General features: G+C 67.9%; 39 protein-coding genes (1 of these 39 cut by a window edge). 17 read left to right on the top strand and 22 right to left on the bottom strand.

All coding sequences use genetic code 11. The features are described 5' to 3' along the window. Positions 1-91: 91 nt before the first annotated feature. Both ACIQCS_RS15920 and ACIQCS_RS15915 read right to left on the bottom strand, forming a co-directional pair. A complete protein-coding gene (locus tag ACIQCS_RS15920) occupies positions 92-523 on the bottom strand; it encodes a nucleoside deaminase (protein WP_345852017.1) in 432 nt (143 codons plus the stop codon). 221 nt (positions 524-744) lie between these two features. Next, on the bottom strand, positions 745-1,041 hold the full coding sequence (locus ACIQCS_RS15915) for a hypothetical protein (RefSeq protein WP_137861594.1): 297 nt from the start codon (positions 1,039-1,041) through the stop codon (positions 745-747). Between the two features lie 173 nt (positions 1,042-1,214). On the opposite strand from ACIQCS_RS15915, the gene rpmB reads away from it, so the two are divergent. Beyond that, complete coding sequence (gene rpmB, locus ACIQCS_RS15910) at positions 1,215-1,511, top strand: 50S ribosomal protein L28 (RefSeq protein WP_086127409.1); 297 nt, start codon at positions 1,215-1,217, stop codon at positions 1,509-1,511. 114 nt (positions 1,512-1,625) lie between these two features. On the opposite strand, the gene ACIQCS_RS15905 is transcribed toward rpmB, so the two are convergent. From ACIQCS_RS15905 to ACIQCS_RS15885, 5 genes are all read right to left on the bottom strand, one after another. Continuing rightward, entirely contained in the window at positions 1,626-1,844 is a 219-nt protein-coding gene (locus ACIQCS_RS15905) for a hypothetical protein (protein ID WP_345849002.1), read from the bottom strand. A 185-nt stretch (positions 1,845-2,029) separates the two neighbouring features. Then, entirely contained in the window at positions 2,030-3,028 is a 999-nt protein-coding gene (locus tag ACIQCS_RS15900; protein WP_345849003.1) for an esterase-like activity of phytase family protein, read from the bottom strand. Positions 3,029-3,216: 188 nt separating this feature from the next. Further along, complete coding sequence (phbB, locus tag ACIQCS_RS15895; RefSeq protein WP_345849004.1) at positions 3,217-3,939, bottom strand: acetoacetyl-CoA reductase; 723 nt, start codon at positions 3,937-3,939, stop codon at positions 3,217-3,219. A gap of 32 nt (positions 3,940-3,971) precedes the next feature. Beyond that, a complete protein-coding gene (hemH, locus tag ACIQCS_RS15890) occupies positions 3,972-4,997 on the bottom strand; it encodes a ferrochelatase (RefSeq protein WP_345849006.1) in 1,026 nt (341 codons plus the stop codon). Beyond that, positions 4,994-7,234 (bottom strand): molybdopterin cofactor-binding domain-containing protein, encoded by a 2,241-nt coding sequence (locus ACIQCS_RS15885; protein WP_345849007.1) that lies wholly within the window; start codon positions 7,232-7,234, stop codon positions 4,994-4,996. The genes hemH and ACIQCS_RS15885 overlap by 4 nt, the downstream gene beginning before the upstream one ends. Before the next feature lie 142 nt (positions 7,235-7,376). Here ACIQCS_RS15885 and lgt point away from each other — a divergent pair, with 142 nt between their 5' ends. The 4 genes from lgt to pgeF all read left to right on the top strand — a co-directional run bounded on the left by lgt (position 7,377) and on the right by pgeF (position 10,613). Then, on the top strand, positions 7,377-8,246 hold the full coding sequence (gene lgt, locus ACIQCS_RS15880; protein WP_345849008.1) for a prolipoprotein diacylglyceryl transferase: 870 nt from the start codon (positions 7,377-7,379) through the stop codon (positions 8,244-8,246). A 122-nt stretch (positions 8,247-8,368) separates the two neighbouring features. After that, entirely contained in the window at positions 8,369-9,340 is a 972-nt protein-coding gene (locus ACIQCS_RS15875; RefSeq protein ID WP_345852018.1) for an SAM-dependent methyltransferase, read from the top strand. After that, positions 9,337-9,840, top strand: a complete 504-nt coding sequence (locus tag ACIQCS_RS15870) for a GNAT family N-acetyltransferase (RefSeq protein WP_345849010.1) — start codon at positions 9,337-9,339, stop codon at positions 9,838-9,840. Before ACIQCS_RS15875 ends, ACIQCS_RS15870 begins: the two co-directional genes overlap by 4 nt. A gap of 8 nt (positions 9,841-9,848) precedes the next feature. Further along, a complete protein-coding gene (pgeF, locus tag ACIQCS_RS15865) occupies positions 9,849-10,613 on the top strand; it encodes a peptidoglycan editing factor PgeF (protein WP_345849013.1) in 765 nt (254 codons plus the stop codon). Positions 10,614-10,751: 138 nt separating this feature from the next. Here the strand turns inward: pgeF and ACIQCS_RS15860 are convergent, their stop codons facing one another. Both ACIQCS_RS15860 and murA read right to left on the bottom strand, forming a co-directional pair. Further along, positions 10,752-11,606 (bottom strand): alpha/beta fold hydrolase, encoded by an 855-nt coding sequence (locus ACIQCS_RS15860; protein ID WP_345849015.1) that lies wholly within the window; start codon positions 11,604-11,606, stop codon positions 10,752-10,754. A gap of 29 nt (positions 11,607-11,635) precedes the next feature. Then, complete coding sequence (gene murA, locus ACIQCS_RS15855) at positions 11,636-12,919, bottom strand: UDP-N-acetylglucosamine 1-carboxyvinyltransferase (RefSeq protein ID WP_345849016.1); 1,284 nt, start codon at positions 12,917-12,919, stop codon at positions 11,636-11,638. Between the two features lie 122 nt (positions 12,920-13,041). Between murA and ACIQCS_RS15850 the strand changes: the two genes are divergently transcribed. Next, positions 13,042-13,776, top strand: coding sequence for a Crp/Fnr family transcriptional regulator (locus ACIQCS_RS15850; RefSeq protein WP_345849019.1), 735 nt, complete (start codon positions 13,042-13,044; stop codon positions 13,774-13,776). A gap of 425 nt (positions 13,777-14,201) precedes the next feature. Here ACIQCS_RS15850 and clpS read toward each other — a convergent pair whose 3' ends face one another. The 3 genes from clpS to ACIQCS_RS15835 all read right to left on the bottom strand — a co-directional run bounded on the left by clpS (position 14,202) and on the right by ACIQCS_RS15835 (position 17,383). After that, on the bottom strand, positions 14,202-14,534 hold the full coding sequence (clpS, locus tag ACIQCS_RS15845; RefSeq protein WP_086128377.1) for an ATP-dependent Clp protease adapter ClpS: 333 nt from the start codon (positions 14,532-14,534) through the stop codon (positions 14,202-14,204). A 212-nt stretch (positions 14,535-14,746) separates the two neighbouring features. After that, positions 14,747-15,514, bottom strand: a complete 768-nt coding sequence (phaP, locus tag ACIQCS_RS15840) for a TIGR01841 family phasin (protein ID WP_345849021.1) — start codon at positions 15,512-15,514, stop codon at positions 14,747-14,749. 120 nt (positions 15,515-15,634) lie between these two features. After that, entirely contained in the window at positions 15,635-17,383 is a 1,749-nt protein-coding gene (locus ACIQCS_RS15835; RefSeq protein ID WP_401531292.1) for a PHA/PHB synthase family protein, read from the bottom strand. A gap of 122 nt (positions 17,384-17,505) precedes the next feature. Between ACIQCS_RS15835 and ACIQCS_RS15830 the strand changes: the two genes are divergently transcribed. The 4 genes from ACIQCS_RS15830 (at position 17,506) to ACIQCS_RS15815 (ending at position 20,706) form a co-directional block, all read left to right on the top strand. Then, entirely contained in the window at positions 17,506-18,711 is a 1,206-nt protein-coding gene (locus ACIQCS_RS15830) for an LL-diaminopimelate aminotransferase (protein WP_280280505.1), read from the top strand. A 13-nt stretch (positions 18,712-18,724) separates the two neighbouring features. After that, positions 18,725-19,501, top strand: a complete 777-nt coding sequence (locus tag ACIQCS_RS15825) for a sulfite exporter TauE/SafE family protein (protein WP_280280561.1) — start codon at positions 18,725-18,727, stop codon at positions 19,499-19,501. 212 nt (positions 19,502-19,713) lie between these two features. Then, positions 19,714-20,133 carry a thioesterase family protein gene (locus ACIQCS_RS15820; protein ID WP_280280560.1) on the top strand — a complete coding sequence of 140 codons (420 nt, stop codon included), beginning with the start codon at positions 19,714-19,716 and terminating at the stop codon, positions 20,131-20,133. Positions 20,134-20,268: 135 nt separating this feature from the next. Continuing rightward, the gene (locus tag ACIQCS_RS15815; RefSeq protein ID WP_401531289.1) at positions 20,269-20,706 is read left to right on the top strand and encodes a hypothetical protein; all 438 of its coding nucleotides are present in this window, start codon (positions 20,269-20,271) and stop codon (positions 20,704-20,706) included. Positions 20,707-20,712: 6 nt separating this feature from the next. Here the strand turns inward: ACIQCS_RS15815 and ACIQCS_RS15810 are convergent, their stop codons facing one another. Beyond that, positions 20,713-21,213, bottom strand: coding sequence for a helix-turn-helix domain-containing protein (locus tag ACIQCS_RS15810; protein WP_280280503.1), 501 nt, complete (start codon positions 21,211-21,213; stop codon positions 20,713-20,715). Between the two features lie 149 nt (positions 21,214-21,362). Between ACIQCS_RS15810 and ACIQCS_RS15805 the strand changes: the two genes are divergently transcribed. Continuing rightward, on the top strand, positions 21,363-21,674 hold the full coding sequence (locus ACIQCS_RS15805; RefSeq protein ID WP_280280502.1) for a CC_3452 family protein: 312 nt from the start codon (positions 21,363-21,365) through the stop codon (positions 21,672-21,674). A gap of 111 nt (positions 21,675-21,785) precedes the next feature. Continuing rightward, positions 21,786-23,876 carry a bifunctional (p)ppGpp synthetase/guanosine-3',5'-bis(diphosphate) 3'-pyrophosphohydrolase gene (locus ACIQCS_RS15800; protein ID WP_280280501.1) on the top strand — a complete coding sequence of 697 codons (2,091 nt, stop codon included), beginning with the start codon at positions 21,786-21,788 and terminating at the stop codon, positions 23,874-23,876. A 445-nt stretch (positions 23,877-24,321) separates the two neighbouring features. Here ACIQCS_RS15800 and ACIQCS_RS15795 read toward each other — a convergent pair whose 3' ends face one another. After that, positions 24,322-26,661, bottom strand: coding sequence for a GH92 family glycosyl hydrolase (locus ACIQCS_RS15795; protein ID WP_345849029.1), 2,340 nt, complete (start codon positions 26,659-26,661; stop codon positions 24,322-24,324). Between the two features lie 89 nt (positions 26,662-26,750). Here ACIQCS_RS15795 and ACIQCS_RS15790 point away from each other — a divergent pair, with 89 nt between their 5' ends. Continuing rightward, positions 26,751-27,770 (top strand): GDSL-type esterase/lipase family protein, encoded by a 1,020-nt coding sequence (locus ACIQCS_RS15790; RefSeq protein ID WP_345849031.1) that lies wholly within the window; start codon positions 26,751-26,753, stop codon positions 27,768-27,770. Here the strand turns inward: ACIQCS_RS15790 and ACIQCS_RS15785 are convergent. Both ACIQCS_RS15785 and ACIQCS_RS15780 read right to left on the bottom strand, forming a co-directional pair. Beyond that, positions 27,750-29,468 carry a hypothetical protein gene (locus ACIQCS_RS15785; protein WP_345849033.1) on the bottom strand — a complete coding sequence of 573 codons (1,719 nt, stop codon included), beginning with the start codon at positions 29,466-29,468 and terminating at the stop codon, positions 27,750-27,752. The genes ACIQCS_RS15790 and ACIQCS_RS15785 overlap by 21 nt on opposite strands. 186 nt (positions 29,469-29,654) lie before the next feature. After that, a complete protein-coding gene (locus ACIQCS_RS15780; RefSeq protein ID WP_345849036.1) occupies positions 29,655-30,965 on the bottom strand; it encodes a cystathionine gamma-synthase family protein in 1,311 nt (436 codons plus the stop codon). Positions 30,966-30,986: 21 nt separating this feature from the next. Between ACIQCS_RS15780 and ACIQCS_RS15775 the strand changes: the two genes are divergently transcribed. Further along, positions 30,987-31,376, top strand: coding sequence for a transposase (locus ACIQCS_RS15775; protein ID WP_345849039.1), 390 nt, complete (start codon positions 30,987-30,989; stop codon positions 31,374-31,376). Positions 31,377-31,705: 329 nt separating this feature from the next. Continuing rightward, positions 31,706-33,742 carry a hypothetical protein gene (locus ACIQCS_RS15770; protein ID WP_345849041.1) on the top strand — a complete coding sequence of 679 codons (2,037 nt, stop codon included), beginning with the start codon at positions 31,706-31,708 and terminating at the stop codon, positions 33,740-33,742. Between the two features lie 363 nt (positions 33,743-34,105). On the opposite strand, the gene ACIQCS_RS15765 is transcribed toward ACIQCS_RS15770, so the two are convergent. Together ACIQCS_RS15765 and ACIQCS_RS15760 are read right to left on the bottom strand one after the other, a co-directional pair. Beyond that, complete coding sequence (locus ACIQCS_RS15765) at positions 34,106-35,068, bottom strand: DUF6607 family protein (RefSeq protein WP_345849043.1); 963 nt, start codon at positions 35,066-35,068, stop codon at positions 34,106-34,108. A gap of 11 nt (positions 35,069-35,079) precedes the next feature. Continuing rightward, positions 35,080-37,263: a TonB-dependent hemoglobin/transferrin/lactoferrin family receptor gene (locus tag ACIQCS_RS15760; protein ID WP_345849044.1), complete on the bottom strand. Its 2,184-nt coding sequence runs from the start codon at positions 37,261-37,263 to the stop codon at positions 35,080-35,082. 191 nt (positions 37,264-37,454) lie between these two features. Here ACIQCS_RS15760 and ACIQCS_RS15755 point away from each other — a divergent pair, with 191 nt between their 5' ends. After that, positions 37,455-38,474 (top strand): glycosyltransferase family 2 protein, encoded by a 1,020-nt coding sequence (locus ACIQCS_RS15755; RefSeq protein WP_345849045.1) that lies wholly within the window; start codon positions 37,455-37,457, stop codon positions 38,472-38,474. A gap of 109 nt (positions 38,475-38,583) precedes the next feature. Here ACIQCS_RS15755 and ACIQCS_RS15750 read toward each other — a convergent pair whose 3' ends face one another. Beyond that, entirely contained in the window at positions 38,584-39,315 is a 732-nt protein-coding gene (locus tag ACIQCS_RS15750; protein ID WP_345849047.1) for a class I SAM-dependent methyltransferase, read from the bottom strand. Between the two features lies 1 nt (position 39,316). After that, positions 39,317-39,688, bottom strand: a complete 372-nt coding sequence (locus ACIQCS_RS15745; protein WP_280280492.1) for a GtrA family protein — start codon at positions 39,686-39,688, stop codon at positions 39,317-39,319. A gap of 172 nt (positions 39,689-39,860) precedes the next feature. Here ACIQCS_RS15745 and ACIQCS_RS15740 point away from each other — a divergent pair, with 172 nt between their 5' ends. Next, positions 39,861-41,699, top strand: a complete 1,839-nt coding sequence (locus ACIQCS_RS15740) for an AcrB/AcrD/AcrF family protein (protein ID WP_345852020.1) — start codon at positions 39,861-39,863, stop codon at positions 41,697-41,699. A gap of 15 nt (positions 41,700-41,714) precedes the next feature. Here ACIQCS_RS15740 and ACIQCS_RS15735 read toward each other — a convergent pair whose 3' ends face one another. After that, the gene (locus ACIQCS_RS15735; protein ID WP_294051967.1) at positions 41,715-42,356 is read right to left on the bottom strand and encodes a MarC family protein; all 642 of its coding nucleotides are present in this window, start codon (positions 42,354-42,356) and stop codon (positions 41,715-41,717) included. Then, positions 42,353-42,777 carry the 3' portion of a hypothetical protein gene (locus ACIQCS_RS15730; RefSeq protein ID WP_345849051.1) on the bottom strand. It continues 190 nt past the right edge of the window, so 425 of the gene's 615 nt are visible here — the last part of the coding sequence; the start codon falls outside the window, past its right edge; its stop codon occupies positions 42,353-42,355. The genes ACIQCS_RS15735 and ACIQCS_RS15730 overlap by 4 nt, the downstream gene beginning before the upstream one ends.

Below are 42,777 nucleotides of genomic sequence, written 5' to 3'. Positions count from 1 at the left end.
CGCTACCAGATACGACCGGCATGCCACAAACTACCTCGCTGCCATCGCTCTCGTAGCCCTTATCACCGCGTGGCTTAAATGAGTCCCCAACCTAGCCGCGCCGCTCGCGGAAGAAATCGCGCAGGATCTCGCCTGCCTCGGCCTCGCCGATGCCGGGATAGATTTCGGGGCGGTGATGGCAGGTCGGCTGGGCGAAGAAGCGCGGGCCATGCTCCACCGCGCCGCCCTTGGGATCGCCCGCGCCGTAATAGACGCGCGCGATCCGGGCATGCGCGATCGCACCCGCGCACATCGCGCAGGGCTCGAGCGTGACCCACAGGTCGCAATCCTCCAGCCGCTCGCGCCCCAGTTGCTCGGCCGCCGCGCGAATCACCCGCATCTCGGCATGGGCGGTGGGATCGTGGAGCGTGCGCGGGGCATTGGCCGCGGCGGCGATCACCTTGCCATCATGCACCAGCGCCGCGCCGACCGGCACCTCGCCCGCCTCGGCCGCCGCGCGGGCGGCGTCGAGCGCGATGCGCATCGGTTCGGGAAGCGGGAACATCGCGCGTGATTACCGTAGCCCCGCCAACGCGTCACCCCTGTGAAAGCGGGGGCCCCTCTCCGGGACGCGTCACGCGCATCACATCGGTATCTGCTCGTTCCATCTGCACGAGAAGGGCCCCCGCCTTCGCGGGGATGACAGTTCAGGAGTGGCGGCGGCGAGGATATCCCGGCCGCCACCAGCCCGGCACGGGCCGCCGCTTATTTCGCGGCGGGCGTGGGCGTGGGCGTGGCGCCCGCCTGCTTCACTTCGATGGTGGGCAGGGTGACGGTGGTGTTCTTCATCTCGACCGTCGGCACCGCGACGGTCGTGTTGGTCGATCCGATTCCGACCGATCCCGTCTCCGCCTTGAACTTGGGCAGCTGGCCGCCCTTGGCGTCGAACGTGATCGTCGGCATCGTCGCGCCCTGCTGCTGCTCGATACGCAGCATGCCGACCGACATGAGCACCACCACGGCCAGCGCGATCAGGCCTATGAGCACGAGAATTCCACGCATCGCTTCATCTCCCCAATTGAATCGGTTGCGTAATCAACGCCGCATCAACCATGGTGGTTGCGTCGGCACAAGGCGTTTCTTGGGGCGAATCGGTTGACGCACCGTCCCATTACGGCTATCGGCGCCACCTTTCCGGCCGCAGTTCGCTGGGGCTCAAACCAGGATATCAAGCGATGTCGCGCATTTGCGAGCTGACCGGCAAGGGCCGGCAGGTGGGTAACAACGTTTCCCACGCCAACAACAAGACCAAGCGTACGTTCCTGCCGAACCTGCAGAACGTCACGCTGATCAGCGACGCGCTGGGCCGCAGCGTGCGCCTGCGCGTCTCGACCCACGGCCTGCGCTCGGTCGAGCATAATGGCGGCCTGGACAACTGGCTGCTCAAGACCAGCGACGACGATCTGTCGCTGCGCGCCCGCCGCCTGAAGCGCGAAGTGCGCAAGGCGTCGGCCGAGAAGACTGCGGCCTAACAGCCCGTTTCTTCGACGGCTCAATGCGAGCCCGTTCTCCCTGCGGAGAGCGGGTTTTTCGCATGTGTGCTGTTGCCTGGCAGGTAAAGACCCCGCCACGCCGCGCAGGATCGGCTAGCTGTCGTCGGAGGGATAGAAGACAAAGGCCTTGCCTCTCGAGGCAGGATCCCACCCGGCGACCAGCGCCTGTGCTATCGATGCCTCGACAAGCTTCGGGGTGATCGTCGGGCGCTGCGGGACAGGCAACGGGCGGCCATCGCGACCTTTTGGATAGGGGTATTCAACGATCAATTCACGGCGCGACTCGCCATCGACGCGCACCGAAATGCACATGCCCTTTTAGCCATCGCCGCTGTTGCTCCACTGCGGCTCGCTGACCAGTTCCCAAATCAGCTGCACACCATCGATCAGGGCCGCCCCCTCGATCGTACGCTTTCTCCGCTTCTTAAGTCCGCCGGCCATGGCGCATCGGATCAATCCGGCCTTCGCCAGTCAATGCCCGGCTTTGCTCGAATGACTCAGCGCTTCCCGAACTCGATCCGGAACTTGAGCAGCAGCGACCATTCCCAGAATTGCTGGTTGTCGTCCGACGCCATCCACAGGATCGTGTCGTCGCCCTCGCGCGTGATCGCCAGCGCCTCGTAATTGTCGTGGATCAGCGGCGCGGCCAGCGCCGCGATCTCCTTGCCGCGCACCACTGCGCCGGGGCGGAATTCCCGCGGATCCACCAGGGTGAGCTTCACCGTGAACAGGCTCGGCACCGCGAAGCGCCGGTTGAGCACGATCAGCCGCCCGTCGGGCAGCTGCACGGCGTCGCTCGGATCATAGAGCTCGCCGGGCGGCATATAGACGAAGCGAATCGGCTCGATCCCCGGCGCGGTGGGATCGCCCGGGAAGAGCAGCGCCTCGCGGCCGATCCGGCTGCCCTTGGGCCGCGAGGTCTCGCCGATCACCACGAAGCGGCCATCGGCAAGGCGCACCATCGATTCGGGCCCGCCATTGACGGACCAGTCGCGCATCGCCGCCGGCTCCGCGCTCCGCTCGGCGCGGGTCAGGCCGGCATCATAGCGCCAGATCGCGTTATGGCCCTCGAAGCCCACCCAGATCCGCCCGGTGGCCGGATCGCGCGTCATCGATTCCGAATCGCGATCCCCCTTCAGCCAGCCGGTGCCCGGGCCGGCGGGCAGGTCGCCGAACACCAGCTCGCGCGGCGCCCAGTCGGCACCCATGCGGAAGCGGATAAAGGCGCCGCCGTCGCTGAGCAGGGTGAAGCGGTCCCCCTCGACCAGCATCGAGGAGAAGCCGCCAAAGGCGCGATCCGGGCTCTTCAGCCGGATGCCGCCCAGATAGGTGAGCGCGCCCACCCGGGTCCGCCCGGGATCGCGCGCGTCGAGCGGCACGCGCTCCACGGTCATGCGGGACACCTTGCCCAGCAGGTCGCGCCCGTCGCGCCCCGATGCGGAGAGCAGCAGGATGGAACCGAGGGAGAACAGGGCGATCACGGGGCGGAGCAGCATCGCCTCCGCTCATAGCGACTGGCGGCGGAAGGACCAGCGCCCGAAAGATGAACGCCAGGTGACCAGCCCGTTCAGAAGAAACTAAAGGGAACCCGCCTATGAGGACGTTGGTTGTTCGAACAAGAGTTTCCCTCGCGTAGCGTATCGAGGGGTTGGGGGCCGCCCTGAAAGGGGCGGCCCTCATCGTATCAGTACATGTGCTGGCCGCCATTGATCGACAGCGTCGATCCGGTGACGAAGCCCGCCTCGTCCGAGCAGAGGAACGCCACGCCGCGCGCGATCTCGTGCGCCTGGCCGAGCCGGCCCACCGGAATCTTCGCCACGATCTTCTCGAGCACCTCGGGCGGCACCGCGGCGACCATGTCGGTATCGATATAGCCGGGCGCGATCGCATTCACCGTCACGCCGAAGCGCGCGCCTTCCTGCGACAGCGCCTTGGTGAAGCCGTGGATGCCGGACTTGGCGGCGGCATAGTTGACCTGGCCATATTGGCCGGCCTGGCCGTTGATCGAGCCGATATTGACGATGCGGCCCCATTTGCGGTCGCGCATGCCCGGGAACACCGCATGCGCCATGTTGAAGCAGCCGCCCAGGTTGATGCGGATCACATCCTCCCACATGTCGCGGCTCATCTTCAGGATCGTGCCGTCGCGGGTGATGCCGGCATTGTTGATCACCACATCGACCGGGCCGAGCTCGGCCGCGACCTTCGTCACGCCTTCGTGGCAGGCGTCATAATCGCCCACGTCCCATTTGTACGCCGCGATGCCGGTGCGGTCGGTGAAGGCCCGGGCCTTCTCCTCGTTGCCCGCATAGTTGGCGGCGACGATCATTCCCGCATCCTGGAGCGCGAGGCTGATCGCCTCGCCGATGCCGCGGGTGCCGCCCGTCACGATCGCTACGCGTGCCATGCTCTTCCTCTCCTTCGTGGTGGACCGAAACGCTAGGCAGGCTCGATCCAGCCCGCAAGCTCCTCACGCAAAATTGTGCGCAGCATCGCGATGCCGCCGGCGCTGTCGTTGAGACAGGGCAGATAGGCGAACCGGTCCCCGCCCGCGGCGAGGAACGTCTCGCGCCCGCGGATCGCCAGTTCCTCCAGCGTCTCGAGGCAGTCGGCCGAGAAGCCCGGCGCGACGATCGCGACCTTCTTCACGCCCTTGCCGGGCAGCGCGGCGAGCATGGCGTCGGTGGCGGGCTCCAGCCATTTCGCCCGGCCGAAACGCGACTGGAAGGTGACGATGAGCTCCCGCCCCCCCAGGGTTTCCGCCAATGCCTCGCCCAGCAGGCGCGCGGTCTTGCGGCAATGGCAATGATAGGGATCGCCGAGGTCGAGTGTCCGCTGCGGCATGCCGTGGAAGCTCGCCAGGATCGCATCGGGCACGAAATCGAGCCGGGCCAGGCTCGCCTCCACCGACGCCTTGAGCGCGGCGATATAGGCGGGGTGATCGTGATAGGGCGGCAGGGTGCGGACCGCCGGCTGCCAGCGCAGCTTCGCCAGGGCGGCGAAGGCGGCATCATTGGCAGTGGCGGTCGTCGCCGCGCAATATTGCGGATAGAGCGGCGCGATCAGGATGCGCCGGGCGCCCTGGGCCTTGAGCGACTGGAGCCGGCCGGCAATCGCCGGCTCGCCATAGCGCATCGCCCATTCGACGAGCACGTCCTCGCCCCATGCCCCCTGCAATGCGTCGCTCTGCGCCCTGGTGATCGCGGCGAGCGGCGATCCGTCCGGCCGCCACACCTGCCGATAGGCATGCGCAGACTTCTTCGGCCGGGTGCGCAGGATGATCCCGTGCAGGATCGGCTGCCAGACCAAAGGCGGGATCTCGACGACACGGCGATCGGAGAGGAACTCGGCGAGATAGCGCCGCACCGATGCCGGATCGGGCGCGCTCGGCGTGCCGAGATTGACCAGCAGCACGCCGATCCTGTCGGGCGGGAAAAGGGGCGGATGCCCGTCTGGAACGGTCATTCGACGTCCGAAAGCAAAGGCAGCACGCGGAAGCGCACGCCGCTCGCCGATTGCAGCGCGTTGGCGATGGCGGGGGCGACCGGGGGCACGGCGAGCTCGCTCACGCCGCCCGGATCGGCGGCGTTGCGGATCAGCTCCACGGTGATGTCCGGCGCATCGGCCAGGGTCGGCAGGCCGAGCTCGGAGAGATCGCGCACGTCTGCGACATTCTCGGTGAAGCCGGTGGATCCGGCCAGCGCCGCCGCCATGCCGAACAGCAGTCCGCCCTCGATCTGCTGAGTCACCAGGTCCGGGTTCACCACCCGCCCGCAATCGACCGCCGCGACCAGCCGCTCGACCTTCACCTTGCGCCCCTCGAGCCGCGCCTCGGCCATCACCGCGATATAGGAGCCGCGAAAGGCGTGGCAGGCGATGCCCTGGCCGCCGCCCGGCTGGCCGCCCTGCCAGCCGCCCAGCTGGGCCGCCATCTGCACGCAGCGCGCCAGCCGCGTCTCGCCGCCGAGCATCGCCATGCGGAACGACACCGCATCCTGCTCGGCGGCATGTGCCAGCTCGTCCATGAAGCTCTCGACGAAGAAGCAATTGTAGCTGTGCGCGCCCGAGCGCCAATAGCCGGTGGGCACGCCGATCGCGGCGACATGGTGATCGACCGCGTAATTGGGGATGGCATAGAAGGGCCGCGCCCCCGCCACCGCCGAGGGATCGCCCTTGCCGGGCAGCGCGAGCGAAGCCTGCACCACCGGATCGCTGCCCAGCAGCCGCGTCGCCAGCTCGCGGCCGGTCTCTGGCGCGGCGATCTTGGCGAGCAGGCCCGAGACCTGGCCCCGCGGGTTCAGCTTGCCGGTCATCCGGCCGATCGCGGGCGGGCGATAGCGATCGTGCCGCATGTCCTCGCCGCGCGGCCAGGTGAGCTGCACCGGCCGGCCGATCCGCTCGGTGAGCAGGGCCGCCTGCTCCGCCACCGCATGTTCCAGCTTCGCCCCGAACGAGCCGCCCGCCATCGTCGCGTGCACGGTCACCGAGTTCTCGGAAATGCCGATCGCCCGCGCCGCCGCCGCCCGCGCCAGCCCCGGCGCCTGAGTCGGCAGCCAGAGCGAGAGGTGCCCTTCGTGATAACTGGCCGTGCAGGTCATCGGCTCGAGCGCGGCATGGAGCGCCACGTCGACCCGATATTCGGCCGAGACCACTTTCGCCCCGCGGAAATCCGCCGCCAGGTCGCCCGCCTCATGGATCCGCGCGCCATCGGCATTCAGCGCGTCGCTCAGCGCCGAGGCGATCGAATCATTGTTGATCACTTCCTCGGGCGTCCTGAAGCGCGGGCGCATCGCGTCGATCGCCCGCTCCGCCGCCCAGCCATTATTGGCGATCGTCGCCACCCAGTCCTTCGTGGTCACGATCGAGAGCATGCCGGGGATCCTGTCGGCCGCCGCCCGGTCGAGCTTCACCAGCTCGGTATCGCCGATCGGCCCCATCCGGATCGAGGCGAACACCATGTTCGGCAGCCGCACGTCCGCCGCATAGAGCAGGCTGCCGTCCACCTTGGCCGGCGCGTCGAGCCGGGGCAGGTCCTGGCCGTAGAGCCGGTTCGCCTCGCCGGTGCGCAGCGGCACGTCGCCGGGCACCCGCTCGTCCGCCGCCTCCGCCGCCAGCGCGCCGAAGCCGAGCTTCGAATTGCCGTGGATCACCTGGCCGCCGGCAGTGTCGCAGCTCTGCCATTCCGCGCCCCAGCGCCGCGCCGCCGCCTTGCACAGCAACACCCGCGCGGTGGCGCCGGCGTGGCGCAGCTGGTCCTCGAAGCTGCGGATCGAAGTCGAGCAGCCGGTGAGCACCAGCCCGGTGCGCGCGGCATGGCTGCGCCGCAGCTGCTCGGGCAGCCCGCCCAGCGCCAGCTCGAACAGTTCCTCGGCCGCCAGCGGATTGGCGTAGAGCGGGTTGAGCGGCGCCGGCTCGACGCCCACCAGCTTCCAGTCCGCGCCCAGCTCGTCGGCGATGATCTGCGGCATGGCGGTGAACACGCCCTGCCCCTCCTCGCATTGCGGGACGGCAACCGAGACGTGCCCGTCGGTGCCGATCTTGATCCAGGCGCCGAACAGGCTCTCGCCCGGCGCCGCGGTGAGATTGGGGAGATAGGTGCGCGGCCACACCGCCCAGGCGACCACCAGCCCCACGCCCACGCCGCCGCCGATCAGCAGCGTGCGCCGATCCAGCTTCTGGAGCTTGCCGAAATCGACCTTCATCGCCATCGCTCTATCGCGCGGGGGAAAGGCTGTCACCCCGGGCCTCCCGCCGCGCCCCGGCAAAAGCCGCGATGGCGGCGCGGGGCTATTGGGTTTGCGGCGAGCCTGCTCTATCGGAGCCCGATACCCGGAGGGACCACCCGTGCTGCTTTCCACCCTGGCCGCCGCCGCGGCCGACCATATCCAGTTCAAGGATCTCGGCCTCGACAAGGTCGCGCTCAATCTCGGCTTCTTCGAGATCAAATGGTATTCGCTGGCCTATATCGCCGGCATCCTGGTCGGCTGGTGGTACCTCCTCCGCCTGCTCCGCCAGCCCGGCGCGCCGATGAGCAAGCGCCATGCCGACGATCTCGTCTTCTACGCGACGCTCGGCATCATCCTGGGCGGGCGGCTCGGCTATGTGATCTTCTACGCGCCCGAGATGTTCCTCGATCCGATCCGCATCATCCGGCTCTGGGACGGCGGCATGTCGTTCCATGGCGGCGTGATCGGCACCACGCTGGCGATCATCCTGATGTGCCGGCGCCAGGGGCTCAACTGGCTGCGCGTGCACGACTATGTCGCCTGCTGCGCGCCCTTCGGCCTGTTCTTCGGGCGCCTCGCCAATTTCGTGAACGGCGAGCTGTGGGGCAAGCCGGCGGACCTGCCCTGGGCGATCGTCTTCCCGGGTGCCGGCCCGGCGGCCCGCCATCCGAGCCAGCTCTACGAGGCGGGGCTTGAAGGCGTGCTTCTCTTCGCCATCCTCGCCTATGCCTTCTGGCGCACCAAGGCGCGCTACGAGCCGGGCAGGCTCGTCGGCATCTTCCTGCTCGGCTATGGCTGCTTCCGCTTCCTGGTCGAGTATTTCCGCGAGCCGGATTCGCAGTTCGCCGGCACGATCTTCGAGCATGTCATCCATATGGGCCAGGTGCTGTGCCTGCCGATGATCGCGGGCGGCATCTATCTGATCGTCACCGCGAAGAAGCGCCGCCAGCGGGTCGAGCCGATCGCGGGCACGGAGAGCGTGGCCTGAGCAGCGAGAATCCCCTCGACGCGCCGGCCGCGGAGCGCGGCGCCAATGCCGCCGAGCCCCTGCTCGCCGAGCGGCTGGCCCGCGCCATCACCCTGGCCGGGCCGATCCCGCTGTCGCAGTTCATGGGCGCCGCCAACGCGCATTATTATGCGACGCGCGACCCGCTCGGCGCGCGCGGCGACTTCACCACCGCGCCCGAAGTGAGCCAGATGTTCGGCGAGCTGATCGGCCTGTGGGTGGCCGACCTGTGGCAGCGCGCCGGCGGCCCGCCCGTCCGCTATGTCGAGCTCGGCCCGGGCCGCGGCACGCTCGCCGCCGACGCGCTGCGCGCCATGGCCAGGGCGGGGCTCGCGCCGCCGGTCGACCTGGTCGAGACCAGCCCGACGCTGCGCGCCGCCCAGGCGGAGCGCGTGGCGCATGCCGAGTTCCATCTCGACCTGGTCGGCCTGCCCGACGATGCGCCGCTGATCTTCGTCGCCAACGAATTCTTCGACGCGCTGCCGATCCGCCAGCTCATCGCCACCCGGGAAGGCTGGCGCGAGCGGCTGGTCGCCTGCCAGGACATGCTGTTCCTGCCCATTCACGGCGACCGCGGCTTCGACATGATCATCCCGCGCGACTTCAAGGACGCGGCGCCCGGCTCGATCCTCGAGACTTCGCCCGCCAGCGTCGCGGTGCTGCGCCAGCTCGCCCGGCGCCTCACCGAACAGGGCGGCGCCGCGCTGATCATCGACTATGGCTATATGGGGCCCGCGATCGGCGACACGCTCCAGGCAGTGAAGGGCCATGCCTATGCCAATCCCTTCGACACGCCGGGCGAGGCGGACCTTACCGCCCATGTCGATTTCGGCACGCTCGCCGAAGCCGCGCGGGCGGAGGGCCTGGTCGTCCACGGCCCGGTGCCGCAGGGCGCGTTCCTGATGCGGCTCGGCATCGCCGAGCGCACCGCCAATCTCTCGCTCGCCGCGCCCGACCGTGCCGGCCAGCTCGCCATCGATCGCGACCGGCTGACCGATCCCGAGCAGATGGGCGAGCTGTTCAAGGTGATCGCCTTCACCGCGCCGGGCTGGCCGGTGCCGGCGGGGTTCGAATGATCTACCGCGACGCCACCCCCGCCGACCTGCCCGCGATCGACGCGCTGTTCCGCGCCAGCTTCGTCGCGACCTTCGGCCATCTCTATCGGCCCGAGGACCTCGCCGACTTCCTGGCCGCCTTCACGCCCAAGGCCTGGGCCGGAGAGTTCGCCACGCCGGACCTGCGCTTCCGGCTCGCCGAGGACGCGCAGGGCCTGGCCGGCTTCGCCAAGACCAGCAACCTCACCCTCCCCGCCGAGACCAGCGCGCGCACCTATGAGCTCCGCCAGCTCTATCTCGACGAACGCGCCAAGGGCAGCGGCGCGGCGCAGGTGCTGCTCGACTGGGCCCTCGACCAGGGCCGGGCCCGGGGGGCCGGGGAGATGTGGCTCTCGGTCTATGTCGACAATCACCGCGCCCGGCGCTTCTATGCGCGGAATGGCTTCGAGGATCGTGGCCGCTATGCCTTCATGGTCGGCGCGCATGCCGATGAGGACCGGTTGATGAGGCGCATGCTGTGAGCCCTGTTGTGAGCGAAGTCGAAATTTTCCGCGCGCGGGCGCTGGCCGGAGTCGCGCACGGCTTTCTCGGCCGCAAGGGCGGCGTCTCGACGGGGGACATGGCCAGCCTCAATGTCGGGCTGGGCTCGGGCGACGATCCTGCGCTGATCGCCGAGAATCGCCGCCGCGCCGTGGAAGCGGTGCTGCCCGGCGCGCGGCTCGTCTCGGTGCATCAGGTCCATTCCGCCGACTGCGTCACCGTGGCCGCGCCCTGGGAGGATCGGCTGCGCCCGCATGCCGACGCGCTCGTCACCGACCGGCCGGGCCTGGCGCTCGGCGTCCTGACGGCCGATTGCGCGCCGGTGCTGTTCGCCGACGCCGAGGCCGGCGTGGTCGGCGCCGCCCATGCGGGATGGAAGGGCGCGATCGGCGGCGTCACCGATTCGACCGTCGCCGCGATGGAAATGCTGGGCGCCCGCCGCGACCGGATCGTCGCGGCGGTCGGCCCGTGCATCGCCCGCGCCTCCTACGAAGTCGATACCGGCTTCCTCGCCCGGTTCGCCGAGGCCGATCCGGCGAACGAGCGCTTCTTCACCGAAGGCCGCCGCGCGGATCACTGGCAATTCGATCTCGAGGCCTATGTCGCGCACCGGCTGGCCGCGGCGGGCGTCCGCACCGTCGAGATGCTGGGGCAGGACACCTATGCCCAGGCGGGGCATTTCTATTCCTATCGCCGCGCGACGCACCGGCGAGAGCCGGACTATGGCCGGCAGATCTCGATCATCGGGCTCTAGGCTGAGAACCCAGACAAGTATCTGATTTTCTGCCGTCATCGCGGCCTTGCGCCGGGATCCCGCTTCTTCTTCCGTCAGCAAGGCAGCGGGACCCCGGCTCGAGGCCGGGGTGACGAAGGAGGAATATGCGTCCCCAACCTAGGGCGTCCCGATCGTCTCGCGCAGGAACTCGCCGATCCGTCGCGCCCATTCGGCATCGTGCAAGTTGCTCACTTCGCCATGCGACAGTCCCGGCACCAGCCACAGCGCCTTGCGGTTCGGCGCGGCCGCGTAGAGCGCGCGGGTCTCGACCGGCGGCGTGTAGCGGTCTTCCGCGCCGCCGATCACCAGGACCGGCCCGCGATAGCCCCCGATCGCCGCGATCGGCGCGATCCGTCCCGGCCAGACGCCGTAGCGCGGCAGCGATTGGAAGCTGAGCAGCGGCTCGGCAAGCGCCCCGCCCGCCGGCGTCAGCACCGCCGCCATCCGGTTGTAGATCGCATGGCGAATGTCCGGAAACACCGCCACCAGCACCAGCGCATCGGCCGGGACCGTGCCGTCGCGGCCGATCAGCGCGGCGGCGCCGCCCAGCGAGACGCCGATCACCGCCACCTTCCCGCCGTGCTGCCGCGCCTTGAGCCAGTCGAACGCCGCACGCGCGTCCAGCCCTTCGTCGAGACCATAGCTGTGATCGGTGATCGTCGAGGCACCGTGCCCGCGCAAGTCGATCGCCAGCGCCGCATAGCCTTGCGCCACCAGCGCCTCGGCCATCGGCGCGGTCTGGTTGCGCGAGGCGCCGACGCCGTGGAGAAGCAGCACGGCCGGCGCATCGGGGCGCCGGCCAGGCCAGTAGGTACCGGCGAGCGCAACGCCGTCCCGCGCCTTCAGGCGCACCGGTTCGGCGGGCGGCGGCACCGGCGCAACTGCGGAGGCATGCCCCGCGGCGATCTTCGATGCGAGGAACCAGCTTGCCGCGCACACCAGGATCGACAGCGGCGCTGCCGTCCCGATCAACAGTCGCGCGCGGCGCCCCCGCATCGCCGCTAGCCGTCGCCGACACGCTCGATATCGGCGCCCACGGCCTGCAGCTTCTCCTCGAGCCGCTCATAGCCGCGGTCGAGGTGATAGACGCGGTTGACCTGCGTCTCGCCCTCGGCGGCAAGCCCCGCGAGGATCAGGCTCATCGAGGCGCGCAGATCGGTGGCCATCACCTGCGCACCGACCAGCCTGGCCGGCCCGTGCACCACGGCGGTGCGCCCGCGCACATCGATATGCGCGCCCATGCGGGTCAGCTCGGGCACGTGCATGTAGCGGTTCTCGAAGATCGTCTCGGTGAACACGCTGGCGCCCTCCGCAACCAGCTGCATCGCCATGAACTGCGCCTGCATGTCGGTCGCGAAGCCCGGGAAGGGCGCCGTCGACAGGGTCAGCGGCTTGAGCGGGCCGTTGGCGGCCACGCGGATGCCGGCCTTGGTCTCCTCCACGGTCACGCCCGCCTGAACGAGCGCGTCCAGCGTGGCGCGCATGTCGTCCGCCGCCGCGCCGACCAGCTCGATATCGCCACCGGTGATCGCCGCCGCACAGGCATAGCTGCCCGCCTCGATCCGGTCGGGCATCACGGCATAGGTCGCGCCGTGCAGGCGATCCCGGCCTTCGATCTCCAGCCGCTCGGTGCCGATGCCCCGGATGTGCGCGCCCATCGCGACCAGCAGGTTGCACAGGTCGACGATCTCGGGCTCGCGCGCGGCATTGTCGAGTATGGTGGTGCCCTTGGCGGTGACCGCGGCCATCAGCGCGTTCTCGGTCGCGCCGACCGAGACCACCGGGAAGCTGTAGCGACCGCCGGGCAGCCGCCCGCCCGGCGCGGTGGCCTTCACATAGCCCGCGGCCAGCTCGATCTCGGCGCCCATCGCCTCGAGCGCCTTCAGGTGCAGGTCGATCGGCCGATTGCCGATCGCGCAACCGCCGGGCAGCGACACCGTCGCCTCGCCCGCGCGGCCCAGCAGCGGACCCAGCACCAGGATCGAGGCGCGCATCTTGCGGACGATGTCATAGGGCGCGACCGCCGAGGTCAGCTTGCCCGCGCGCACCGTCATCACCCGGCCGAAATCGCTGGGCCGCGTGCCCTCGATCGCCGTCGAGGCGCCGAGCTCGTTGAGCAGGTGGCCAAAGCTGTCGACATCCGCCAGGCGCGGCAGATTCCGCAAGGTCAGCGGCTCGTCGGTCAGCAGCGCGCAGGGCATCAGCGTGAGCGCCGCGTTCTTGGCGCCGGAGACGGGAATCCGGCCGGAAAGGCGATTGCCGCCGCGAATGAGAATACGGTCCATGCCGGGCTTCTAATCTTTGTCCCGCCACACGCAAGGGCAGGCGTTTTTAGCGTGCTTGATCGATTTTAATGCATTGATTCAGTTGCACTGCTTTGCATCGACATGTGGGGGGAAGCCATCGCGTGTCCGGCAGTTGTTTCGCGGAGAGGCTGAGCGAGTTGATCGACCTGACCGAGGTCGAGCAGAGCGCGCTCGAGAAACTGGAGGAACGCCAGCGCCACCTGCGCCGCGGGGCGGTGCTCCAGCGCGAGAACGAGGGCGGCAACGAGCTCTATATCCTGCGCAAGGGCCTGATGATGAGCTATGTGCTGCTGGACGACGGCAGCCGCCAGATCCTGCGCTTCCTCTTTCCCGGCGACATGCTGGGAGTGTCCAGCGCGGTCTATCGCGAAGCCCCCGAGACGCTGGCCGCGCTGTCCGACTGCGTGGTCTGCCCGTTCGATCGCGGCGCGCTGTCGGAGTTGATGCTCGATCACCCGCGCCTCGCCGCGATGGTGCTGGTCCATTCGCAGATCGAGCGCGTCGCGCTCACCGACCGGCTGGCCGCGCTCGGCCGCACCAGCGCCAAGGCGCGGGTCGCGGCGCTGCTGCTCGAGCTGCGCAATCGCCTGCGGGCCGCCGACAAGAGCCTCGCCAACGTCTTTCCGCTGGGGCTGACGCAGGAGGAAGTGGGCGACGCCACCGGCCTCACCGCGGTGCACGTCAACCGCATGCTGCGCCAGCTCGAGGAGGAGGGGATGATCGCCCGGGAGAGCGGCCGCGTCACGCTGCTCGACGAGCGCGCGCTCGTCCGCGCGGCCAATTACGTGAATCGCTACGAGGGGCTCGACCTGGGCTGGCTGCCCAAGGCGCGCTGAGCTTCGCGGAAGCGGAAGGGGGCCGGACGTCTGCGATGACAAGCCGCGCCGTCCGGCCCTTGTTCCCGCCCGACCCCCCGGTTCCCAGGAACGGAAGATCTGATAACCCGGGTCCAGGCCGCTGTATTTCCCGGGAAAACGCCTATGCGGGCAACCCCTTAGGCAAGGACGTAACGATAGCCTCGCCCCTTCCCCCTCCGCCATGCCGAAACAAGTTGGCACGTATCCCGCTGCGACAAATACCCCATCGTCATCCCCGCAAAGGCGGGGATGACGGCGATTGGGCACCCTGTCTCAAGCGGATAGGCGCCAAACAGGTCCAGGGTAGCGAAGACGAGTGGTTCGAAGCGTTCCGGCCCGCCGAACCACTTCCTCAACCCGAATATCGATTGGCCCTGGCCCTTCCAGCGAGCGGAACGAAGCAGCTACGCCTTTTCCAGCGTGCATTGCAGCGGGTGCTGGTTCTGGCGGGCGAAGTCGATCACCTGCGCCACCTTGGTCTCGGCGACTTCGTAGCTGAACACGCCGCACACGCCCACGCCGCGCTGATGGACGTGGAGCATCACCCGCGTCGCCTCTTCCATGTTCATCCGGAAGAAGCGCTGCAGGACGAGCACGACGAACTCCATCGGCGTATAATCGTCGTTGAGCATCAGCACGCGATAGGGCGTAGGCTTCTTGGTGCGCGTGCGGGTGCGCGTGGCAATGCCGACCGAGGGGTCATTGCCCCGATCGTCGTCATTGCCGTCCTCGGCCATGCGCCATGGCATGTTGATGTCGAATTTCACGGGATCTGTCACGCCGCCGAAAATATGGGTTCGCGCCCTCAAGGGCAAGGCCGGCGGCCATGCGTGCGCCCCGATAAGGCACCGGCAAGGGAGAGGGGCAAGGGAGAGGGGCAAAGGAAAGGGCGGCCATCCCGGGGGACGGCCGCCCTGATCTCGTCTTCCGGCGGGCCGGAAGCCTTTGCTTACGCGGCGGTCTTCACCTTTTCGGCGGCGACGGCGACGCGGTTCGACAGCGGCTGCGCGGCATCGCTGGCGAGCTTGATCAGCGCCTCGGTGTTCTTCGACGCCTCGGCGACGTACGAGTCGAACGCGCCGCGGAAATAGTCGCTCTGCAGCTTGAAGAAGTCGGTCGGCGACTTGACGGCGGCGAGGTTCTTCAGCGCGGCGGTCGCGCTCTCGAACGACTTGCGGCCATATTCGGCGGCGTCCTGGCCCAGGCCCTCGAAGCCCTTGGCGGCGATGCGGCCCGATTCGACCAGCGCCTCGACATTGCCCTTGGCGAAGTCATTGGCTTCCTCGACCAGCTTGGTCGACTTCTCGACGGCGGCCTTGGTGCGGTCGTTCCACTCGGCGAACAGAGCCTGGGCCTTGTCGGTGGCGTTCTCGATGGTGGTCATCTTCCAGCTTCCCTTCACTTCCGGCGCGGCGACCGTCTCCTCGACGGCTTCGACGACGGTGATTGCGGTTTCCGCGGCAACCTCGGCGATCTGCTCGACGGGGGTCTCGGCCACGGCTTCGACGGTTTCGGTTTCGGTCACTTCCTGCGGTGCTGCCTCAAGGGTCGGGACCGGCTCGGCGACGATGGGAGCCTCGACGATCGTCTCGGCGGCCTTCACCGGCTCGGGCTTCTCAGCCTTGGGCGCAGCAACTTTCGGCGCGGGCTTGGCGCGCGCCGCAGGCTTCGGAGCGACGGGCTTGGGCGCGCCGGTCTTCGATCCCTTGGTGGCCATGATGTGCCTTCCCCATAAAGCTATTGCTGCGATGCAGCATGTAGCTCTTCTTGCACTGCAATGCAAGTGACTTTTGTGCACTGCACAAAAATAGGTAAAAGCTTGGAATAGCGCGGGAAATCAGCGCATCCGGACATAGCTTCCCGGCGCGTCCTCCAGGGGCTTGAGCTTGCCCTTGCCCGGAATCCGTGCGCCCTTGACCGGAACCCGGGCGGCATCGAGCGCGTCGAGCCAGCCGATCCAGTCGGGCCACCAACTCCCCTTGGTCTCTTTTGCTCCCGCGAAAAACTCGGCGAGCGTCCCGGCCTTCTCCGAATTGGTCCAATATTGATATTTCTGCGCGGAGGGCGGGTTCACCACTCCGGCGATGTGCCCCGATCCGGCCAGCACGAACTTGAGCGGCCCCTTGAAATAGTGCGTGATCTTCCAGACGCTCTGCGCCGGGGCGATGTGATCCTCGCGCCCGGCCTGGACATAGGCGGGCGTCGCCACGTTCGAGAGGTCGAGCGGCGTGCCGCCGATCGCGAGCGCGCCGGGCTGGACCAGCTTGTTGTCGCGATAGAGGTCGGTCAGATAGCTCATGTGCCAGCGCGCCGGCAGGTTGGTGACGTCCGAGTTCCAGTGGAGCAGGTCGAACGGGGCATATTCCTTGCCCATCAGATAGTTGTTGGTGACGTAGTTCCAGATCAGGTCCCGCCCGCGCAGCAGGTTGAACGTCGCCGCCATGTAGCGCCCGTCAAGGAAGCCCTCGGCCCCCAGGCTGCGGATCATCGCCAGCTGATCGTCGTCGACGAACATGCCCAGCTCGCCCGCCTCGGAGAAATCGACCTGGGCGGTGAAGAAGGTCGCGCTCCTGACCTTTTCGGCCTCACCCCTGGCGTGCAGCACCGCCAGCGTCGCGGCCAGCGTGGTGCCGGCGACGCAATAGCCGATCGCGTGCACCGCCTCCACGCCGAGCAGGTCGCGCACCGTGTCGATCGCGTCGATCTGCCCGCCCTCGACGAAATCGTCCCACACCACGTCCTTCATCGTGGGGTCGGCGGACTTCCACGAGACCACGAACACGGTCAGCCCCTGCTCCACCGCCCAGCGGATGAAGCTCTTCTCGGGATTGAGATCGAGGATGTAGTAGCGGTTGATCCAGGGCGGGAAGATCAGCAGCGGCGTCGCATAGACCTGTTTCGCGCCTTCCGCCGGGGCATATTGGATCAGCTCGTAGAGCGGCGTGCGCTTCACCACCTTGCCCGGCGTCATCGCCAGGTTGCGGCCCAGCTCATAGGCGCCCTCGGCCGTCTGGGTCATCTGGCCCTTGGCCAGGTCGCCCAGCATGTTGGACAGGCCCTTGAGCAGGCTCTCGCCCTTGGTCTCGACGATCTTCTCGAGCACTTCGGGATTGGTCGCCGGGAAGTTGGTGGGGCTCACCGCGTCGAGAAAGCCCCGGGTCGCGAAGCGCACCTGGTCCTTCTGCCTGGGGTCCATCCCCTCCAGCGCGTCGACGCCGCGCAGCATATGGTCGGCGATGACCAGATAGCTCTGGCGCAGAAAGTCGAACACCGGCTCCTCGCGCCATTGCGGCGCCTTGAAGCGCTTGTCGCGCGCCTGCTCGGGCGTCTCCTCGAAGGGCGCCGCGTTCTGCGGATCGAGGAAGCGCTGCCACAGCTTCATCGTGTCCGACCAGAAATCGGTGGTCGCCTTCACCGCCGCGGCGGGATCGAGCAGCGCGCCGAAGGGCGGCGCGGCGGGCAGATGCTCCATCATGTCCATGCCGTGCTCGAGCATCATCTGCTGCGCGCGGCCGAGCACCCAGGTCCAGTGCTGCAGGTCCTCGAGATCGGGAATCGGCGGTGTGGTCGTTTCGGCCATGCTCATCCTCTTCAAGCGCCGCTTTAGCGCACCACAGGCAACTCGTCATTCCCGCAGGCGCGAACATGGCGTAGGACAGGCGCACGGCACAAGTTCGTGCCGCGCTCCAACCCCTGAGAGACGAGGAAATGTCCGAAGAATTCTACCGCATGAAGCGCCTGCCCCCCTATGTCATCGCCGAAGTCAATGCGATGCGGGCAGCGGCGCGTGCGGCAGGAGAGGACATCATCGATCTCGGCATGGGCAATCCGGACCTGCCGCCGCCGCCGCACGTGATCGAGAAGCTGGTCGAAGTCGCGCAGAAGCCCGACGCGCACGGCTATTCCCAGTCCAAGGGCATTCCCGGCCTGCGTCGCGCCCAGGCCAATTACTATGCCCGCCGATTCGGCGTCGAGATCGATCCCGAGACCGAAGTGGTGGTGACGATGGGCTCGAAGGAAGGCCTGGCCAGCCTCGCCACCGCGATCACCGCGCCGGGCGACGTCGTGCTGGCGCCCAACCCCAGCTATCCCATCCACACCTTCGGCTTCATCATCGCCGGCGCCACGATCCGCGCGGTGCCGACCACGCCGGACGAGCATTATTTCGAAAGCCTCGAGCGGGCGATGGCGTTCACCGTGCCGCGCCCCTCGATCCTGGTGGTCAACTATCCGTCGAACCCGACGGCGGAGACGGTGGACCTCGCCTTTTACGAGCGGCTCGTCGCCTGGGCGCGCGAGAACAAGGTGTGGATCCTCTCCGACCTCGCCTATTCGGAGCTCTATTTCGACGGCAAGCCGACCGTGTCGATCCTGCAGGTCAAGGGCGCCAAGGACGTGGCGATCGAGTTCACCTCGCTCTCCAAGACCTATTCCATGGCCGGCTGGCGCATGGGCTTCGCGGTGGGCAACAAGCAGCTGATCGCGGCGATGACGCGCGTGAAGTCGTATCTCGATTACGGCGCCTTTACCCCGATCCAGGCCGCCGCCTGCGCCGCGCTCAACGGCCCGCAGGACATCGTCGAGGCCAATCGCCAACTCTACCACAAGCGCCGCGACGTGCTGGTCGAGAGCTTCGGCCGCGCCGGCTGGGAAATCCCCTCACCGCCGGCGTCGATGTTCGCCTGGGCGCCGCTGCCCCCGGCGCTGGCGCATCTCGGCAGCCTCGAATTCTCCAAGCAGCTGCTCACCCATGCCAAGGTCGCGGTGGCGCCGGGCGTCGGCTATGGCGAGAATGGCGAGGGCTATGTGCGCATCGCGATGGTCGAGAACGAGCAGCGCCTGCGCCAGGCGGCGCGCAACGTGAAGCAATATCTCAAGTCGATGGGCGTCAACACCGCGGCAAAGGCAGGCTGAGCCCGGGCCGGTGCTGCACGTCGATCCGCTCTATTCGCTTGCCGGCGTGCTCGTCGGCCTGCTCGTCGGGCTGACCGGCGTCGGCGGCGGATCGCTGATGACGCCTTTGCTGGTGCTCGTCTTCGGCTTTCATCCGGCCACCGCCGTCGGCACCGACCTGCTCTATGCCTCGGGCACCAAGGCAGTGGGCACCGCCGTCCATGGCTGGCGCGGATCGGTCGACTGGCGCGTGGTGCGGCGGCTGGCGACGGGCAGCGTGCCGGCGACCACCGCCACGCTGCTGTTCCTCAGCGCCGCCCATCGCGGCGCGCAGGATACCGGGCACCTGATCTCGGCCATCCTCGGCGTCACGCTGATCCTCACCGCCATCGCGCTGTTCTTCCGCACCCGCATCGTGCACGCGGCGGGACAGCGCTTCGCCCGGCTTGACGCGCGCGCCATCGCGGCGCTCACCATCGTGCTGGGCGCGGTGCTGGGCGTGCTCGTCTCGCTCACCTCGGTGGGCGCGGGCGCGCTGGGGATGACGGCGCTGCTCGTCCTCTATCCCGGCGCGCCGGTGGCGCGGCTGGTCGGCTCGGACATCGCGCATGCGGTGCCGCTCACCTTCATCGCCGGCATCGGCCATTGGACGATGGGATCGGTGGACCCGGGCCTGCTCGTCGCGCTGCTGCTCGGCTCGATCCCCGGCATCGTGATCGGCAGCCTGATCGCGACGCGCGTTTCCGAACGGGTGCTGGTGCCGATCCTGGCGACGGTGCTGGCGATCGTCGGCATCAGGCTGCTGAGCTAGATTGAGGACGCATATTCTTCCTTCGTCGCCCCGGCCTTGCGCCGGGGTCCCGCTGTCTCGCCAGCGCAGGAAGCAGCGGGATCCCGGCGCAAGGCCGGGGTGACACCAGAAAATCAAATACCTGTTTGGGTTCCCAACCTAGGCGCCCTCGCCCGCGCGGGGATAGCGAAGGGACGGTTGACGCGCGCCTCTCCGCGCGCCACCCCGCCGCGATGCGTCCCGGCTTCCCATTCTCCACCCGCTTCCGCGTCCGCTATTCCGAGATCGACGGGCAGAAGATCGTCTTCAATTCGCGCTATCTCGAATATGCCGACGTCACGCTCGGCGAATTCTGGCGCTGGGCCGATCTGGGCGATATCGGCCCGGACTGGCTCGATGCCGAGTTCAACGTCGTCCGCGCCGCCATCGACTATAAGAAGCCGTTCGTGTTCGACGACATGGTCGAGGGCTTTGCCCGGGTCGAGCGCGTCGGCACGTCGAGCATGACGATGCGCGTCGAACTCCGCCATGCCGATACCGGCGAGCTCCACACCGAGATCGAGATGGTCAGCGTCCATGTCGACCTGGCGACGCGCAAGTCGAAGCCGATCCCGGAGAATGTGCGCGTGCGGCTGGAGGGGCTGGGGGGCTGATCGGCCATTGCCGCCATCAATGTAACAACGTATCATTCGCGCATGATCCGAGCCGGCTCACCGTTGATCGCTGCGTCCTTGATCCTGCTCTCGGGGCCCGCCAATGCGCAGCGGCACCAGCCCCGGGCGATTCAGGTGCCAGACTTCAGGCTCATATGCCCGCCCGACGTCGATGGATATGCCGACTGGGTCCAGTCGCGTCCGGGAACGCCACAGCAGGTCAGCCCGATCGCCAAGGCGGCGATCCATGAGGTCGGTGCGGCCCGGCGGGCCCAGGCGGTCGAAATGCTCGAAAAGGCCGAGATCGTCCCGCTTGGCCTGGACCAGGCGAAGGACCTGGTCGGCGACATTCCCGAAGCCGCGGCAGGGGAAGGGCAACCCTATCTCATCCGCAACGTCGTGCCGTCGTTCGTCTCGGGCCTCGGCGGTCCGGTCAGCCTGCTGCGTGTCGGATCCGCGCTATGGATACGCGCCGCGCTGATCGGATGCGGCGGGTTCTTCAAGAATCCGCTCGTCGTGTTCCTGCCCTTCACGCCAACCCGAGTGGACATCCAGGCCGTCGCGGTCTGGTAGCCCCACCTACTCCGCCGCCTTCACCTCGACCGCGTCCTCCTCCGCCACCACATCCTCCGGCAGCGCCCAGAGCAGGTCGCCCTTGCCCAGCGCGCGTCCGTCATGGCTCAGCACCTGCACGGCGCGGATCGGGCGGCTGTCGCGCGCGTCGACCAGCACCGGATAGGCCGGCACCCCCGTCTCCCAGCGCTCGCCCCATTGGCGCAGCGACACCATCACCGGCAGCAGCGCATAGCCCTTGTCGGTCAGGCGGTATTCGATCTTGCGGCGATCATCGGCGCAGGGCTGGCGCTGCAGGATGCCCTTGTCCACCAGCCGCGCCAGCCGGTTCGCCAGGATGTTGCGCGCAATGCCCAGCTCGGACTGGAATTCCTCGAAATGGTGCAGCCCGTTGAACGAGCCGCGCAGGATCAGGAACGACCAGCGTTCGCCCATCGCTTCCAGCGCCGCCGGCAGGCTGCAGTCATTCGCCAGCTGGCGCAGCGACTCTCGAATGGCACCACCCATAACTTGTCATCCTACCGTAAAAGCTGACGCTACGGAATGCCGTAACTTCTTGCGCCGCAGCAAAAGTTTCTCGTTGCAACTTACTTCTATGTCAATTAAAAACCGGGCCGCAGCCCAGGCTGCAGGTTCTGACCCCAGGAGGATTTCCCATGACCCGCTTCTTCGCCGCAGCGGCTGCGGCCACGCTGGCCCTCGTCCCCGCCGCCGGCATCGCGCAGGGTGCCCCGAACGGCTATTATTCCGCCACGCCGGTGAGCGCGCCGGCCAAGACCAGCCTCGTCACGCGCTCGACGCTGTGGAAGTGCGATGCCGGCACTTGCGTCGCCGCCAAGGCGAATGCGCGCGACGGCATCGTCTGCGAGCTCGTCGCTCGTGAAGTCGGCAAGCTCTCGGCCTTCCGCGCCAACGGCGCCGATTTCGACGCGGCCGCGCTCGAAAAGTGCAACGCCAAGGCGAACTGAGTTGATCGGGGCCGGCCGCTTCGCCCTCGAAGTGGCCGGCACCGCACGAAAAGCGCCGCGGAGCGCGCAAATTTATTGCAAAGCAACAGCAGCGGGCCCCATCTAGATCCCGTGCTGCGCCAATATGAACTTGTCGACCGGGTCCTGAGCTACGACCCCGATGCCGATGAAGCGATGCTCAACCGGGCATATGTCTTCTCGGTCAACGCGCACGGCACCCAGAAGCGCGCCAGCGGCGACCCCTATTTCAGCCACCCGATCGAAGTGGCCGGCATCCTCACCGACCTGCATCTCGACGACGAGACGATCGTCACCGCCATCCTGCACGACACGGTGGAAGACACGGTGGCCACGCCCGAGGACATCCAGCGCCTGTTCGGCGACAATGTCGCGCGCATGGTCGACGGCGTCACCAAGCTCTCCAAGATCGAGGCGCAGACCGAGAGCGAGCGCGCCGCCGAGAATCTCCGCAAGTTCCTGCTCGCCATGTCGGACGATGTCCGCGTGCTGCTCGTCAAGCTGGCCGACCGGCTGCACAACATGCGCACGCTCCATCACATCAAGAACCCGGACAAGCGCAAGCGCATCGCCCGCGAGACGATGGACATCTACGCCCCGCTCGCCGAGCGGATCGGCATGTACGAGTTCATGAAGGAGATGCAGACGCTCGCCTTCCGCGAGCTCGAGCCCGAAGCCTATGAATCGATCGAGAAGCGGCTCGACAGCCTGAAGATCGAGGGCGAGGACCGCATCGCCAAGATCGCCTCGGGCCTGAAGCTCCTCCTTTCGCGCGGCGGCATCGACGCCGAGATCACCGGGCGCGAAAAGCATCCCTATTCGATCTGGAAGAAGATGTCGGAGCGCCACGTCTCGCTCGAGCAGTTGAGCGACATCATGGCCTTTCGCGCGATCGTCGACACCGAGGAGGAATGCTACCGCGCGCTCGGCGTGATCCACCGGCGCTGGCCGATGGTGCCGGGCCGGTTCAAGGACTATATCTCCACGCCCAAGCGCAACGGCTATCGCTCGCTCCACACCAGCATCATCCATGCCGGCGACACGCGCATCGAGATCCAGATCCGCACGCGCGACATGCATGCCCAGGCCGAATATGGCCTCGCCGCCCATTGGGCCTACAAGGCCAGCAACGTCCGGCCCGATACCCAGGTCAGCTGGATCAAGGATCTCATCGAGATTCTGGAGCATGCCGAGAGCCCCGAGGAGCTGCTCGAGCATACCCGCATGGCGATGTACCAGGATCGCATCTTCGCCTTCACTCCCAAGGGCGAGCTGATCCAGCTGCCCAAGGGCGCGACGCCGATCGACTTCGCCTATGCGGTCCATTCGAACCTGGGCGACCAAGCGGTGGGCGCGAAGATCAACGGCCGCGTCGTGCCGCTGCGCACCGAGATCGAGCAGGGCGACCAGGTCCAGATCCTGCGCTCCAAGGCGCAGGAGCCCCAGGCCAACTGGCTCAACTTCGCGATCACCGGCAAGGCGCGCGCGGCGATCCGCCGCCATATCCGCTACAAGGAGCGCGAGGAGACGATCGCGCTCGGCCACAAGCTCTATGACGAGATCGTGCTGCGGCTGCCGACGCCGCCGGGCGAGGGCGCGATCCCCGATGCGCTCAAGCGCCTCAAGCTGCAGGACGAGGCCTCGCTGATGGAAGCGATCGCCCGCCGCCAGTTCACCGATTTCCAGGTGATGGAAGCGCTGATGCCCGGCTCGACCGAGGGCGAGGACGAGCACGACCTGCCGCCGCAGCAGCATGCGATCGAGATCAAGGGCCTCACCCCGGGCGTCGCCTTCCACTTCTCGGTCGATTGCCGGCCGGTGCCGGGCGATCGCATCGTCGGTATCCGCCGGCCCGGCGAGCCGATCGAAGTGCACCGGATCGATTGCCCCAGCCTGGCCGATACCACCGAGGAGGATTGGGTCGACCTCACCTGGGGCGACAAGGCGGAGGGCGGCATCGCCCAGATCGAGATCACGCTGAAGAACGAGCCGGGCGCGCTGGGCGCCGTCGCCACGCTGATCGGCCAGCACAAGGCCAATATCCTGGGCCTGCGCATGGACAATCGCGACACCACTTTCCACACCAACACGATGGACCTGGAGGTGCGCAACGCCGCGCACCTGATGCGCCTGCTCGCGGCGCTGCGCGCGGCCGACGCGGTCAGCTCGGCGGAGCGGGCCTAGGACGGATCGACATTCAGCTCTGTCCCGTCCGTTTCCGGTGGCGAGGGACGGAAGTCGAATGTCGAAGCCTCTCCCCGCCGTCATGCGGACCCCGGACTGGATCCGGGGTTGAGCATCCAATTCTCCAGCCGCGATATCGCTGGTGGCACGTTGGCCCCTGAACCCCGGATCCAGTCCGGGGTCAGGGTGACGATGAAATTCAGTTCGAGGCGCTCCGGCCCGCCAAGCCACATCCTTGGCCTGGATGTCGATCCGTCCTGGGGTGAGGATTCATATAAGTCATTGATTTGCCTGGTTATCGGACTCTCATTTCGTCATCCCCGTGACGGCGGGGGCCCATCTCCCGGACGTACCCCGCAAGCTTCACCGGCGTATTCGCGGAGAACGCACGAGATGGATCCCCGCCTGCGCGGGGATGACGGAGTTTGCTGATTGGGCTTTGACCCTAGCGCGCCGTGCTCATGGAATAGGGCCGCGCCGCCTTGCCCGTCGCCCAGCTCTTGTTCGGCGTCGCCTGCATGGTGAAGCGCAGCTCGCCGCCCGCGACGATCTCCTCGTGCTTCAGATAGCTACGCGCCAGCGGCTTGCCGTTGAGCATGGCCTCGCCGATGTACTTGTTCGTGTTCGACAGCCCGTCCGCGACGATGGTGAAACGCTTGCCGTTCGGCAGGTTGAGCGCCGCGCGGTCCAGGAAGGGCCGGCCGATCACATATTCGTTCGAGCCCGGTGCCACGGGATAGAAGCCGAGCGCGGTGAACACGAGCCAGGCGGACATCTGGCCGAGATCGTCATTGCCCGAGAGCCCGTCCGGCGCCGGCTTGTACTGGCTTTCGACGATCTGCGTCAGCCGTTCCTGCGTCCGCCAGGGCTGGCCGGCATAGGCGTAGAGATAGGCGACATGGTGGCTCGGCTCGTTGCCATGGATATACTGGCCGATCAGGCCGGCAATGTCCTCGGCATGGCTGTAGTCGAGCTTCGAATTGTCGAAGTCGAACATGGCGTCGAGCTTCTTCACCGCCGCCGCGTCGCCGCCCAGCAGCGCGAACATGCCGGCCTGGTCCTGGGGCACGAACCAGGAATATTGCCAGGCATTGCCCTCGGTATAGTCCGAGCCATAGTTGATCGCGGTAGGATCGAAGGGGGTGCGGAAAGTCCCGTCCGCCTTGCGCGCGCGCAGGAAGCCGGTCTTCGCATCGAAGCTGTTGCGCCAGTTGCCGGCGCGCTTCCCGAAGGCGGCGGCGATATCGGCCTTGCCCATTGCCTGGGCCATGCGCGCGACGGTCCAGTCGTCATAGGCATATTCGACGGTCTTGGAGGCCGCTTCCGGCTCCCGGTCGATCGGGACATAGCCGAGCTGCATATAATGGTCCAAGCCGCCATAGGGACCGTAGGTGGCGCTCTTCACCATTGCATCGAGCGCGGCTTGCGGGTCGAAGCCGCGAATGCCCTTGAGATAGGCGTCGGCGATCACGGGCACGGCATGATAGCCGATCATCGTCCAGGTCTCGCGGCCGTGGAACTGCCAGACGGGCAGGATGCCGAAGGGGCTCACCCGCTGGCTGGCGATCAGCGAGTCGACGAAATCGCTGTTCCGCTTCTCGCTCTGGGTGAGCAGCAGCAGCGGGTGCTCGGCACGGAACGTGTCCCAGAGCGAAAAGGTCGAGTGGAAGGTGAAGCCCTTCGCCTGGTGCACCTGATCGTCCGGCCCGCGCCAGCGGCCATCGGCATCGGAGAAGACGCTGGGAGCGATCATGCTGTGATAGAGCGCGGTGGCGACGGTCTTCTTGATCGGCGCGGGTGCATCGATGTCGATCGCGCCGAGCGCCGCTTCCCACGCCTTGCGGGTCGAGGCGCGGACCGTGTCGAAATCGCCGGGCTCGCTGTCGAGATTGGCGATCGCGCCGTCCTCGTCGACCGCCGAGATCGCGACCTTCACTTCCAGCGGCTTGTCGAGTGTGCCGAAGTCGAGAAGCGCATGCAGGTCGCGGCCCTGGACCTGATCCGCATCGGCACGGCCACGCGAGGGACCCTGGAAACCGCGATAGGGAATGTCGCTTTCGAGGTTGCCGAAGCGGTGGGCGGTGATCGGTGCCGAGGTGCGCAGCGCGAAGAACAGCTTGCGCGCGGGCGCCCAGCCGCGTGTTTCGCGCGCGCCCGTGATCGTGCCGTCGGGCCGGATACGGATCGAGGCCCACAGCACCTTGCCGGGATAGTTGTAGAGGCTCGATTGAAGATCGATGCCAAGATGCGCAGCCTGGCCGGCGGGGAAGGTATAGCGCTGGACGCCGATGCGGGTGCCCGCCGTCATCTCGGCGCGAACGCCGGGATCGCCGAGCGTGACGGCATAATAGCCCGGAGCCGCCCGTTCCGTGGCATGATCGAAGCGGGAGCGATAGCCTCCCATGTCGGGATGCTTGGCATCCCCCGGATAGGGCGTGATCGCGTCGCCGGCCATCGGCATCATCAGAAAGTCGCCCAGGTCCGAATGGCCGGCGCCCGAGAAATGCGTCATCGAGAAGCCCTGGATCGTCGGATCCTCGTAGCGATACCCGGCGGCATGGCCGTAGCATTTGCGGATCACGCAAGTCGTGTCGGTATCCGGGCTCAGCTGGATCATGCCGAAGGGCGCAACCGCTCCCGGGAAGGTATGGCCTTCGCCGCCGGTGCCGATGAAGGGATCCGCGGCGTCATAGGTGGATTCGCCGGACGTCTGCGCCGCGAGCGGCGCGGTGGCGAACGACAGGGCGACGAGCGCGGCGAGGCCGGTGCGAAGGGGCGCGGTCATGCTCCCTGTTAGAGCAGAGCCGCGCCGCGCCTCCAACCCGGATCGGAGTCGCGATTTCGCGCATGCACGGGACCGGCTAGGATGGCGCGATGAAGCGCCTTGCCCTTGCCCTGCTCGCCCCGCTCATCCTCTCCGCCGCGCCCGTGCAGGAAGGCAGGCGGCTGGCCGTCCATGTCGGCGGCCGCGCGGTGGTGCAGGGCGGCGAGATGCGGCTCGGCTGGCCGGGCACCTATGTCGAGGCGCGCTTTCGCGGCACCGACGTCATCGCCCGGGTCGAGACCCGGGGCGACTTCCTGCGGGTGAGCCTGGACGGCAAGCCGTTCCAGACCCTGGTGACGCCGGGGCCCGCGACCGTGAAGATCGCCGGGCTCAGGCCCGGCGTCCACGCCATCCGCATCGACAAGCTGACCGAGAGCCAGTCGGGCAGCAGCAGCTTTTTCGGCTTCTTCACGCATGGCGCGCCGCTCCCCGCGCCCGCCCGGGCCGGCGGGATCGAGTTCATCGGCGATTCGCACAGCGTGGGCTATGGCAACCTCTCCGCCACGCGCACCTGCACGGCGCAGCAGGTCCACGACATGACCGACACCAGCCAGGCCTTCGGGCCGCTCCTCGCCCGGCGGCTGGGCGCCGATTACCGGGTGATCGCCTATTCGGGCTATGGCGTCGTCCGCAACTATGCCGGCAAGTTCCCGGGCGAGAGCCTGCCCTTTCTCTATCCCCGCGCGCTTCCCGGCGAACCGGCGCCGGCCGCGCCCGATCCGGGCTGGAAGCCCTGGGCGATCGTCGTCAACCTCGGCACCAACGACTTCTCGACGCCGCTCCACGCCGGCGAGGCCTGGGCCGACGAAACGGCGCTGCGGGCCGCCTATCGCGCCCGCTATATCGACTTTGTGAAAGAGCTCCGGCGGCGCCGGCCCCAGGCCCGGCTGGTGCTGATGGCCGCCGGCAATTTCCACGCCGAGGTCGCCGCGGTGGCCGCGGCCACCGGCGCGATGGCGGTGCGGGTGCCCGCCCTCGCGATGACCGGGTGCAACTGGCACCCATCGCTCGCGGACCATCGCGTGATGGCCGATCTTCTGGCCGCGGCGCTAAAAGGCCGGCGCGGCTAGCTTCACGTCCGCCCGGTTCCAGGCGGCGGCGAAGTCCTTCTCCGCCGCGCCCGCATCCTTGCCCTGCGCCTTCAGCGCCTGGGCGAGGCCGAGCAGGGCCCAGCCGTTGCGCGGATTGCGCCGGGGATCCAGGTCTTCGCGGAACACCGCCTCGGCCTCCGCCGCCTTGCCGCCGTCGAGCAGGGCGGCGCCGAGCAGGTGGCGGGTGGGGAAGAATTCGTCCGACGGCTCGTTGTACGACAGCCCGTCCTCGACGGTGACCGCTTCGCGCAGCAGCGCGATCGCGCGGGGGCCGTCCTTCCGGGCGAGCGCGATCCGCGCCTCGGCACGCAGCGCGGCGATGCGGAAGAGCGGCGCGGCCAGGTTCATGCCGGCCAGCGCATCGGCGGGGGCAGCGGCGATCCTGGCCTTGAGCCCGGCCAGCTCGGCCTCGGCCGCCGGGAGCTTGCCCGTGGCGGCGAGCGCGATGGTGCGGGCCGACAGCCAGTTGACGGTCAGGTCGAGCAGCCGCGCATCGGGCCGGGGCTCGGCCAGCATCTCGTCCCAGCGGCCGAAGCGGACCAGTGCCTGGTAGAGATAGCCGATCCCCCAATCCATGCCGGGCATGGCGGCGGCCTGATCGTCGGTGAACACCAGCCGCACGTCGCGCAGCGCCTTGATCGTCTCGGCGCTGCGCCCCTCCATCGCCGTGGAGGCGGCGAGGAACTGGAGATTGTGCGCCGAGTACATCGGATAATAGTCGATCGCCGCGGTCCGGGCGTAATAGGCCTTGTCCGCCGCATCGGCGCGGCGGTTCGCCTCGGCCGATTCCGCATAGCGGCCGACGCGCTGGAGGATGTGCGAGGGCATGTGCACGACATGGCCGGCGCCGGGCATCATCGTGCCGATCCGCTCGGCCGCGCCGACGGCCCTGGCCGGCTCGGTCGATGCCTCGACGGCATGGATGTAATAATGGTTGGCGCCGGGATGATGCGGGTTGCGGGCCAGCACCGTCTCCAGCGTGGCGACGATCTCGGGCGTGTCCCGGGCCGGAGTGCCGTCGCCGTTCCACAGCTTCCACGGGTTACGGTTCATCTGCGCTTCGGCGAAGAGGGTGAGGATGTCGTCGTCCTGGGGAAAGGCCCTGGCCGCGCCGCGCATCGCGTCGCCGAACGCGGCGAGCAGGGGCGCGCTGTTGCCGGCGTCGACCGGCTGCGGGCCGGTGTAGCGCCGGGCGAGGGCCTGGATCAGCGCGCGATTGGCGGGCGTGGCGCCGGGCGCCAGCGCCTCGGCCTTCTTCAGCGATTCCCATGCCACCCGGGCGCGGGCCGCCGCCATCATCGGCATGTTGTAATTGGGGCCCAGCGTGAGCGCGACGCCCCAATGGCAGATGCCGCACCGGGGATCGGCCTCCGTCGCCTTGGCGAAGCTGCGCGCCGCCTCGTCATGGTTGAACGCCCAGAGCAGGCGCATGCCCTGGTCGAAATAGGCCTGGGCGGCGGGCACCTTCGTCCCTGCGTCGCGGTGGAAGCTGCCGAGATCCGGGAAGAGCTGCGCGCCATGCGCCCAGTCGGCGAGCGTCTGCGGGAAGCCGTGCCCGGCATGCATGCCGGCCATGTCGCCGGCCGTGTTGCCGGTCGTATCGCCGGGCTGCGCCGCGGCGGGCAGCACGAGCAGCGGCGCCGCGAGCAGAGCCAGGAAGCGTGAAAGTCCGATCATGACCGAGTTCCCCCTCGGGCCGGCAAGATATACCTGCCGGCCCTTGATCTCAATCAACTCTCGCGAACCTTGCAGTTCCCCGGCACAGGCCGGTTGCAATGTCGTTCGAGAGGTTTCCCGGCCTCCTCAATTACGTCGATACCGGGCGCCGACCTTGGCCGGGGACCGGAAGTTCCTGATTCTTGCTCAGACTGCCTTCAGCGCTTCCTCGAAATCGGCGATCAGATCGTCGGCATCCTCGACGCCGATCGAGATGCGGACGAGATTGTCGGTGATGCCCAGCGCCTGCTTGCGCGCATCGGGCACCGAAAGATGCGTCATGCCCGCCGGGTGGCTGGCCAGCGTCTCGGTGCCGCCCAGCGACACCGCGAGCTTGGCGATCTTGAGGCTGTCGAGAAAGGCGAACGCCTCCTTCTCGCCGCCCTTGAGATAGAGCGAGAAGGTCGAGCCCGCGCCCGTGCAGTGGCGCCGATAGATGTCGGCCTGGCGCGAGCCTTCCTCGAGGAAGCCGAGATAGCCGACATGCTCCACCTTGGGGTGGGTGCGCAGGAACTCGCAGACCTTCACGGCATTCTCGCCGGCGCGCGACATGCGCAGTTCCAGCGTCTCGAGGCTGCGGAGCAGCATCCAGGCGGTATTGGGATCGCAGATCGTGCCGATCGTGTTGCGCATCAGCCGGATCGTGTTGATGTGCTCCTTCGAGCCGAGCACGCCGCCTGCCACCAGGTCCGAATGGCCGCCGGCATATTTGGTCAGCGAATAGACGACGATATCGGCGCCCTGCTGAAGCGGTTTGGCCCACAGCGGACCTAAGAACGTATTGTCGATCGCGATCGGCGGCTTGTGCGGTCCCTTGAAGATCGCGTCGCGGCTGGCGGCCACGGCTTCGACATCGACCAGCGCGTTGGTGGGGTTGGCCGGCGATTCGAGATAGATCAGCGCGACGTTGCCGCTGGCGGCCTTGCCCAGCACCGCGTCGATCTCCTCGCGCGTGGCGCCGGCGGGAAAGTCGAGCCAGTGCACGCCGAAGCGGCCGAGGATGCGGGCGATCAGCGTCTCGGTCGCGGCATAGAGCGGTCCGGAATGGACGATCGTGTCGCCGGGCTTGACCATCGAGAGGAACAGTGTGGCGATCGCCGACATGCCGCTGGAAAAGGCCAGCGCGTCCTCCGCGCCTTCCCACACGCCCAGGCGATCCTCGAGGATCTCCTGGTTCGGGCCGTTGAAGCGCGAATAGACCAGGCCCTCGGCACCGCCCGGGCGCTTGCCGGTGACGCCCTCGAAATGGCGCTTGCCGGCGGCGGCGTTGGGGAAGACGAAGGTGGAGGTGAGGAAGATCGGCGGCTTGAGCGAGCCTTCCGAGAGCATCGGGTCGAAGCCATGGCCCATCATCAGGGTGGCGGGCTTGAGCTTGCGTCCGCCGACCGTGTCGACATCCGCCTTGGGGCGGCGCCGCGGGGTGGCGCCGGTCAGGTCGGCTTCGGTCTCGTCGGTCATGCAGTCTCTCCGGTCAGGGGCGTGAGCGCCACCTGTTTCGTATCATCTGTAACGAGCCGGCGACGGGATCGCACCCCCAGATGCGGCGAAAGTTTACGAAGCCTACGCCATTGCCTGGCCGACGATCGCGGCAGACCGGTCGCCTTCACGCTGACGCCGGGCAACATTGCCGATATCAGTGTCGCGATACCGCTGCTGAGCCGCGCAACGCCAGCCAGGCGCCTGCTCGCCGACAAGGCCTATGATGCCGACAGTTTGCGCAACTGGTTAAAGCAACGCCGCATCAAGCCCGTCATCCCCTCCACCGCCTCGCGACGCAAACCCTACCCGCTCGACAAGCGCATCTATCGCCGCAGGAACGTCATCGAACGCCTCTTCTGCCGCCTCAAGCTGGCGGCGTATCGCCACTAGATACGATCGGCACGCCTCTAACTACCTCGCTGCCATCGCTCTCGTCGCCCTTATCCCTGCGTGGCTTAAAATGAGTCCCCGACCCAGGGTACCTCTCGAAGCGATGCCGGCAATGGCCGGGGCCGCACCGATCCAGGGGCGATAAGCCACCATTTCGCTGCCAACTTCGTTTCGTATCCGTGCCGCGCCCGGCTAGACTGGCGAGGAGCGGCGGGGGCCGACTTCACATGCCAGCAATGTCCGAACCCCGATGAATCTCGCGCGCCCTTCCGCTCGCCCATCCGGACCGGCGCTCGCCGCGAGCGTCCGGCGACAGCGAGAGGAAGATCATGGCCACGCCTCCATCCCCACCGCCGCCCACATTGCCGCCCCAGCAGCCCGTCGGCTATTCCGGCCTCTATCCGGACGCCGATACCATGTGGAGCATCGCGAACGGCCAGGTGATGGTCGCCCAGGTCACGTCCGGCGTCGCGGGAACCCCGCAACCCTTCGTCTTCAAGGGCGTCCGCTACCAGCCGACTCCGCTCGACATCAATGGCGGCGCCGCCGGATCGCCGATGGGCGACTTCTACTATATCGGCATGCAGAATCCCGGCCCCGACGCCACGACCATGATCATGTACCAGCCGATCTGGAATCGCGATGTCGGGCCGAACGGCCTGATCCGCCAGCTCGGCGCCAACAATATCGGCGTCTATGGCAGCTTCAACATGCCGCCCTCCACCATGTCGAAACCGGACGGCAAGGGAACGGTGGTGCCCTCGGCCGACAACAGCGCGATCGACTGGACCGTACTCGGCCCGATCCGCTACGTCGCGGCCAACGGCACCGAATATCCGACCTATATGCCCCAGGGCGCCGACGTGAAGCAGGCGCCGCCCTATTGGTATCATTATTGCCACGACGTCTTTCTCGACATGTGCTGGAACGGCGGCGTCGATCCGATCTACGTGTTCCTGTCGGTCGGCGTGTCGACGGCCGCCTTCTATTCGGCGAACACGGCCCCGGCGCCGGGCTATCAATATACCCAGATCCAGCAATATTATCTCGATACGGCGACCTGGCTGGGCCAGAGCTATGGCCATCACCCGGCCCTGGCCGGCTTCTACGTCACCAACGAGACGAACCAGCCGGGCCCGAGCGGCACCTATGAATATCGCGAATATTGGGACTTTCTGAACGCAGTGGGCGCGGCCCTGAAACAGGGCGCGCCGAACAAGCTCACCATCGCCGCGATGCAGGACGACATCGCCACGCTGACGACCCAGCTGGTCCAGTATGAATCGCCACCGGTCCCCACCAACCCGCCACCGACCAGCCCGCCGGCCACCCAGCCGCTCTATGTCGACAGCAACGGCAACATCACGACGACGGCCGGCACCAACCGCCCCGCTTATGCCACCGATGTCTACGCCCTGGATCTATGGGGCTGGAATCTCTACGCAGCCCCCATCGCGAGCACGCCGATCATCGCCTATCTCAGCGCGCGCAAGGCCGCCGGCCAGCCGATGGCGCCGGTCGTGCTGAGCGAGATCGGCATTCCGCAGGCGATGCGCTTCACCCAGGTCGCAGGTGTCGGCTTCGGCACGCTGGGCGGCAACGATCCCTATGTGGCGAATCCCAACGGGGAAGTGGCGACCTGGGATGCGACCTCCAATCAGGCGGTCCTCTCGTCCTATATCCCGGGCACGGTGCTGGGCCAGGAGAGCCTGGCAGTCGTCACCACCACCAGCACGGCGCGAACGTCGTCGACCTTCTTCACCGACAATCCCAGCTACAATGCCGGCGGGCTGGTCGCCTATGACAGCGATACCGGGAATTACTGGCTCTTCCAGGGCGTGCCCCAGAATCCCGCCAATCCCGGCCTGCCGTCGCCGAGCTGGATGCAGCTGGACGCGACGATCTACGGCACGCTGCTCGACGAGCTGCGGACCGCGGCGAATCCCCCGGCGGCGGCCGGCCCGGCAGTCGCGCTCTATGCCTATCTCCAGGCGGCGGCCGGCTTCCAGGTGGGCAGCCCGTCGGTCGCCGCGGCCGATCAGCTCCTTCAGGGCGTCCAGGTCTTCGAATTCTCCGACGAATGGTACAAATGGATGGATCCGACGGTCACCAACGCGACGACGATCCAGACGGCGGCCGGCGTGCATGATTTCCGCGACACCGCCATCGCCCCCTGGGGCCCGGCGAACGCGCAATTCTACACCACCTGGGAAGAGGAGTGGTTCGGCCTCTGCTCGGTCCTGCCCGTCGGCCGGAACTCCACCGACCGGGCGATCGCCAGCGACGGCTGGCTCACCGGCGGCGTCGCCGACGCGCTGACGCCCCGCGCCAGCTATCTGGTGGTGCAGCAGTTCTTCACGCAATAGCCGGCCAGCCCGCCCCGGTCCTTCGCGGCCGGGGCGGGCCATCCGCCCGCCGCGCTTCGAGACTGCCCTTCCAATGTAGGATTTGCCCTGCCAGGCTCGACAGGCTCTTTCTCACCGTCGAACCTTCGCCACTCTCGCCCCGCGCCGCCGGGGAGGGCCGGACTCAACCCGGCCTTCGACCATCCGGCGGCATGTCGCCCCGCGCCCATGCAGATGGGACAATAGATTCAACGAATCATGCAACCGTCCGGTTGAACGTTCCCCGTCCGCGGGCAAAAAAAGGGGGCGGGCACGGGCTTGGGAACCGTGCTCGCCCCCAGCCCGCTCCGACCAAGGAAAGCGGGCCTTTCCCGAGGGGGGAATCTACCGTGCGGCCCTGGTCGCCTGGTCCATCAGCGCCCGGGCGGTCCTGATCCCATCGGCCTCGCGGGTCTTGCCCTGCTGGATCTCGTCGGCGATCTCGAGCACGCGGCCGGCAATCACCGTGCCGTGATCGGCTTCCTCGGTGATGCGGATGCCGCCCTTGGCCGCGGCGATCCGGTCCCATTCGGCGCGGATCGCGGCCCAATAGCCTTTGGTCGCCGCCCAGTAATCGTCCGCCGCCTTCACGTCGAAGCCCGCGAATTTCGTATAGCTGTTGAGGACATATTCCTGGACGACGGGCGCGGTCTTGCCGTCCATCTTCAGATTGTCCTGCCAGTGGATCCAGCCGGCCGGCGCGATGGCATGGCGGTTGACGCCCAGATAGCGGTCATAGACCGGGCCGCGCACCGCGTCGCGCCGGGCGAGCGGCCGCCAGCTGCGGTTCGATTCCCAGCGGCGCACCCCGCCGACCTCGGTCCACTTGCCCCAGCCGCCATAGCGGGGGGAATCATCGACCTGGTAGACGGTCTGCGACCAGGCGCCCTGGCGCTCGGCGGCGGGCACCTCGGCCCAGGTCCAGGCATCGCGGTCCGCATAGACCAGCACCCTGGCCGGCGCATATTGCCAGTCCTGCCGCCAATGCTTGATCACCATCTTCTTGCCGTCGCCCATGTCGACGACGAGCAGATGCTGGAGCCGGATCGTCGTGCCCTTGTCCTCGATCACCCGGACGACTTCGTCGCCGCCCGAGACCTTTGCCGGGATCGGGGCATAGTCTGCGCGCCAGGAAGTGCTCTCCTGCATGTCGAACTTCACCTTGTACGTCCCCGCCATGGCGAGGATGTCGGCGCGGTCGGCCTCGAAGGCCGCTCCGGCCACCGGGGCCGGGGCGGGCGCCGGCTGGGCGAGCACCGGCGCCGGCGCCAGCAGCAGCAATGCAATCGGGAAAAGCAGCGTCCTCATGATCCTGGTCCTCAGAAGCGGTAGCTGATGGAAACCGAGCCGTTGCGGCCCGGCTGGGTGTAGGAATCGGCGCTGATCGGCACCGTCTGCCCGTTGGTCGTCGATGTCAGGCCCAAGCCCCGCACATCGTTCCACCAGGCATATTTCCTGTCGAAGATGTTGAATATGCCGGCGCGCAGCGTCAGCCCGTCGGCGATGCGGAAAAAGGCCGTCGCGTCGAGGATGGTGAAGCCGTCGGGGCGATAGCAGGGCGTGGCGCCGCACACGCCGGTGGTGGCGCTCAGCTCCTTCTGGGCGCTGTGCGTCGCGGTCAGGTCGGCGCCGAAGCGCCCGTCCGGCGCGCGATAGCCCAGGCCGATCACCAGTTTCAGGGGATCGACGGTGGAGAGCGGATTGCGCACGCCGTTCGGCTCGATCTGCTCGCCCTGGGCATAGGCCAAGGCGAGCGTGCCGGAGAGGCCATTGGCCGAGCGGGCCTGGAACCGCGCCTCGGCGCCCTTCACCCGGGCACGGTCGATATTGATGAACTGGTAGATGGCGGGATTGGCCGGAGTGCCGGCGCCGCCGGTCACTTCCTGCGAGATGAAGTCGTCATAGTCGGCGATGAACCCGGTGACGTCGAGGCTGACCGGCCCGCTGTTCAGGCGGAAGCCCGCTTCCCAGCTCTCGCTGCTTTCGGGCCGCAGGTTCGGGTTGGGCCGCGAGGTGTAGCCGAAGGCGAGGTTCGAGAAGAACTGGTTCACCTGGCTCGGCTCGGGCGCCTTGAAGCCCTGGGCATAGTTGGCGAACAGCCGGATCTCGTCGCTCAGCCGCACCACCGCGCCGAGCTTGGGCGAGACGCGCGAGCCGGACTGGGCGGCGCCGTTGAAGCTCGGCAGTAGCGGGTCGCGCCTCGGCGACAGGTCATAGGCGTCGAAGCGCAGGGCGGGATAGAGCGATACCGGGCCGAGCACGATCTCGTCGGCGATGAAGGCGCCGGCCAGCACATAGTCGGTCTCGGGAAAGGCGCGGGTCGGGAAGGTTTCGCCCGCCGGCGGCACCTTGCCGTCGCGCAGCCCTTCCTGATGCGTCCTGCTGATGTCGCCGCCGATGAGCAGGCGGTGCGTCGCCGCGCCGGTCGCGAAGCGCGCGCCGACTTCGACCGAGCCGCCGAACACGGTGTTCTCGAAGGTGTTCAGGCGTTCGCGGTCCGCTGCGGGGGTGCGGTCCTCGTCGGTGAACTGGCGGTTCTCGCCATCCTGCCACCAGACGCTGAGGCGGGCATGGTCGAACAGGCCGTCGCCCTTCCAGAACCAGTCGCCCGCGATGCGGCCGCGCCTGGTGGTGTCGCGGGCCTGGAGCAGGTCGACCGTGGCGCTCAGGCCGGTCAGCACATTGGTGAAGACATGGCTGTCCTGATATTCGCCGGTGATGCGGAAGCGGTTCCGGGCATCGGGCTCGTAGACGATGCGGCCGAGCACGGCGTTGGTGCGGCCATCCTGCGGATTGGGCTCGGTGCGCGCCGAGCCGGTGCCGCCCTTGCTGCCCTTGTTGTCGAGCTCGTGGAAGTCGCGGCGGGTATAGGAGAGCATCGCCGAGACGTCGCCGAAGCGGCCGGCGACGATGCCGGTCTCGGCGAACTCGTTGTCCGCCGAGCTGTAGCCGGCGCGGACCAGGCCGCCGATCTTCTTGCCGCCGCCGAGGAAGTCGGCCGGATCGCTGGTGGTGAAGCTGATCGCCCCGGCCAGCCCGTCGCTGCCGTAGAGCGCCGAAGCCGGGCCGCGCAGGATCTCGACCGACTTGACCAGGCCGATATCGACATAGTCGCGGCCGGCCGACTGGGCGCCGAAGGTGAAGCCGTCGGGCACCCGCACGCCATCGACCTGGATCAGCACGCGGTTGCCGCCGATGCCCCGGACGATGAAGCCTTCATTGCCGGCGCGGCCGGTGACGCCCAGCGCCGCGCCGAAGCGGGTCGGCCCGCGCGGCACGCTGATGCCCGGCTCGTAGCGGACCAGATCCCTGATGTCGGTCACCAGCTGGTCGGCGATCTTCTTCTCGTCGATCACGCTGACGGTGGCCGGCACTTCCTTCACATCGGCCGGGATGCGCGTGGCGGTGACGGTGATCGTCGAATCCTGCTGCTGCTCGGCGCCCTTCGTCTCCTGTGCCTGGGCCGGCAGCGCCGCCGCCAGCGCCCAAAGGCTGATCCCCATGCTCGTCCGCCGCATGCCCCGAAACCCTTTCTGATAATGCAAGTGATTCTCAATTGCGATGTGCGTTAGCTTCCCTGGCAGCGGAGCGTCAACCCCGTAACGGGGAGAAGCGTGGGCAGAGGCGGTCGCGTTGCGGGCGAGGCATCCATGCCGCTCGACGGCGGCTCGTCGCGACGCTAGAGCGTCCGGTCATGCAAAAGCGGCCCAAACTCTCCGTCGTCATCCCCTGCTACAATGAAGAGGCGTGCCTCGAGATGCTGCACGGCCGCGTCTCCGGCGCCGCCCGCGCCGCGGTGGGCGACGACTATGAAATCGTGCTGATCAACGACGGCTCGCGCGACAGGAGCTGGGACGTGATGCAGCGCCTCTCCGCAAGCGATCCGCGCCTCGTCGCGATCAACCTCTCGCGCAACCATGGCCATCAGCTCGCGCTCACCGCCGGGCTGGACCTGTGCGCGGGCGAGGAGATCCTGATCATCGACGCCGACCTGCAGGACCCGCCCGAGCTGCTGGCCGACATGCGCGCCGCGATGCGCTCACAGGGTGCCGACGTGGTCTATGCGGTGCGCCGCAAGCGTGACGGCGAGACGATCTTCAAGAAGATCACCGCCGCCTTCTTCTACCGCATGCTCGATCGGATCACCGACACGCCGATCCCGCTCGACACCGGCGATTTCCGCCTGATGACGCGACGCGCGCTCGATGCCTTTCTGTCGCTGCCCGAGCAGGCGCGCTTCATCCGCGGCATGGTCGCCTGGGTGGGCTTCAAGCAGGTGCCCTTCCCCTATGACCGGCACGAGCGGCATGCCGGCGAGAGCAAATATCCGCTCGGCAAGATGATCCGCTTCGCCCTGGACGCGATCACCGGCTTCTCCACCGCGCCGCTGCGCTTCGCCAGCCATGTCGGCCTGGTGCTCACCGGCCTGTCGGCGCTGCTGGTGCTCTACATCTTCGCCGGCTTCCTGATGGGCGCGGCGATCCCCGGCTGGACCTCGCTGATGCTGGTCGTCGTCGTGCTGGGCGCGGTGCAGATGTTCGTGCTCGGCATGATCGGCGAGTATCTCGGCCGGCTCTATGTCGAGTCGAAGCGCCGGCCGCTCTACATCGTCGCGGACGTCGCCGGGCCGGTGATGGGCCATGCCTCGCTTGGCTATCGCTATGCCGATTCGGGCGAGGTCAGCGTCTCGCCGGTGACGCCGCGCGAAGTCTGAGCACCACCGTCATCCCGGCGAAAGCCGGGATCTCATGCCGTAGCGCGGGACAGGAACCGCACGAGACCCCGGCTTTCGCCGGGGTGACGCATGGTGGCGGGGATGACGGTTACTGCTTCGGCTCGGCCAGCACGATGATCGACAGGCCCGGGGGCATCGGCAGCCGGCCGAGCAGATGGCGCTCCAGCCCGAACACCGTTTCGAACGCGGCGTTGAGCGGCCTGGGCGGCGGGGAATCGTCGCTGTCGTCCTTGCCGGTCAGCTTGCCGACGAAGCGCGCCGCCACTGCCACCGGAAAGAGCAGCGAGTTGAACCAGCGCAGCTTCTGCCAGCCGAGCCCGGCCTTGTGCAGCGAGGCGGTCAGCGTCGCCTTGGAATAGCGGCGCTTGTGGTGGTTCACCACGTCGTGCGCGCTCCACATCCATTGATGGGCCGGCACGGTGATCAGGATCTTGCCGCCAGGCTTGAGCACCCGGGCGATCGCCTGCAACGCCGCGACATCGTCCTCGACATGTTCGACCACGTCGAGCACCGCCACCAGGTCGTAACTGGCATCCGCCACGCCGGCGAGCTCGGGCAGCGGCGACGAGCCGACCTGCTTGCCCAGCCGCTCGCTCGCCTTGGCGGCGGCGATCTCGTCGATCTCGATCGCGTCGATCTCGCCGAACTGGGCCAGCATCGGCAGATTGTGGCCGGTGCCGCAGCCGATCTCGAGGATGCGCGCGCCGCCCGGAATGCCGGCATAGCGCTTCAGATAGTCGGAAAGGATCTCGCGGCGCGCGCGATACCACCAATGGGTGGTGTCGTGGGCGGCCATGCGCTCGTAGACGATGCGGTCCATCTTATTTGAATACCAGATAGCGGTTGAGCGCGAAGGTAACGAGCGGCGTCACGAAGACGACGGGAAGCAGCGGCACCCAGGTCTGCTGGTGCAGCGGCCCGGTGATCACCCAGGTGAAGCCCGCGTTCATCGCCATGCCGACCGACTGGACCGCAACGAACTTGGACTGGGTGCCGACGCCGCCTTCCGCTTCATGCCCCTTGAAGCTCCAGCGGCTGTGAAAGACATAGCCGAAGACCACCGCGACCAGGAAGCCCGCGATCGACGCGAGCACCGGCGGGATCGCATAGGTGGCGAGCGGCCAATAGACCAGGGCATAGACGAAGGTCGACGCCAGCCCGACGATGCCGAAGCGCACGAGCTGCCCGAACACGCCATTCGCCCACATCTCTTCGAATCGCCTGATTACCGCCGCCACAATCGCTTGCCCAAGAACCGCCGGTCGCCCTAATGCGTGGCGCGGAGCGAGGGAAGCGATTTTGACGCCAGAAGCCAAGGGCGGGTTCCGCCTCGACCGAGAACTGGACCGCAACTGGCTGCGCTGGATGGCGCTCTTCTGGTTCTGCGTGGTCGCCTGGTTCCTCCACGACCGGCAGGGCAACATCTATTGGCTGCTGCTCGGCGATACCGACGACAATATGCGCCTGATGCAGGTCCGCGCCTGGCTGGCGGGCCAGGGCTGGTACGATCTACGGCAATATCGCCTCGATCCGGCGCTGGGCGGGTTCGACATCCACTGGTCGCGCCTGGTCGACCTGCCGATCGCCGGGCTGATCCTCGCCTTCAAGCCGTTCGTCGGCACCGCCACCGCCGAGAAATGGGCGTGCGGCCTCGCGCCGCTGCTGCCGCTGGCGCTTGCCATGGCCGGGCTCTCGCTCGCCGTGCGCCGGCTCGTGGCGCCCTGGGCCTGGCCGGTGGCGCTGATCGTCCTGATGGGCTGCGCCTCCACCATGTCGATGTTCGCGCCGATGCGGATCGACCATCATGGCTGGCAGCTGGCGTTCCTGGCGATGACCGTCGCCGGGCTCGCCGATCCGCGCCGCGCCCGCGGCGGCGCCGTTGTCGGCCTGTCCAGCGCCGCCTCGCTCACCATCGGGCTCGAGATGCTGCCCTATTGCGCGATGGCCGGCGCGATCATCGCGCTGCGCTGGATCTGGGATCGCGACGATGTGCGCCGCATGCAGGTCTATGGCCTGACGCTCGGCGGCGGCTCGGCGCTCGGCTTCGCGCTCTTCGCCTCGAACGCCAACCAGGCGATGCGCTGCGACGCGCTCACGCCCGTATGGCTGACCGTGATGGTCGCCGCCGGCGCCCTGCTCTTCGCGCTGTCGCTGCGCAACCCGGCCGACCGCCGGGTCCGCCTCGTCCTTGCCGCGCTGGCCGGCGCGGCGATCGTCGCCGGCTTCGCCCTGCTGTTCCCGCAATGCCTGGGCCGCCCCGAACAGGTCTCGGACGAGCTCGCCAATACCTGGCTCAACAATGTCCGCGAGGCGCGGCCGATCTACAAGCACGCCTTCAAGACCGCCTTCCCGATGGCGGTGCTGCCGGTGATCGGCACGCTCGGCGCGCTCTTCGCCACCTGGCGCGCGCGCCGCGGCGAGGCGCTGGTCGGCTGGGCGGCGGTGGCGCTGTTCACGGCATTCGCGAGCGCGATGCTCCTCTGGCAGGTGCGTGCCGCGCCTGCCGCGCAGCTGCTGGCGGTGCCGGGATCGGTGGCATTGCTGGTCGTCGCCATTCCGTGGTTCCTGGGCATCCGCGCGCCCTTCGCGCGCTGGATCGGCGAGGGGGCCGCGCGGCTGCTCGGCATCTTCGTCCGCGTGCTGGGCACGGTCTTCGCCTTCCTGCTGCTCTCGGGCCTGTGGGCCGGGCTGGTCGTGCCCTTCTTCTCCGCCGGCAACGACGCCAAGCCGGGCAAGCCGGCGCCGCCGGACAAGGTCGCCGCCGCCAACGCCGCCTGCGCGCGGATGAGCAACCTGCGCGTGCTCGACGACGTGCCGGCCGGGATCGTCTTCACGCATGTCGATCTGGGCCCGCGCCTGATCACCGTCACGCATCACAGCGGCATCGCCGGCCCCTATCACCGCAACGGCCGCGCGATCCTCGACGTCCACCACGCCTTCACCTGGGCGACGCCGAACTTCCGGCCGATCGCCGCCGCGCACAAGGCGCAATATCTGCTGATCTGTCCGAACCTGTCGGAGACGACGCTCTACCGCAGCCGCGGGCCGAACGGCTTCTATGCGCAGCTGGCGAAGGGCGAGGTGCCGAACTGGCTCGAGCCGGTGCCGCTGCGCGCGGTCCAGCCGGGCAAGCCGCTGCCGTTCAAGCTGTGGCGGATCCGCTACGACCTGCCGGAAATGCCGGCGGAACCCGCGAAACGCTGAACGCCTTCCGGGGCCTCAGTGCCCCGTCGCCGCCCGCCCCGCGACCAGCGCCGCGCTGATCCCGTCGATCACGAACTGCACCGCCAGCGCGCCCAGCAGCACGCCGAGCAGCCGCGACACCACCGCCTCGATCTTCGCCCCCACCACGCGCATCAGCGGACCGGCGGCGAGCAGCGCCAGCATGGTGAGCAGCAGGATGGCCGCCATCGCCGCCAGCACCACCGTCGTCCGCTCGACGCCATTGTTCTGCGACATCAGCAGCATCACCGAGGCGATCGAGCCGGGGCCCGCGATCATCGGCATCGCCATCGGGAAGATCGAGATGTCGGTCGGCTCGCTGGCCTTCACCTTCTCGGCCCGGTCCTCGCGCCGCTCGGTGCGCTTCTCGAACACCATTTCGAGCGCGATCAGGAACAGCATGATGCCGCCGGCGATCTTGAAGGCGTTGAGGCTGATGCCGAGCGCGCGCAGCAGCACCTCGCCGAACAGCGCGAAGCCGAACAGGATGACCGCGGCGACCACCACCGCGCGCACCGCCATCGCCCGGCGATGCGCCGCGCTGGTGCCGGCGGTGAGCCCCGCGAAGATCGGCGCGCAGCCGGGCGGATCGATCACCACGAAGAAGGTGACGAAGGCGGAAATGAACAGCTCGATCATTTCGGTGCAGCCACTCCGTCGGAAACGCATACCTCGAACGCGTCGCCATTCCAGATCCACACGGTGAATATGCGCGCGCCATCGGGCGTAACCTGCCAATGCCACCGGATCGTCCCGTCGGATGAAGCACCATCCCCCAGCTTCGCACCCGGGGTCGAGAGGATCGACGACATAATCGGCTGCGGCAACGGTGCGCAGGATGCCCGGACCAGCTTCGGCTCGACCGGGCGGCCGCGATCGCTTTTCAGCTTGTCGCCATGGTCGAGCCGCCATTGCCAGCTGCCATCTACCTGGCGCTTCCAGACGGTCGTAAAATAACCGACCTTACCGCCCGGCCAACGCACGCCGCCGCTGTTCACCGCATAGTTGCCGTCGCATGAAACATAGCTCTCCGTCGGCCACCAAGTGATGGACCTTGGCG

Source organism: Sphingomonas sp. NPDC092440, from assembly GCF_044754985.1.
Classification (GTDB): Bacteria; Pseudomonadota; Alphaproteobacteria; order Sphingomonadales; family Sphingomonadaceae; genus Sphingomonas.
Note: the sequence above shows the minus strand (reverse complement) of the source record. Positions and strands in the feature narration are given on the sequence as shown.

Bases quoted from the DNA above. Each gene is read 5' to 3' on its own strand.
- ACIQCS_RS15920 (WP_345852017.1), bottom strand. From the start codon at position 523: ATGCGCATCGCGCTCGACGCCGCCCGCGCGGCGGCCGAGGCGGGCGAG.
- clpS (WP_086128377.1), bottom strand. From the start codon at position 14,534: ATGGCCGAGGACGGCAATGACGACGATCGGGGCAATGACCCCTCGGTC.
- ACIQCS_RS15790 (WP_345849031.1), top strand. From the start codon at position 26,751: ATGAAGCGCCTTGCCCTTGCCCTGCTCGCCCCGCTCATCCTCTCCGCC.
- rpmB (WP_086127409.1), top strand. From the start codon at position 1,215: ATGTCGCGCATTTGCGAGCTGACCGGCAAGGGCCGGCAGGTGGGTAAC.
- ACIQCS_RS15740 (WP_345852020.1), top strand. From the start codon at position 39,861: ATGGCGCTCTTCTGGTTCTGCGTGGTCGCCTGGTTCCTCCACGACCGG.
- ACIQCS_RS15820 (WP_280280560.1), top strand. From the start codon at position 19,714: ATGCGTCCCGGCTTCCCATTCTCCACCCGCTTCCGCGTCCGCTATTCC.
- ACIQCS_RS15795 (WP_345849029.1), bottom strand. From the start codon at position 26,661: ATGACCGCGCCCCTTCGCACCGGCCTCGCCGCGCTCGTCGCCCTGTCG.
- phbB (WP_345849004.1), bottom strand. From the start codon at position 3,939: ATGGCACGCGTAGCGATCGTGACGGGCGGCACCCGCGGCATCGGCGAG.
- murA (WP_345849016.1), bottom strand. From the start codon at position 12,919: ATGGACCGTATTCTCATTCGCGGCGGCAATCGCCTTTCCGGCCGGATT.
- ACIQCS_RS15915 (WP_137861594.1), bottom strand. From the start codon at position 1,041: ATGCGTGGAATTCTCGTGCTCATAGGCCTGATCGCGCTGGCCGTGGTG.
- ACIQCS_RS15755 (WP_345849045.1), top strand. From the start codon at position 37,455: ATGCAAAAGCGGCCCAAACTCTCCGTCGTCATCCCCTGCTACAATGAA.
- ACIQCS_RS15750 (WP_345849047.1), bottom strand. From the start codon at position 39,315: ATGGACCGCATCGTCTACGAGCGCATGGCCGCCCACGACACCACCCAT.
- ACIQCS_RS15785 (WP_345849033.1), bottom strand. From the start codon at position 29,468: ATGATCGGACTTTCACGCTTCCTGGCTCTGCTCGCGGCGCCGCTGCTC.
- ACIQCS_RS15875 (WP_345852018.1), top strand. From the start codon at position 8,369: ATGGGCGCCGCCAACGCGCATTATTATGCGACGCGCGACCCGCTCGGC.
- ACIQCS_RS15870 (WP_345849010.1), top strand. From the start codon at position 9,337: ATGATCTACCGCGACGCCACCCCCGCCGACCTGCCCGCGATCGACGCG.
- ACIQCS_RS15810 (WP_280280503.1), bottom strand. From the start codon at position 21,213: ATGGGTGGTGCCATTCGAGAGTCGCTGCGCCAGCTGGCGAATGACTGC.
- ACIQCS_RS15765 (WP_345849043.1), bottom strand. From the start codon at position 35,068: ATGAGGACGCTGCTTTTCCCGATTGCATTGCTGCTGCTGGCGCCGGCG.
- ACIQCS_RS15830 (WP_280280505.1), top strand. From the start codon at position 17,506: ATGTCCGAAGAATTCTACCGCATGAAGCGCCTGCCCCCCTATGTCATC.
- ACIQCS_RS15835 (WP_401531292.1), bottom strand. From the start codon at position 17,383: ATGAGCATGGCCGAAACGACCACACCGCCGATTCCCGATCTCGAGGAC.
- ACIQCS_RS15780 (WP_345849036.1), bottom strand. From the start codon at position 30,965: ATGACCGACGAGACCGAAGCCGACCTGACCGGCGCCACCCCGCGGCGC.
- ACIQCS_RS15805 (WP_280280502.1), top strand. From the start codon at position 21,363: ATGACCCGCTTCTTCGCCGCAGCGGCTGCGGCCACGCTGGCCCTCGTC.
- phaP (WP_345849021.1), bottom strand. From the start codon at position 15,514: ATGGCCACCAAGGGATCGAAGACCGGCGCGCCCAAGCCCGTCGCTCCG.
- ACIQCS_RS15735 (WP_294051967.1), bottom strand. From the start codon at position 42,356: ATGATCGAGCTGTTCATTTCCGCCTTCGTCACCTTCTTCGTGGTGATC.
- ACIQCS_RS15760 (WP_345849044.1), bottom strand. From the start codon at position 37,263: ATGGGGATCAGCCTTTGGGCGCTGGCGGCGGCGCTGCCGGCCCAGGCA.
- hemH (WP_345849006.1), bottom strand. From the start codon at position 4,997: ATGACCGTTCCAGACGGGCATCCGCCCCTTTTCCCGCCCGACAGGATC.
- ACIQCS_RS15905 (WP_345849002.1), bottom strand. From the start codon at position 1,844: ATGTGCATTTCGGTGCGCGTCGATGGCGAGTCGCGCCGTGAATTGATC.
- ACIQCS_RS15900 (WP_345849003.1), bottom strand. From the start codon at position 3,028: ATGCTGCTCCGCCCCGTGATCGCCCTGTTCTCCCTCGGTTCCATCCTG.
- ACIQCS_RS15770 (WP_345849041.1), top strand. From the start codon at position 31,706: ATGGCCACGCCTCCATCCCCACCGCCGCCCACATTGCCGCCCCAGCAG.
- ACIQCS_RS15885 (WP_345849007.1), bottom strand. From the start codon at position 7,234: ATGAAGGTCGATTTCGGCAAGCTCCAGAAGCTGGATCGGCGCACGCTG.